Annotated in this window: 55 protein-coding genes (2 of these 55 running past the window's edge); 45 read left to right on the plus strand and 10 right to left on the minus strand. The window is 55.6% G+C overall.

Annotated features, from left to right (window positions below):
- The 28 genes from wbpB to AC3A5O_RS10460 all read left to right on the plus strand — a co-directional run.
- Nucleotides 1–910, plus strand: the 3' portion of a protein-coding gene (wbpB, locus tag AC3A5O_RS10325; protein WP_305470285.1) for a UDP-N-acetyl-2-amino-2-deoxy-D-glucuronate oxidase. 41 nt of this gene lie to the left of the window's left edge; the window shows 910 of its 951 coding nt (coding positions 42–951); its start codon lies beyond the left edge, outside the window; the stop codon is at nt 908–910.
- Between the two features lie 7 nt (nt 911–917).
- Nucleotides 918–1499 carry an acyltransferase gene (locus tag AC3A5O_RS10330; RefSeq protein WP_122568953.1) on the plus strand — a complete coding sequence of 194 codons (582 nt, stop codon included), beginning with the start codon at nt 918–920 and terminating at the stop codon, nt 1497–1499.
- Entirely contained in the window at nt 1496–2623 is a 1128-nt protein-coding gene (locus tag AC3A5O_RS10335; protein ID WP_305470286.1) for a DegT/DnrJ/EryC1/StrS family aminotransferase, read from the plus strand. Before AC3A5O_RS10330 ends, AC3A5O_RS10335 begins: the two co-directional genes overlap by 4 nt.
- On the plus strand, nt 2623–3915 hold the full coding sequence (locus tag AC3A5O_RS10340) for a lipopolysaccharide biosynthesis protein (RefSeq protein WP_305470287.1): 1293 nt from the start codon (nt 2623–2625) through the stop codon (nt 3913–3915). The genes AC3A5O_RS10335 and AC3A5O_RS10340 overlap by 1 nt, the downstream gene beginning before the upstream one ends.
- The gene (locus AC3A5O_RS10345; protein WP_305470288.1) at nt 3912–4424 is read left to right on the plus strand and encodes an acyltransferase; all 513 of its coding nucleotides are present in this window, start codon (nt 3912–3914) and stop codon (nt 4422–4424) included. The genes AC3A5O_RS10340 and AC3A5O_RS10345 overlap by 4 nt, the downstream gene beginning before the upstream one ends.
- 139 nt (nt 4425–4563) lie before the next feature.
- On the plus strand, nt 4564–5541 hold the full coding sequence (locus tag AC3A5O_RS10350) for an NAD-dependent 4,6-dehydratase LegB (RefSeq protein ID WP_305470290.1): 978 nt from the start codon (nt 4564–4566) through the stop codon (nt 5539–5541).
- Nucleotides 5542–5550: 9 nt separating this feature from the next.
- Entirely contained in the window at nt 5551–6702 is a 1152-nt protein-coding gene (locus AC3A5O_RS10355; protein WP_305470291.1) for a LegC family aminotransferase, read from the plus strand.
- Complete coding sequence (gene neuC, locus AC3A5O_RS10360; RefSeq protein ID WP_305470292.1) at nt 6699–7853, plus strand: UDP-N-acetylglucosamine 2-epimerase; 1155 nt, start codon at nt 6699–6701, stop codon at nt 7851–7853. The genes AC3A5O_RS10355 and neuC overlap by 4 nt, the downstream gene beginning before the upstream one ends.
- Before the next feature lie 3 nt (nt 7854–7856).
- Complete coding sequence (gene neuB, locus AC3A5O_RS10365; RefSeq protein WP_305470293.1) at nt 7857–8945, plus strand: N-acetylneuraminate synthase; 1089 nt, start codon at nt 7857–7859, stop codon at nt 8943–8945.
- Nucleotides 8946–8947: 2 nt separating this feature from the next.
- Nucleotides 8948–9601, plus strand: coding sequence for an acetyltransferase (locus tag AC3A5O_RS10370; RefSeq protein WP_305470294.1), 654 nt, complete (start codon nt 8948–8950; stop codon nt 9599–9601).
- Nucleotides 9602–9613: 12 nt separating this feature from the next.
- Nucleotides 9614–10669, plus strand: coding sequence for a nucleotidyltransferase family protein (locus AC3A5O_RS10375; RefSeq protein WP_122568945.1), 1056 nt, complete (start codon nt 9614–9616; stop codon nt 10667–10669).
- Nucleotides 10662–11366, plus strand: a complete 705-nt coding sequence (locus AC3A5O_RS10380) for an acylneuraminate cytidylyltransferase family protein (protein WP_305470295.1) — start codon at nt 10662–10664, stop codon at nt 11364–11366. The genes AC3A5O_RS10375 and AC3A5O_RS10380 overlap by 8 nt, the downstream gene beginning before the upstream one ends.
- Complete coding sequence (locus AC3A5O_RS10385; protein WP_305470296.1) at nt 11363–12637, plus strand: hypothetical protein; 1275 nt, start codon at nt 11363–11365, stop codon at nt 12635–12637. Before AC3A5O_RS10380 ends, AC3A5O_RS10385 begins: the two co-directional genes overlap by 4 nt.
- Complete coding sequence (hisH, locus tag AC3A5O_RS10390; protein WP_122568942.1) at nt 12634–13260, plus strand: imidazole glycerol phosphate synthase subunit HisH; 627 nt, start codon at nt 12634–12636, stop codon at nt 13258–13260. Before AC3A5O_RS10385 ends, hisH begins: the two co-directional genes overlap by 4 nt.
- Before the next feature lies 1 nt (nt 13261).
- Nucleotides 13262–14035, plus strand: coding sequence for an AglZ/HisF2 family acetamidino modification protein (locus AC3A5O_RS10395; RefSeq protein WP_122568941.1), 774 nt, complete (start codon nt 13262–13264; stop codon nt 14033–14035).
- On the plus strand, nt 14025–15152 hold the full coding sequence (locus tag AC3A5O_RS10400) for an N-acetyl sugar amidotransferase (RefSeq protein WP_487753165.1): 1128 nt from the start codon (nt 14025–14027) through the stop codon (nt 15150–15152). Before AC3A5O_RS10395 ends, AC3A5O_RS10400 begins: the two co-directional genes overlap by 11 nt.
- A gap of 130 nt (nt 15153–15282) precedes the next feature.
- Nucleotides 15283–16350, plus strand: coding sequence for a hypothetical protein (locus AC3A5O_RS10405; RefSeq protein WP_305470298.1), 1068 nt, complete (start codon nt 15283–15285; stop codon nt 16348–16350).
- A gap of 99 nt (nt 16351–16449) precedes the next feature.
- The gene (locus AC3A5O_RS10410) at nt 16450–17592 is read left to right on the plus strand and encodes a glycosyltransferase family protein (RefSeq protein WP_305470299.1); all 1143 of its coding nucleotides are present in this window, start codon (nt 16450–16452) and stop codon (nt 17590–17592) included.
- Complete coding sequence (gmd, locus tag AC3A5O_RS10415) at nt 17589–18713, plus strand: GDP-mannose 4,6-dehydratase (RefSeq protein ID WP_305470300.1); 1125 nt, start codon at nt 17589–17591, stop codon at nt 18711–18713. Before AC3A5O_RS10410 ends, gmd begins: the two co-directional genes overlap by 4 nt.
- A 2-nt stretch (nt 18714–18715) precedes the next feature.
- Nucleotides 18716–19690, plus strand: coding sequence for a GDP-L-fucose synthase (gene fcl / locus AC3A5O_RS10420; protein WP_122568936.1), 975 nt, complete (start codon nt 18716–18718; stop codon nt 19688–19690).
- A gap of 98 nt (nt 19691–19788) precedes the next feature.
- The gene (locus AC3A5O_RS10425) at nt 19789–21198 is read left to right on the plus strand and encodes a mannose-1-phosphate guanylyltransferase/mannose-6-phosphate isomerase (RefSeq protein ID WP_305470301.1); all 1410 of its coding nucleotides are present in this window, start codon (nt 19789–19791) and stop codon (nt 21196–21198) included.
- A complete protein-coding gene (locus AC3A5O_RS10430) occupies nt 21198–21953 on the plus strand; it encodes a glycosyltransferase family 2 protein (RefSeq protein ID WP_240998538.1) in 756 nt (251 codons plus the stop codon). Before AC3A5O_RS10425 ends, AC3A5O_RS10430 begins: the two co-directional genes overlap by 1 nt.
- Nucleotides 21950–22909, plus strand: a complete 960-nt coding sequence (locus tag AC3A5O_RS10435) for an NAD-dependent epimerase/dehydratase family protein (RefSeq protein ID WP_122568933.1) — start codon at nt 21950–21952, stop codon at nt 22907–22909. Before AC3A5O_RS10430 ends, AC3A5O_RS10435 begins: the two co-directional genes overlap by 4 nt.
- Nucleotides 22910–22943: 34 nt before the next feature.
- The gene (locus AC3A5O_RS10440) at nt 22944–23960 is read left to right on the plus strand and encodes an MraY family glycosyltransferase (protein ID WP_122568932.1); all 1017 of its coding nucleotides are present in this window, start codon (nt 22944–22946) and stop codon (nt 23958–23960) included.
- Between the two features lie 113 nt (nt 23961–24073).
- Entirely contained in the window at nt 24074–26068 is a 1995-nt protein-coding gene (locus tag AC3A5O_RS10445) for a polysaccharide biosynthesis protein (protein WP_122568931.1), read from the plus strand.
- A gap of 114 nt (nt 26069–26182) precedes the next feature.
- Nucleotides 26183–26518: a ComEA family DNA-binding protein gene (locus AC3A5O_RS10450; protein ID WP_122568930.1), complete on the plus strand. Its 336-nt coding sequence runs from the start codon at nt 26183–26185 to the stop codon at nt 26516–26518.
- A 153-nt stretch (nt 26519–26671) separates the two neighbouring features.
- Nucleotides 26672–27322 carry a GntR family transcriptional regulator gene (locus AC3A5O_RS10455; protein ID WP_305470302.1) on the plus strand — a complete coding sequence of 217 codons (651 nt, stop codon included), beginning with the start codon at nt 26672–26674 and terminating at the stop codon, nt 27320–27322.
- Between the two features lie 15 nt (nt 27323–27337).
- Nucleotides 27338–28189: an urea carboxylase-associated family protein gene (locus AC3A5O_RS10460; protein ID WP_122568928.1), complete on the plus strand. Its 852-nt coding sequence runs from the start codon at nt 27338–27340 to the stop codon at nt 28187–28189.
- A 182-nt stretch (nt 28190–28371) separates the two neighbouring features.
- On the opposite strand, the gene AC3A5O_RS10465 is transcribed toward AC3A5O_RS10460, so the two are convergent.
- Nucleotides 28372–28539, minus strand: a complete 168-nt coding sequence (locus AC3A5O_RS10465) for a DUF2897 family protein (RefSeq protein WP_003183831.1) — start codon at nt 28537–28539, stop codon at nt 28372–28374.
- Between the two features lie 120 nt (nt 28540–28659).
- Complete coding sequence (gene eat / locus AC3A5O_RS10470; protein WP_305483032.1) at nt 28660–30024, minus strand: ethanolamine permease; 1365 nt, start codon at nt 30022–30024, stop codon at nt 28660–28662.
- A gap of 404 nt (nt 30025–30428) precedes the next feature.
- Here eat and kdpF point away from each other — a divergent pair, with 404 nt between their 5' ends.
- From kdpF to AC3A5O_RS10500, 6 genes are all read left to right on the plus strand, one after another.
- Nucleotides 30429–30518, plus strand: a complete 90-nt coding sequence (kdpF, locus tag AC3A5O_RS10475) for a K(+)-transporting ATPase subunit F (protein ID WP_137213067.1) — start codon at nt 30429–30431, stop codon at nt 30516–30518.
- Between the two features lie 8 nt (nt 30519–30526).
- Nucleotides 30527–32221: a potassium-transporting ATPase subunit KdpA gene (gene kdpA, locus AC3A5O_RS10480; RefSeq protein ID WP_305470304.1), complete on the plus strand. Its 1695-nt coding sequence runs from the start codon at nt 30527–30529 to the stop codon at nt 32219–32221.
- Between the two features lie 10 nt (nt 32222–32231).
- Nucleotides 32232–34286, plus strand: a complete 2055-nt coding sequence (kdpB, locus tag AC3A5O_RS10485) for a potassium-transporting ATPase subunit KdpB (protein ID WP_122568924.1) — start codon at nt 32232–32234, stop codon at nt 34284–34286.
- 138 nt (nt 34287–34424) lie between these two features.
- The gene (kdpC, locus tag AC3A5O_RS10490; RefSeq protein ID WP_305470305.1) at nt 34425–34970 is read left to right on the plus strand and encodes a potassium-transporting ATPase subunit KdpC; all 546 of its coding nucleotides are present in this window, start codon (nt 34425–34427) and stop codon (nt 34968–34970) included.
- Between the two features lie 131 nt (nt 34971–35101).
- A complete protein-coding gene (locus AC3A5O_RS10495) occupies nt 35102–37753 on the plus strand; it encodes a DUF4118 domain-containing protein (protein WP_487753166.1) in 2652 nt (883 codons plus the stop codon).
- A gap of 78 nt (nt 37754–37831) precedes the next feature.
- Nucleotides 37832–38530 carry a response regulator gene (locus tag AC3A5O_RS10500; RefSeq protein ID WP_305470307.1) on the plus strand — a complete coding sequence of 233 codons (699 nt, stop codon included), beginning with the start codon at nt 37832–37834 and terminating at the stop codon, nt 38528–38530.
- A 150-nt stretch (nt 38531–38680) separates the two neighbouring features.
- On the opposite strand, the gene AC3A5O_RS10505 is transcribed toward AC3A5O_RS10500, so the two are convergent.
- Nucleotides 38681–39718 (minus strand): patatin-like phospholipase family protein, encoded by a 1038-nt coding sequence (locus tag AC3A5O_RS10505; RefSeq protein ID WP_060738563.1) that lies wholly within the window; start codon nt 39716–39718, stop codon nt 38681–38683.
- Between the two features lie 207 nt (nt 39719–39925).
- On the opposite strand from AC3A5O_RS10505, the gene AC3A5O_RS10510 reads away from it, so the two are divergent.
- From AC3A5O_RS10510 to AC3A5O_RS10520, 3 genes are all read left to right on the plus strand, one after another.
- Nucleotides 39926–40216 (plus strand): hypothetical protein, encoded by a 291-nt coding sequence (locus AC3A5O_RS10510; RefSeq protein ID WP_122568921.1) that lies wholly within the window; start codon nt 39926–39928, stop codon nt 40214–40216.
- A gap of 105 nt (nt 40217–40321) precedes the next feature.
- Complete coding sequence (locus AC3A5O_RS10515; RefSeq protein ID WP_305491942.1) at nt 40322–41083, plus strand: CHAD domain-containing protein; 762 nt, start codon at nt 40322–40324, stop codon at nt 41081–41083.
- A 259-nt stretch (nt 41084–41342) separates the two neighbouring features.
- Nucleotides 41343–42140, plus strand: coding sequence for an acyl-CoA thioesterase (locus AC3A5O_RS10520; protein WP_487753167.1), 798 nt, complete (start codon nt 41343–41345; stop codon nt 42138–42140).
- Between the two features lie 8 nt (nt 42141–42148).
- Here the strand turns inward: AC3A5O_RS10520 and AC3A5O_RS10525 are convergent, their stop codons facing one another.
- The 3 genes from AC3A5O_RS10525 to AC3A5O_RS10535 all read right to left on the minus strand — a co-directional run bounded on the left by AC3A5O_RS10525 (nt 42149) and on the right by AC3A5O_RS10535 (nt 45381).
- Nucleotides 42149–42523, minus strand: a complete 375-nt coding sequence (locus tag AC3A5O_RS10525) for a terminase (RefSeq protein ID WP_122568918.1) — start codon at nt 42521–42523, stop codon at nt 42149–42151.
- Nucleotides 42524–42794: 271 nt separating this feature from the next.
- On the minus strand, nt 42795–44276 hold the full coding sequence (locus AC3A5O_RS10530; protein ID WP_487753168.1) for a methyl-accepting chemotaxis protein: 1482 nt from the start codon (nt 44274–44276) through the stop codon (nt 42795–42797).
- Nucleotides 44277–44574: 298 nt separating this feature from the next.
- Entirely contained in the window at nt 44575–45381 is an 807-nt protein-coding gene (locus tag AC3A5O_RS10535; protein WP_305470309.1) for a TatD family hydrolase, read from the minus strand.
- Nucleotides 45382–45616: 235 nt separating this feature from the next.
- Between AC3A5O_RS10535 and AC3A5O_RS10540 the strand changes: the two genes are divergently transcribed.
- The 4 genes from AC3A5O_RS10540 to AC3A5O_RS10555 all read left to right on the plus strand — a co-directional run bounded on the left by AC3A5O_RS10540 (nt 45617) and on the right by AC3A5O_RS10555 (nt 49117).
- Nucleotides 45617–47038, plus strand: coding sequence for an MltF family protein (locus AC3A5O_RS10540; RefSeq protein WP_122568914.1), 1422 nt, complete (start codon nt 45617–45619; stop codon nt 47036–47038).
- A gap of 99 nt (nt 47039–47137) precedes the next feature.
- The gene (locus AC3A5O_RS10545) at nt 47138–47572 is read left to right on the plus strand and encodes a DoxX family protein (protein ID WP_305470310.1); all 435 of its coding nucleotides are present in this window, start codon (nt 47138–47140) and stop codon (nt 47570–47572) included.
- A 272-nt stretch (nt 47573–47844) separates the two neighbouring features.
- Entirely contained in the window at nt 47845–48009 is a 165-nt protein-coding gene (locus tag AC3A5O_RS10550; protein WP_305471311.1) for a hypothetical protein, read from the plus strand.
- A gap of 799 nt (nt 48010–48808) precedes the next feature.
- Nucleotides 48809–49117, plus strand: coding sequence for a class I SAM-dependent methyltransferase (locus AC3A5O_RS10555; protein ID WP_122568553.1), 309 nt, complete (start codon nt 48809–48811; stop codon nt 49115–49117).
- Nucleotides 49118–49124: 7 nt separating this feature from the next.
- Here AC3A5O_RS10555 and greB read toward each other — a convergent pair whose 3' ends face one another.
- From greB to AC3A5O_RS10570, 3 genes are read right to left on the minus strand one after another with little or no spacing between them, the layout of a single operon-like run.
- Nucleotides 49125–49622, minus strand: coding sequence for a transcription elongation factor GreB (gene greB / locus AC3A5O_RS10560; protein WP_003199337.1), 498 nt, complete (start codon nt 49620–49622; stop codon nt 49125–49127).
- A gap of 34 nt (nt 49623–49656) precedes the next feature.
- Nucleotides 49657–52161, minus strand: a complete 2505-nt coding sequence (locus AC3A5O_RS10565) for an ABC transporter permease (protein ID WP_305470311.1) — start codon at nt 52159–52161, stop codon at nt 49657–49659.
- Nucleotides 52161–52844, minus strand: a complete 684-nt coding sequence (locus AC3A5O_RS10570) for an ABC transporter ATP-binding protein (RefSeq protein ID WP_060738553.1) — start codon at nt 52842–52844, stop codon at nt 52161–52163. The genes AC3A5O_RS10565 and AC3A5O_RS10570 overlap by 1 nt, the downstream gene beginning before the upstream one ends.
- A 10-nt stretch (nt 52845–52854) precedes the next feature.
- Between AC3A5O_RS10570 and AC3A5O_RS10575 the strand changes: the two genes are divergently transcribed.
- The 3 genes from AC3A5O_RS10575 (at nt 52855) to AC3A5O_RS10585 (ending at nt 55010) form a co-directional block, all read left to right on the plus strand.
- Entirely contained in the window at nt 52855–53460 is a 606-nt protein-coding gene (locus AC3A5O_RS10575; RefSeq protein ID WP_122568551.1) for an arylesterase, read from the plus strand.
- Between the two features lie 56 nt (nt 53461–53516).
- On the plus strand, nt 53517–53810 hold the full coding sequence (locus tag AC3A5O_RS10580; RefSeq protein ID WP_003183788.1) for a hypothetical protein: 294 nt from the start codon (nt 53517–53519) through the stop codon (nt 53808–53810).
- 228 nt (nt 53811–54038) lie between these two features.
- Nucleotides 54039–55010 carry a L,D-transpeptidase family protein gene (locus AC3A5O_RS10585; protein ID WP_060738551.1) on the plus strand — a complete coding sequence of 324 codons (972 nt, stop codon included), beginning with the start codon at nt 54039–54041 and terminating at the stop codon, nt 55008–55010.
- Between the two features lie 124 nt (nt 55011–55134).
- On the opposite strand, the gene oprI is transcribed toward AC3A5O_RS10585, so the two are convergent.
- Nucleotides 55135–55386: an outer membrane lipoprotei OprI gene (gene oprI, locus AC3A5O_RS10590; RefSeq protein ID WP_003183784.1), complete on the minus strand. Its 252-nt coding sequence runs from the start codon at nt 55384–55386 to the stop codon at nt 55135–55137.
- A gap of 635 nt (nt 55387–56021) precedes the next feature.
- Here oprI and AC3A5O_RS10595 point away from each other — a divergent pair.
- Nucleotides 56022–56257: the 5' portion of a GNAT family N-acetyltransferase gene (locus AC3A5O_RS10595; protein ID WP_053120470.1), read on the plus strand. 46 nt of this gene lie beyond the right edge of the window; 236 of the gene's 282 nt are visible here — the first part of the coding sequence; it begins with the start codon at nt 56022–56024; the stop codon falls past the right edge of the window.

Genomic DNA, 56257 nt, shown 5'->3' on the forward strand with positions numbered 1-56257 from the left:
TCCACGTCATATGCGTGCAATCAAGGATACAGGTCATGAGCTGGTCTCCGCTTATGATATTAATGATTCAGTTGGTATAATTGATAGTATTTCACCTCAGAGTGAGTTTTTTACTGAGTTTGAGCGCTTTTATGAACATGCTTGGAATTTGAAGCGAGATCCCGCCCAGGCATTAAATTATGTAGCTGTATGTTCGCCTAATTATCTTCATAAGGCCCATATCGCTGCGGGGTTGCGTTTGGGGTGCGACGTTATTTGTGAAAAGCCGTTGGTGCCAACGTCGGAGTGTCTTGATGAGCTTGTTCTAATTGAGCAGGAAACGGGGCGCCAAGTATACAATATCCTACAATTGCGTCATCACCAGGCAATTATCAAACTCAAGGATGAAGTTTCTCGAGAATTCCTTGAGCATAAGCATGATGTAGAGCTTACCTATATCACTTCGCGGGGTAAGTGGTATATGGAAAGCTGGAAGGGCGATCCACGTAAGTCCTATGGCGTGGCTACCAATATTGGTGTGCATTTCTACGATATGCTGCATTTTATATTTGGGAAGCTTCAGAGAAGCGTCGTTCACTTTAATAGTGAATATAAGGCAGCCGGTTATCTGGAATACGAGAAGGCTCGCGTGCGGTGGTTTCTATCAATTGATGCCAACGATCTGCCGGAAGCGGTGAAAGGCAAAAAGCCTACCTATCGCTCGATCACAGTCGATGCCGAAGAAATGGAGTTTTCTGAGGGGTTTACGGATCTTCACACTGTAAGTTATGAGGAAATACTTGCGGGGCGTGGTTATGGCCTTGAGGATGCCCGGCACTGTGTCGAGACGGTTGAAAGTATTCGATCTTCAATGATTTGCAGTGTTCGGGATGATGAAGGTCACCCGTTTCTTCAAAACTTGAACAGATGAGCAATCTATGAACTATCAGTTACACCCTTCCGCTATCGTGGATCCAGGCGCCGAGATCGGAAGCGGGTCGCGCATATGGCATTTTGTTCATGTTTGTTCGGGTGCGCGTATCGGTGAAGATTGTTCGCTTGGTCAGAACGTGTTTGTGGGTAATTGTGTTGTTATAGGTAATAACGTAAAAATTCAAAATAATGTGTCAGTCTACGATAACGTCACTCTCGAAGATGATGTTTTCTGCGGCCCGAGCATGGTATTTACCAACGTATATAATCCACGTAGCGCAGTTTCTCGCAAAGATGAATATAGGGATACGTTGGTTAAGCAAGGTGCCACGTTAGGTGCTAACTGTACTATTGTATGTGGCGTAACGATTGGTGAGTACGCATTCGTTGCCGCAGGTGCGGTTGTTAATCGGGATGTCAAGCCCTACGCATTGGTGGCCGGTGTGCCAGCTAAGCAGATCGGCTGGATCAGTCAGCAAGGAGAGAGGGTACCACTCGGCCTTGCTGGAGAGGGGACGTATACATGTCCTCACACAGCACAACGTTATAAATTAGTTGCTGGCTATCTGGAGTGCACTGGCGCATGAGCATCCCTTTCGTTGATTTAAGAACTCAGTATGAGGCATTGAAGGAAAACATTCAGTGCCGGATTAATAACGTTCTTGAGCATGGGCAATACATTATGGGGCCTGAAGTTGCAGAACTTGAGTCGCGGCTTTCTGTCTACACAGGTGCCAAACACTGCATAACAGTCTCCAGCGGTACTGACGCACTACTCATTAGTTTAATGGCTTTAGGTGTGGGACCTGGTGACGAGGTAGTGACAACTCCATTCACCTTTGCGGCTACTGCAGAAGTCATCGTTCTGTTAGGGGCAATACCCGTTTTCATTGATATAGATCCACTTACTTGCAATATCGACGTGACGCAATTAGAGGCGGCAATTACAAGCAAAACAAAAATAATTATGCCTGTAAGCCTTTATGGTCAGCCTTCAGATATGGATGAAATAAATGCTATTGCGGCTCGCTACGGAAATATACCAGTAATAGAAGATGCTGCACAAAGTTTTGGAGCTGATTACAGAGGCAAAAAGAGCTGCAACTTGTCTACTATTGGTTGCACTAGTTTTTTTCCAAGTAAACCGCTGGGATGCTACGGAGATGGCGGTGCGATTTTTACATCGGATGATTCGATTGCTCAAACGTGTCGGGAAATTCGGATTCATGGACAAAGTAAGCGTTACTGGCATACCCGTATTGGTTTAGGCGGTCGAATGGATACGCTGCAGTGTGCCATCGTCTTGGCTAAACTTGAGCGTTTTGATTGGGAGGTCGCTCAGCGTATAGAAATAGGTAGTACCTATAACAAAATGATGGATGAGTTGGGTGTGGAACGAGTTCGGCAGAAAGCGGATCGGACAAGTGTATTTGCTCAGTACACGGTTTTGATAGAGAATCGAGAAACTCTTCAGGAATTGCTTAGTTTGAAGGGTATCCCTACAGCGATACACTACCCTGTACCCTTGAACGAGCAGCCCATCTACCGGGGTTACGGTCTTGCGATCGACACACCAGTTTCCACTGCAGTAGCAAAAAGAGTATTGAGTTTGCCGATGAGTCCCGATGCATCTGAAATTATTAATCATGTGTGGGCGGGGTTAAGGGAAGCGCTAGAGCACGTCTCTCATGATTGTGAAAGTAACAGGTAATGATTAGGAAGTTATTCGGCAATGCCGGTATTTTCCTTGCGGCCAATATAGTTAACGCCGGAATTCCGTTTCTCTTGCTTCCGTTTCTCACTCGTGTGCTGACACCAGCTGACTACGGTGTGGTTGCTATGTTTGGCGTGATGGTGAGTTTGTTTGGTGCCTTCACAGGGTTGAGTGTACATGGAGCGGTTGCTGCGCGCTATTTTGAGTTGGATAAGCTCTCTTTGGCGCGTTACGTGGGTGGATGTCTTATTATACTTGCTGTAAGTACTATCGCGGTTTTCCTGGTGGTTGGGATATTTGGAAAATGGTTAGTTAAACCGACTGGTGTGCCTTTTGAGTGGTTACTCGCTGCTGTCCTCGTTTCCGGTGCTCAATTTATAGTTAATGTAAAGCTCACTTTATGGCAAGTGAGCCGCGCGGCAAAAAAGTATGGATCTTTTCAAGTGCTGCAGGGCTTAACGAATGCCGGCTGTTCATTAGTGCTTATATTCGGTTTTTTGATGGTTTGGGAGGGTAGAGTATTAGGGCAGATTTTCGCAGTCTTGATATTTGGTAGTGTAGCGTTATTTTGGCTCATTAAAAGCAAAGAGGCTGCTCTTCCTTCCTCCAAAGAAGGGGCGGTCGGGGATGCTCTTCGATTTGGAGTGCCGCTTATTCCACATGTGGTTGGTGGTTTGGTAATGGTGGTTGCCGACCGTTTTGTTATTGCAAATATGTTAGGTGTTGAATCGGTAGGTATTTATACACTGGCGCTACAGTTTGGGCTTATTTTGGGCTTGGTAGCTGATGCTTTCGTTAAGGTCTACGGCCCGTGGTTATATGGAAAACTGAAAGAGAATACTGCCGGATCGAGAATGGAAATTGTGGGTGTTACTTATCTCGTGTGGTTATGTTTTTTGTTAATGGCATTAATGGCGACTTTCTTTTGTAAGCTGTTTTTTACGGATATGGTTGGGGCTGAGTTTCTTAGGGCACAGGAAATTGTGTTCTGGTTTTTTCTTGGGCAGATGTTCAAGGGGATGTATTTTTCGATCGCGGGGTTCTTTTTTTTCTCCTCGAGAACGAGCAATGTTTCCATTGTGACAATATTCACTGGGGTGTTTTCTATTGTCGCTACGATGTTTCTTGTGAAGTTGCTCGGAATTAAAGGTGCGGCTATGGCATATGCTCTTTCGGAGAGTGTTTTGTTTTTGCTTGCTTGGCTGCTCTCGTGGAGGGTTTATAGTATGCCATGGTTTGAGGTTTTTTCATCGATGCGGTTTGTCCTGAAGCGGAGTCTTTCTAAGTGAAGGGATTATTAGTGCGGGCTCTGTCGAAGTTTGTAAGTGTTATGCGCTCGACGAGTTGGAAGATAACTTATGCGATGTATCGAGAGCAGTATGAGTTGAATAAAACTTTTAGATTTAATGGCTACTATATTCAGTTTTATGGTCCAGGTAGAATTGAGGGTGGTCGAAATAGCTATATTGGTGAGTTATCTACTATACAATCAGCGTCAGAATGTGTTGTGGTAATTGGCGCTAATTGCCGAATTTCTCATAACGTAAGAATTTATACGAGCTCCGCTATGGCAGACTCTGATTTTTCCAAGCCTCCAGTGGGGACGAAGCAAGGAGATGTAAAAATCGGAGATTTTTGCTGGGTAGGCGCCAATGTATTTATAAACCCTGATGTGACCATAGGTGAAAACTCTGTCGTCGGGGCGAACTCCGTAGTGACGAAAAACATTCCGCCCAATGAAATTTGGGGTGGCGTGCCCGCAAAGCTTATTAGGAGAAAAGCGTGTGCTGCTATATAGTCGGTTTGTATTGCGGTGTGAAATGCGGTTTTTTGGCGGTTAATGATGTATTTATGATTGTGGATTAGATGCGGCTCTGCTGACGTGCTTGTTGTGGAGACTGTTGATAAGCTTGCTTAGTTTGAATAGGAGACTGCTTGTGAAAGCATTGATCACAGGTGCTGATGGTTTTATCGGTTCACACCTTACCGAACTGCTTGTGCGTGAGGGGTATGAAGTAAAAGCGCTTTCTCAGTATAACTCTTTTAATTACTGGGGATGGTTGGAGAATATTGACTGTTTGTCTAGTGTGGAAGTGGTTAGCGGGGATGTTCGAGATCCCCATTATTGCAAACACGTCACCAAAGACGTTGATTTGGTTTTTAATCTCGCCGCTTTAATTGCTATCCCCTATTCTTATGTTGCTCCGGATAGTTATGTCGATACCAATATCAAGGGTACGCTAAATATTTGTCAGGCCGCCTTGGAAAATGGTGTGAAGCGAGTCATACATACATCAACCAGCGAAGTATATGGCACCGCTCAATATGTACCTATAGATGAGAATCACCCATTGCAGGCGCAGTCGCCTTACAGTGCATCGAAAATTGGTGCCGATGCGATGGCGATGAGCTTTTATAATTCGTTTGACCTGCCTCTGACTATCGCCCGGCCATTTAATACCTACGGTCCTCGTCAGTCTGCGAGAGCGGTGATTCCAACCATTATCACTCAGATTGCCAGCGGGAAAAAACAAATTCAATTGGGCGACACTACCCCTACCCGTGACTTCAATTATGTCGCTGATACCTGCCGGGGTTTTCTGGAGTTGGCTCGGTGCAGCGAAGCTATTGGGGAGACAGTGAATATCGGCTCAAACTATGAAATATCCGTAGGCGATACTTTGAACCTCATTCGTGAGTTGATGGGGAGTGATGTGGAATTCCTCACAGATCAGCAGCGGATCCGCCCTGGTAAGTCTGAAGTATTCCGTCTGTGGTGCGATAATACCAAAATCCGTGGGCTCACCGGCTTCGAGCCACAATATGACATTCGTCAGGGGCTTCAGAAGACAATTGACTGGTTGTTGCTTCCCGAGAACTTGGCCAAATACAAAGCCGATATTTATAACGTTTGAGGCGCTCTTATGTTCGACTCTCTAATCCAGTTCGTGCGTGCGCAATACCGTACAAACGATTTTATTCCACTTCACGCGCCTGTTTTTTTAGGGCATGAGCGTGATTACGTGGTGGAAACGATCGAGTCGACGTTCGTTTCAAGTGTGGGCGCCTTTGTTGATCGCTTTGAGCGGGATATGGCTTCTTACACCGGGAGCCCCCGAGCAGTTGCGACGGTGAATGGCACAGCGGCACTGCACGTCGCATTGTTATTGTCTGGGGTTGAGGCTGGTGATTTGGTCGTGACTCAGTCATTGACATTTGTAGCGACGTGCAACGCGATTGCGTATTGCAACGCCGAGCCAGTGTTTGTTGATGTTGATCGCCATACGTTGGGGTTATCACCGAAGGCCCTTGAAATTTGGCTTGAGAACAACGCGCAGCTGAGTGCCGATGGCTTATGTCGGTATAAGGCGACCGGGCAGATAGTGCGGGCCTGTCTTCCAATGCACACCTTTGGCCATCCGGTTGAACTGGATGACTTGTTGGATGTGTGCATCCGTTGGGGGCTGGTTCTGATTGAGGATGCAGCGGAGTCGTTGGGTAGTTTGTATAAGGGGCGTCACACCGGTTGCTTCGGTCGCTTGGGCACCCTGAGTTTTAACGGAAACAAGATCATTACGACCGGCGGTGGCGGTATGATTCTGGCTAATGAGGAATGGGGAGCCAAGGCGAAGCACCTTACAACCACTGCCAAGCAACCTCATCCCTACGAGTATGTGCACGATGAGCTCGGCTACAACTATCGTCTGCCTAATATAAACGCGGCACTGGGGTGCGCGCAGTTGGAGCAGTTGGAGGGCTTTATTGCGTCCAAGCGAGAGTTGGCGTCTAACTATGCGGAAGTATTGAAAGGGAGCGATTTGCAGTTTGTTAAAGAGCCTGAAGGCTGTCGGTCAAACTACTGGCTGAATGCTGTAATTTGCGCTAATAAGGTTCAGAGAGACGAGCTATTGAAGGCTACCAACGACACTGGCGTCATGACCCGGCCTATCTGGAAGTTGATGAATCACCTCCCTCTCTACGCTAAGTGTCTGCGGGGGGACTTGACAAATTCCGAGTGGCTATCAGCGCGCATCGTGAATTTACCAAGTAGCGTTGTGCCGGAGATACCAACGTGAAACGCAAGATAGCCATTTTTACCGGCTCGAGGGCTGAGTACGGTCTACTCTACTGGTTGATGAAAGACCTTCAGTCGAGTAGCGAAGTTCAGTTGCAGATCATCGTAAGCGGGATGCATCTATCGCCTGAATTTGGGGAGACATGGCGTCAAATTGAGGAGGATGGTTTTCACATTGATGCAAAGGTAGAGATGTTGCTTTCATCGGACTCTGCCGTTGGAATCGTAAAATCAATGGGCGTTGGTACGTTAGGTTTTGCCGACGCTCTAGATCGGTTGCAACCGCACATGTTGGTGGTTCTAGGGGACCGTTTCGAAGCATTGGCAATTGCGCAGGCTGCTTTGATAATGCGTATCCCCATTGCACACCTTCATGGTGGCGAAATTACCGAGGGTGCTTATGATGATGCTATTCGGCACGCCATCAGTAAAATGGCTTATCTGCACTTTGTGGCCGCTGAGCCCTACCGTCAGCGTGTCATTCAGATGGGGGAGTCGCCGGAGCGTGTCTTCAACGTCGGGGCCGTCGGAATTGACCATTTGCTACGTGCTCCGAAGATGAGCATTGAGGTGCTTCGAGAAAGTCTCGGTTTTGACTTGCATTCACCTTATCTCGTCGTCACCTACCATCCGGTCACGGTGATGGATGAAGACCCTCAAGAGAGTTTCATTGCACTCACCGAGGCGCTGGATAAATTCCCCCAGTATCAGATCATATTCACCTACCCTAATGCTGATAACGGTGGTCGAGCTATCATTCCGTTACTTGAAGCCTATGCACAGGCGCAGCCTGACCGAGTATTGGCTATTCCGTCGTTGGGCTTCAGACGTTATTTGTCTGCGATCTCCATGGCATCTGCTGTAGTGGGTAATTCTTCGAGCGGGATTATCGAGGTCCCAGCTTTTGGAATTCCAACAGTAGATATTGGCGTTCGGCAGAAGGGCAGGTTAGCAGCCAACTCTATATTGCACTGTGACCCGAATAGCGATTCAATCGAGCAGGCGCTTCACAAGGCGCTGACATCTGAATTCGCAGCAGCGTGTAAAACTACTGTCAATCCGTACGGGAAGGGCGATGCTTCAGAGGCAATCTTAAAGGTCCTGGAGAATTACGACGGGGCGTCCCACAAATCATTCCATGATCTGAGCTGACACATGAAGCACTACGATAGAGACGCGGTTTACGTTATCGCCGAGGCTGGCGTAAATCATAACGGTGATCGAGAGCTAGCCTTTGCTTTGGTGGATGCCGCGGCAGCCGCTGGCGCCGATGCTGTAAAATTTCAGACCTTTATTGCTGCACGTCTGGCTTCGAAAGAAGTCCCTAAAGCGGCTTACCAGAAAAGCAGCACGGATGAGGCCGAGAGTCAGTTGGCGATGCTCAGTAAATTAGAGCTGCCGCGGGCTTGGCATGTTGACTTGCAGAGCTATGCTCGACAGAAGGGAATTGATTTTCTTTCTACCGCTTTCGATTCAGATAGCCTAGCTTTTCTGTGTGATCTTGAAATGCCTCTATTCAAGGTACCCTCCGGTGAGCTGACAAATGGTCCATTGCTGTGGCAGTTCGCTCGCACCGGTAAAAAACTAATATTGTCTACAGGCATGGCGACCCTCTCGGAAGTCGAGCAGGCGTTGGCGATAGTTGCACATGCTTTAGAGTTCAGTAGTGAGCCGGCAGATATGGATGACGTCTGGCGTTGCTGGAGTCATCAGGAGTCGAGAGCAAGGCTGCAGGGGCATGTGGTATTGCTTCATTGCACCTCTCAGTACCCAACGCCATGGGGTGAGGTTAACCTTAGAGCTATGGATACCTTGGCGACGGCTTTTGGGCTTGACGTAGGTTATTCCGACCACACTAAAGGCAGCTTGGTCTCTATCGCAGCAGTAGCTCGAGGAGCAAGGGTTATCGAAAAGCATTTCACTCTGGATCGATCATTGCCCGGCCCGGATCACCTGGCGTCGCTCGAGCCTGAAGAGCTCAAGACGATGATAGATGATATCCGTGCTCTACAGGAGGCGTTGGGTGATGGAGCTAAAGCGCCCCAAGCTAGTGAGTGGGATACTCGTAAGGCTGCCCGCCAGCAGGTCGTTGCGGCTTGCGACATTGCCGAAGGGACGCTGCTCAAAAGGGAGCAATTAACCACGGCAAGGAGTGGGCAAGGTTTACCGCCGACTGCTTTGTGGGCGCTAGTGGGGCGCCGTGTGGGCCGCTCCTACAACGCAGGTGAGATCATTGAGCTGTGAGCATGAGCAAGCGGTTGGTGATGCTGGGGGCTGGAGGTCATGCGAAGGTGCTATTGTCGCTAATTCAGGCGATGAAGCTGGACCTGTTAGGTCTTTGTGACCCCGGATTGTACGCTCAGGGTGTTTCCCAGTGGCGCGGTATCAAGGTTCTGGGTGGCGACGAGGTGCTTGATGAGTGGGGGCCCGCATCTGTAGACCTGGTCAACGGCATAGGTCAACTTGTGGGTGGGGCGGGGCGGCGGGACATATTTGCGAATTTAAAGTTGAAAGGGTTCCATTTTCCTGTCCTTGTCCATCCTGCCGCATGGGTCGACCCCACGGCGCATTTGGAGGAAGGGGTGCAGGTCATGGCTGGGGCGATAATTCAAGCAGATGTCGTTATTGGCTCGAATTCGATCATTAACACCCGGGCCGTGATCGATCATGACTGTTGCGTGGGAAAGGACGTTCATGTCGCCCCCGGCGCGACAATCTGTGGAAGCGCTCAGATACATGATCACGCTTTTATTGCCAGCGGTGCCACCGTGATCCAGGGAATAACGGTCGGAGAGGGCGCCGTCGTTGGCGCGGGGGCTGTGGTGGTTCGTGACCTCGCGACCCGACAGATTTTGTTAGGTCCAGCGGTGCGTAAAAAAGCCGTTTCGCGCGATGACTAAGGATTATTTTGTATGCAAAAGTGGGAATCAGTACTCGTAGGCCCGGAGACATCTCTCGAAGAGGCGATCGCAACACTTGATCGCATGGCGTTGCGCATCGTTCTGGTTGTAGATGCCGAGAGACGTCTGTTGGGGACTTTAACTGATGGTGATGTGCGACGTTGCTTACTCAAGCACCTGCCACTGGATATTAGTGTTAAGGAGGTCATGTGCGCTTCGCCGCAGACGGTTGAGCGGAGTTGGAGTAAGGAGCGCATGCTAGCGGTTATGGAGAAGCATCAACTGCTGCAGTTACCCGTCGTTGATGCCCTGCAACGCGTTGTGGGTTTGGAAACCCTCCATGGGCTTTTGCAGAAACGACAATATGATAATCCTGTCTTCCTTATGGCCGGCGGGTTTGGATCGCGTCTGCGTCCGTTAACTAAAACCTGTCCAAAACCTTTATTAAAAATAGGTGATAAACCTATTCTTGAGCTTATTCTCGAGAGTTTCATTAATGCCGGGTTTTATCGGTTTTTCATTTCTACGCATTACATGCCAGAAATGATCCGTGAGTATTTTGGCGATGGCAGCCGTTGGGGCGTAAGCATCCAGTATGTTCATGAGGAAGAGCCTCTGGGTACGGGCGGTGCATTAGGGTTGTTGCCTCATGATGAAATTGATTTACCAATGTTCATGATGAATGGCGACCTGCTCACCACCTTGAACTTCCAGAACCTGCTGGAATTTTATCAGGAGCATCAAGGTGTGGCGACCATGTGCGTGCGAGAGTACGAACATTGTGTGCCCTATGGTGTTATCCAAAGTGAAGGGCATCGGATTCGTTCCATGGTGGAGAAACCAGTACATCGTTTCTTTATTAATGCGGGAATCTATTTGCTCTCACCTGAATTAGTAAAAAGCGTTGTTGCGGGAACTCGTATTGACATGCCCACATTGTTGGAGCAGCAGATTGCGAAAGACAAGGATGTAAATATGTTCCCCATACACGAATACTGGCTTGATATAGGCAGAATGGAGGATTTTCAACGAGCGCAATCTGACATTTCAGGTTTATTCAATGGGTAACTACAATGTAGATATCCTTGCGGTGGTGCCCGCCCGAGCGGGTAGTAAGCGTTTACCTGGAAAGAACCTTTTGGATCTGCACGGTAAACCGTTAATCCGTTGGACGCTTGAGGCAGCCCTCGAGAGTCAAGTTGTCGATCAGTTAGTCGTTAGCAGCGATGATGATGCGATTCTGGCGGAAGGCATTCGACTCGGTCTTCACACAATTAGGCGTCCAGTCGATCTGGCTAGCGACACCGCAGCGACCGTCGATGTGCTTGTTCATACATTGGAGTCTTTGGCCAAGGAGGGAGTGCGGCCTGCCCGACTGATGCTCTTACAGCCGACTTCACCTCTGCGCAAAGCTGAGGACATCTACCAGGCTGTGCAATGTATGGATAAGACGAAAGCAGAGAGTATCATCAGCGTATGCCGGTGTGAGCACTCGCCGCTGTGGAGCAACACGCTAGAGGCTGACGGGTTTATGGACGACTTTTTACGGCCGGAAATATTGAATCAACGTAGCCAGGATCTTCCTGTGTATTACCGCCTGAATGGCGCAATTTATTTGGCTAAAACGGAAAGCTTTTTAAAGTCGCGAGGTTTTTTTATGCGTAATAGTCAAGCTTTTATAATGCCGACGGAAAGGTCGATAGATATTGATACGCCTCTAGATTTTAAGGTGTGTGAATATCTTTATGATACCATGGATAAATGAAAGTGACTTTTTCGAAACTCAGGTTGTTGCTATTTGCGATCTTTCGCAAAAATTGCTGGTCTAACCTTGAGGCGTCCGATGTTTTAGTTGTTCGACACGATGCGGACTGCGGATATCAGCACGCGGGGAAAGCGTATTCTCCGATAATTGATACAGTTGTTGAGGAGTGTTTTAAGAAAAATATAAGCGTTCAGTCTGTTGCTACACCTATTAGTCGGCTCGTGGGGGCGCGCGCTTATAATTCACCTGCAGCCTTTAATCGTTCCCTGTCATGGATTGCATTGTGGGTGCGAATGCTGTCTGTTTTTATCGGGCGGGAGAAAAGTAAAGAGTATGGGGTGTCAAGAAAGGCTGTTGTATGGTTAAAAATATTGAATTTGGTTAAACCCAAAATAGTAATAGGTATACAGCCCGACCTTGCTCTCTGTCGAGCTTGTAGACTTTTAAATGTTCCTGTATATGATATCCAACATGGCGTTATTTCTAAAGATAACAAGTGGTATGGGGATATTTTACCAAACAAAGTCGCCGTCTCGGATTTGCCGGATGGCTTTTTATGTTGGGATCGACAAAGCGCAGAGTATCTAAAAAGTTGGGCTCCCGCGCGTGGTGTTACAATTAATGTGATAGGTCATCCTTGGTTTCAGCGATTCCAGTTTCCGAGCGATAACGACTTACTGGTTCAGGATGCACTGAGAAGTAGCAGAATTTTTTTCGATGAAAAACCCATTATTTTGGTGGCTTTACAATGGGGGTTACATATTCATTACTATTCCGATATCGACTTCAACAAGGTTATGTGTAAGGCGCTGGAGTCAGTGATTAAGCGGACTCATAATCGATATAACTGGTTGTTACGTCTGCATCCGATTCAATTGACGGGCGATGAGGGCGAGTACTGCGAGGCGTATTTGGATCAGGAATTTGGTGGCTTTGCTGGAGTAGAATGGCATCGAGCAAGTTTATTGCCGCTACCCATATTACTATCTCAAGCCAGCTTACATATAACTGATATGAGTTCTGTGGTGATCGAAGCCTCCTGGTTTGGATTACCTTCTGCGCTGTTGAATCCTTATTTAAACAAGGGCGGAATTCTTGAAGGCCTATATGACTATGAGCGTCGCTCTGGAATAGCAACTGTTGTTGAGCAGAATGCCGAGGCTATAGAGTTGTGGATAAGTGAAAGGCTCTCTTGCGCTCAAGCCGCTCCGAGCGTCGTTCCTGAGGGCGGCATCCAGGCCATACTGGATAAGGCGATGATGAAAGCATGAATAAGCGTAAGATTTCTGTCATTAATTACGGAGCCGGTAATATCGCCTCTGTAGTCAACATGATTAAGCATGTCGGTGGGGAGGCTGAAATAATTTCCTGCCCCAGTGATTTGTCGAACGTTCAAAAATTGCTGCTCCCAGGCGTTGGTGCCTTTGGTCACGCTATGGAGTGTTTGCGGACTGGTGGCTGGCTTGCTGAACTCAATCAGGCAGTATTGCAGCGTAAGGTCCCGACTCTAGGCATTTGCTTGGGCATGCAGCTGATGTGTAAGTCAAGTGAGGAAGGGCAGGAGGCTGGATTAGGATGGATCGACGCCAGAGTGAGACGGTTTGAGTTTCAGGATAACGTGGGTAGATTGAAAGTTCCGCATATGGGGTGGAACGCGGTAAGTATTGTTGGTGAGGATTCGCTCGTTTCCAGCGAATCATTGGAGCGGCGCTTTTATTTCGTGCACTCTTATTATGTGGAGTGTATGAACAAATCGGATGAAATGTTTATCTGCAACTATGGAAGAGATTTTGTTGCAGGCTTTCATCGAGAAAATATGTGGGGGGTGCAATTCCACCCCGAGAAGAGCCATCGGTTTGGCATGGAACTATTCAAGCAGTTTTTAGAGGTGTGACTTGCTGGGACATCGAGTAATACCAGCTTTACTACTACGTGATAACGGTTTAGTAAAGACGCAGCGTTTTGGCAAGTCAAAATACGTTGGCGATCCGATCAACGCTATCCGAATTTTCAATGAAAAAGAAGTGGATGAGCTCGTTGTTCTTGATATTGATGCCACTCGTCTAAAGCAGCCCCCAAATTACGCGCTGATTGAGGAGTTTGCGGCTGAGTGCTTTATGCCGCTTGGTTACGGTGGCGGAATAAATACCGTGGAGCAAGCACGGACTTTATTTTCGCTTGGCGTTGAGAAGGTTATTTTACAATCTGCAGCGCTAGACAATCCAAGGCTTATAGCTGAATTGGCTTCGCGCTTCGGCAGTCAAAGCATCGTAATATCTATTGATGTAAAGCGCGACTGGTTAGGTCGAATTAAGCTTTGGTCAGCCTCTTCTCGGCGAAAACTATCCGCCGATTGGCTGGCAGTCATGAAGGAATTATCCTCAGTCGGAGCGGGGGAAATCCTTCTGAACGCTGTTGACCGTGACGGTATGCAGAATGGTTATGATTTGGACGTGATAAAATCCGCCGCTTCAGTCCTTGATATTCCATTGGTTGCCTTGGGCGGTGCTGGTAACATGGGGCATTTGCTCGAAGCCGTTCAAGCGGGAGCTTCTGCGGTAGCCGCGGGTAGCTTATTTGTTTTGCAAGGACCTCATCGAGCTGTACTGATTAGTTATCCCAGTTACTCAGCGCTTGAGTCGTTATTTAGGAGTTCAGATGTATCATAAAAAATACCAGGTATGCACACGGTGCGTGATGGATACCTCAGCCCCTGATATATCCTTTGACGTCAATGGAATTTGTAATTTTTGTTCGTATTTTGAAAGGCAGATTAGCAAGATTGTTTTCGTTTCAGAAGAGGAGCGAGCAATACAACGCAAACTCTTTATAGATAAAGTTAAACAAGCTGGTAAGGGCAAAAGATACGATTGTGTAATGGGGTTGTCTGGCGGTGTGGACAGCTCATATGCACTTGATCTTGCGGTAAAGGAGGGGTTGAGGCCATTAGCTGTACATATGGATAATAACTGGAACTCCGAATTGGCAGCAAATAATATAAAAAATCTTGTTTCGGGGCTTGATGTCGATCTCTACACCCACGTTATCGAGTGGCCGGAATATAAGCGTCTCATGCAGGCTTTTTTTGATGCGGATGTTATCGATGTTGAATTGTTATATGATAACGCGATGCTCGCAGTTAATTTTGCTCAAGCGCGAAAGTATGGAATAAAGTATATCCTCTCAGGAAGTAATTCTGCTACTGAGGGTATGCCCATGCCAGAAGGTTGGAATTGGCGAAAGTGGGATAAAAAAAATATTAAGGCATTGGGTGCGCTTGGTGGTGTTAAATTAAAAACATTTCCGTCCGTTGGTACGCTTGATTATATTGTCAATCGTTTGGTGCGTAGAATCCAATGGGTTTCCTATCTCGATTTTTATGATTATCAAAAGAACCAAGCTTTGGATGAGCTTGAAACAAAGTATGGTTATAAACGTTACCCCTATAAGCATTACGAGTCTATCTTCACTCGCTTTTATCAAGGATATTTGCTTCCGGAAAAGTTCGGCGTGGATAAACGAAAATTACATTTAGCTACGCTTGTAATGAGTGGTCAGATGAGTCGTGATGAAGCGTTGGCCAGGCTTGAAGAGTCGCCTTACCCGTCAGAGGAAGGGTTGGAAACAGACAAAAAATACTTTCTCAAAAAAATGGGTTGGGATGAATCTACGTTAAGGGCTTACCTTGAACGCCCCGAAAAGCGACATGATGAATATCCAAGCGACCGAGCGCTATGGGATGGGATGAAAAAAATTTATCATAAGTATTTTAGAGCGGCCTCTTAAAGCGTAGTGATCCATAGGCTGTTCGCTAGAAAATAAGGGGTGCCAACACAGCCCCTTATTTACGGCATATGTATATTTCTAAAAGCCACGAAATTGATGTTCGTGATGCGGTGTCGCAGCGAGGGGAAAGATGAAGCTGTACATGAGGAAGTCGACATTTCTGTTATTTTTCTTCGCGGTTTCTGCAGTTTTGTTCTACGCTTTTTTGGGTAGGTATATGCTTAGCGGTGAGATTGATTTCAAATTTTTTGCAGACTCACTGACTTACGAAAAGTTATATCAAGAGTCAGATTTTAAATCTTTTTCTGAAATGATTTCTTGGGATAGTAATTATTTTGGCCCATTGGTAATTTTAGAGGTCTTCGGCGGTGACCGTGTTTTAGTGCTCTGTTTTAATATTGCTCTAGCCTTTATTTCCTTGTGGTTGGTTAGAACCGGTGATCAGTATGATTGGGTTCTTTTTGTTTTTTTGTTTTTTTTGAGTCCGATCACATTTTCTAGTTTGCTCTCTATTAACAAGGAAATAATCTCCTTGTTAACAATGTCGTTGCTTGTTGCTTGGTTGTTTCGCAGGAGTGCGGGCTATTTGATTTTGGCGTTTATTTCGTCTTTTTTGGTTCGTTGGCAGCTCTCTCTTTTTATTTTAGTGGTTTTTTCAGCCTTCTCATCCATCAATCCATTACGACATCAACGTGTGTTTTTTTTGGCGCTTCTGTTATCAGGTATCTCTATAGTCTATTTTTTTATAGGAGATCAATTTGTTGGTGTAAATAGTAATGCTGATAGAGGCGCCGCCATAGATGAAGGCAGTGGAGCATATGTTTTCCTCAACGATGCTCAGCGGAATGGACTTTATTTTTTGGTTTTTATACCTAAAGCGCTTCATGCTATGTATGGTTTGGTGTTTAGGGTAGGTAATGTGTTTGATTTTAATGATGTTTATAATAATGTAGTGGTTACACTGCATTGTCTTGTTGCATTTTTGTTTTTTTTGATTATTTTTTTTCGTCGACGTTTAAGGTTGAGTGATGATTTGATTTTTATCGCGGTCATTTATTGTTCTATATTTGTGCTGACTCCGATTTATTCTCCGAGGTATTTTTATCCGGTGTTCTTTTTGTCCTGTCTGGTTCTAGCGCGGCGCTCTGAGTTTGTTGGGGTAGTCAAGAACTTTGGCTCACAGGCTAGGCTTGGTTAGATAGCTGCGGAAATAAAGAATGTCAGTATTGGCTAGCGAGGGGAATGGCATGAAATTTTTTAGTTTTGCTTCGGTCTGGCCAATGATAGTTGGGTTCGTATGAGCGTTAATAGTTTCAAAATTCTGATGGTCAGCCACGTCTCCCCTGACTCCATATATGGAGCCGGTTCCAGCTTGCGTCAGCATATGAGTCTGATGGCAAGACACCAGTTATCGCTGTTTTCACCTGTGCATAGGGTGGTTTCTAGTGTTGGGAAAGACGTACATGTGATAAATTTTTTGTCTCCGATCACTTACAACTATGATGTACAGTTGTCTTTTTTTAGGGCCGTCATTCTCTCTTGGGCTTCGCGCTTTGCTTTCTGGGCTAGCAGCCCCTGGGTGCTCTATAAATTGTTTAGGCTTTCGCCTGATATAGTCCATATGAACAGTTTGGTTTTGTCGGACTTCTTGCTGTTGTTGCGTGCTTATCGGTTTTTCAAAAGAGTCGCAGTGGTGTCACATGTTCGGGAGATGCTGGCTACCCATATTTCTCCTTATCAGAAATATCTCATGGGTGTATGTGACCACTTTGTATTTATTGATAAGGCTGTACAGCGGCGTTTTTCTGAAGTTGTAGGGGGGGAGCATGAGTTTGATATTGTCCAAAATCCTTTCAAGGGAGCCAGGGCAAATGAGCGTTTGCCGAGAGAAATAGCTACGCTGAAAGAAGCTGGGAGAGTCGTATTTGCCATTGCCGGTCGAATTGAAAATGGGAAGGGCGTTCTAGAAATCTGTAGTCATTTTTTGTCGCAAGCTCCCACTAACGCGGCGCTGTTAATCGTCGGAGGGGGCACGGCTGGATGTATTGATCAACTGAGGGCCATGGTAGATAGGTCTGGTGGTACTATTGGTTACCTTGGGCAGATCACTGATTTACAATCCACGGGTTTTTTCGGAGAAATCGATTTTTTGATCCGAGGGGAGCCGTTTTTTTGCACTGGTCGAACTGTATATGAGGCCCTGTATTCAGGTTCTAAAGTCATTGTTCCCGGAGCGGACAGTGATCTTGAGGGGGATGAGTTGCTAGTTGAATTCAAAGATAAAGTTTTTTGCTATCCTCCGGGGGATTTTGCAAGATTGATGGGACTTGTGGGGGCATTGTCTGGTTGCCAGGAGTCGGCGGGAAACCGATGTGTCCGTGATAACTATGAAAATTATGTTGCTTCATTAAATGCTATTTATTCAAGGGTGGTTAAATGAACGGTAAGAAGGCACTCATCACAGGCGTTACTGGTCAGGACGGTTCTTACTTGGCTGAGCTGCTGCTTGAAAAAGGCTACGAAGTCCACGGTATAAAACGTCGTGCGTCATCTTTCAACACTCAACGCGTAGATCATATTTATCAGGATCCGCACGTTGATAACCGCAATTTCGTTCTCCATTACGGTGACCTGAGTGACTCCTCGAACCTCACTCGAATCATACAGGAAGTACAACCGGATGAAGTCTATAACCTCGGTGCTCAGTCTCACGTCGCAGTGAGTTTTGAGTCTCCAGAATATACTGCTGATGTCGATGCAATGGGTACGCTCCGGATTCTGGAAGCTATCCGCTTGCTAGGTCTGGAAAAAAAGACGCGTTTCTATCAAGCGTCTACTTCTGAGTTGTATGGATTGGTGCAAGAAACTCCGCAAAAGGAAACGACTCCTTTCTATCCTCGCTCTCCCTATGCCGTAGCGAAGCTTTACGCTTATTGGATTACCGTAAACTACCGTGAAGCCTATGGTATGTATGCTTGTAACGGGATCCTTTTCAACCATGAATCACCGCGCCGTGGTGAGACCTTCGTAACACGCAAAATCACCCGTGCCTTGGCAAACATTTCCCAAGGGTTAGAACAATGCCTGTTTCTGGGCAACATGGATGCGTTGCGAGATTGGGGTCATGCCAAGGACTATGTCCGTATGCAATGGATGATGCTGCAGCAGGAGCATCCTGAAGATTACGTGATCGCTACAGGTGTCCAGTATTCGGTACGCGAGTTCGTGCGGTGGTCTGCCGCTGAGCTGGGGATTACGTTGCGTTTTGAGGGCAAGGGTGTAGAGGAGTGCGCGGTAGTGGAGCGCATCGATGGTGAGTTGGCACCGGCGTTGAACGTCGGGGATGTTATCGTTCGTGTGGATCCACGTTACTTCCGACCTACCGAGGTTGAAACCCTATTGGGTGATCCGAGCAAGGCCAAACAAAATCTTGGTTGGATACCGGAAATTACCGTACAAGAAATGTGTGCGGAAATGGTCCGTGAAGACCTTAAGGTAGCTCAGCGCCATGCCTTGCTCAAGCTGCATGGACACGATGTACCGGTCGCTTTGGAGAATTGATAATGCCGCGCGAATTAAACCAGACCATTTTCGTTGCCGGCCATCGGGGCATGGTGGGCTCAGCCATCGTGCGTCGGCTCCATGCTCTTGGCTACCGTTCCATTCTTTGTGCCAGTCGTGACGAATTGGATCTGCTTGACCAGCAGGCGGTGCATGCCTATTTCGCAAAGAATCGTATCGATCAAGTCTATCTTGCAGCAGCCAAGGTCGGAGGCATTCATGCCAACAACACATTCCCAGCAGACTTCATCTACGACAATTTGATGATTCAGGCGAACGTAATTCACGCGGCGCATGGGGCAAATGTTCAACGGTTGCTGTTTCTCGGATCCTCCTGCATCTATCCCAAGCAGGCGGTTCAGCCAATTCGAGAAGAGGCCCTGCTTACCGGGGAGCTAGAGCCTACCAACGAGCCTTATGCGATTGCCAAGATTGCCGGGATCAAGTTATGCGAGAGCTATAATCGGCAACACGGTCGCGATTATCGTAGTGTCATGCCTACGAACCTTTATGGACCGAACGATAACTATCACCCGGAAAACAGCCATGTGATCCCGGCGCTACTTCGTCGCTTTCATGAGGCAGTGCAGGAGAACCAAGCTGAAGTGATTATCTGGGGGAGCGGCAATCCGATGCGAGAGTTCCTGCATGTCGATGACATGGCGGCTGCTAGCGTGCACGTAATGGAGCTTGCTGCGGCCAGCTACCAGGCCAACACCCAGCCTATGCTGTCGCATATCAATGTGGGGACGGGGATAGACTGTACGATACGTGAGCTCGCACAAACCATTGCCAAGGTTACTGGATTCAAGGGGCAATTGTCTTTCGACGCAAGCAAGCCTGATGGTACGCCACGTAAATTGATGGATGTTTCTCGGCTTAGGGCGCTAGGATGGCAGGCTACAATTGATCTTGAAGAAGGGCTGACCGACGCCTATCGATGGTTTGTTGAGCATCGCCTGGAAACCAGAAATTGAGGCATCGTCGGGCTGGATTTATATGGCAGTGACGCCATAACCTATGAGTAATAAAAATAGCAGCCAATCTTGATAGCAGCAGTAAAGGACACTTTTGCATGTTTCTTCCGGTAATCATGGCAGGCGGTGCGGGATCCCGTCTCTGGCCCCTGTCTCGCCAGCTAAATCCCAAGCAGTTTCTGCCTTTGGTCGATGCGGAGCTATCGCTGCTGCAGTCGACAATCAAACGGCTGGAAGGGCTTGATCATGATATGCCGATACTGATCTGCAATGAACAGCATCGCTTCCTTGCGGCAGAACAATTGCGGCAATTGGAAATGGAGGAGGCTAGGATACTACTTGAGCCGGTAGGACGTAATACTGCACCGGCTATCGCGCTCGCAGCATTACAGGCGACCGCTTCCGGGAATGATCCGATTTTATTGGTTCTTGCTGCCGATCATCTTATTCAAGATACAAAGGCGTTTCACACCAGTGTCAGTCAGGCGTTGGTGCTGGCCGAAGCTGGCAAATTGGTAACGTTCGCAATTGTCCCCACCCATCCGGAAATTGGTTTTGGCTATCTGGAAAGGGGTAAGGCGCTTGAACAAGGGGGGCACGTTGTCAGCCAGTTTGTGGAAAAACCTGATTTGGCGACTGCTCAGGGATATCTGAACAGCGGGCAGTATTTTTGGAATGGCGGCATGTTCATGTTTCGAGCGAGCCGTTATCTACAAGAGCTGGAACGCTTTGCGCCGGATATTCTTAATGCCTGCCGCGCAGCATTTGAAGGTGCCCAGCAGGATATGCATTTTATCCGTGTCGATGCTCAGGCGTTTGGTGCATGCCCGGAAAAATCAATTGACTATGCGGTGATGGAGCGTACTTCGGACGCCGTAATGGTGCTGCTTGACGCGGGATGGAGTGACGTCGGCTCGTGGTCAGCACTTTGGGATACCGCAGATAAGGACGCTGATGGCAACGTACTTAAAGGCGATGTACTGACTGAGCGTACAAGTAGCAGCTATATACATGCCACCCACCGACTTGTGGCTACAATAGGAGTGGATGACCTTGTGGTCATTGAAACCAAAGACGCGGTGCTCGTAGCGCACAAGGGTGATGTGCAAGACGTCAAGAAAATCGTCGATCAATTGAAGAACTGTAAGCGTCCTGAGTACGCTAATCATCGTGAAGTTTACCGTCCGTGGGGTGTCTATGACTCCATCGATAATGGACCGCGTTATCAGGTTAAACGTATTACGGTAAATCCGGGTGCGAAGTTATCGGTACAAATGCACCATCATCGGGCGGAGCATTGGATAGTTGTCAGTGGGACTGCGCGAGTAACCAATGGCGAAAAAAACTATCTCGTCACGGAGAACCAGTCTACTTACATCCCTGTTGGGCAGGTCCATGCCTTGGAGAATCCTGGTGTTATACCGTTAGAGTTGATTGAAGTTCAATCAGGCACCTATCTGGGGGAGGATGATATTGTCCGTTTTGAAGATATATACGGTCGGAGCTAGTGGCATTGAAAATCTCGATAATTACTGTTTGTTATAATAGTGTTGAAACTATTAGAGATACCATCGAATCTGTTCTTTTGCAGCGGTATCCCAATATTGAGTACATCGTGGTGGACGGTGCATCGAAGGATGGAACACTCAGCGTAATATCCGAGTACGAAGGCCGGATTGCCAAAGTAATAAGCGAGCCCGATAAAGGCATATATGATGCTATGAATAAAGGTGTCAAGGTCGCAACGGGTGATTATGTTGGTATATTGAATTCTGATGATGTTTTTGCTGGGGAAAATGTGATTCAGGAGATGGTGGCGCATCTGCAGAGTAATCCGGATGCAGAGGCCTGTTACGCGGATCTTGTTTTTGTACAGCGAAAACAAATAGATGTTGTTACTCGAAAATACTCTTCAGAAAGTTTCTCTCCGTGGAAAGTTCGTTTCGGCTTTATGATACCTCACCCTACCTTTTACGCACGGCGTGAGCTTTTTGAAAGGTACGGTGATTACAAATTGGGTTATCGGGTTTCTGCTGACTTTGAATTGATGGCTCGTTTTTTTTCCAAGAATGTAAAAATGGTCAGGCACGCCGCAGTCATGGTTAAAATGCGAGAGGGCGGAATAAGTACTACGGGTTTTTGGTGGAGAATTCATCAGAATTTGGAGATCGTCAAAGCTTGCAAAGAAAATGGGATTTATACCAACATTCTACTCGTGGCTATGAAAGTTCCATTCAAGCTGGCAAGCTATCTTAAAAAATGAATTCTATAGAACGGGTCTTATTAACAGGTAGCACGGGCTTTGTCGGGAGCAGGTTGCACGCCGCTCTTGGTACGACCTATTCTGTTGTAGCGACATCTCGCTCGGCTCAGATAGTTTGGAACGGCTCCCAGACGATCGGTGTTGGTGATCTTTCGAGTGAGACTGTGTGGACTCCTGCGTTGCAAGGTGTTGATTGCGTCGTGCATGTTGCTGGCAGAGCTCATAAACTTAATGACAAGCTTGAAAACCCTTTGGCGGAATTCAGGAAGGTGAATGTTGGTGCCAGTCTCAATCTCGCGCGGCAGGCTTCCGAAGCCGGGGTGAAGCGATTTGTTTTCATCAGTTCAATCGGGGTCCATGGAGCGAGTACGGCAGGTAAGCCCTTGGATGAACTCTCTCCGTTGATACCTCATGCTGATTACGCGCTTTCAAAATTGGAAGCAGAGAACGGCCTCAAGGAAATTTCGGTTGAGAACGGGATGGAACTGGTTATTCTCCGTCCACCCTTGATTTATGCTGGACATGCTCCTGGAAATTTTGAACGTTTGTTAAAACTAGTTGCAAGCGGGCTGCCGCTTCCTTTTTTGGGTGTCAATAATCAGCGCAGTATGATTGCTTTAGATAATTTGGTCGATTTGATTGCGCTATGCATAGAGCATCCTGCCGCAGCCAATCAGTCTTTTCTCGTGTCCGATGGGATAGATGTATCGACTCCGCAAATTATTCGTTGTCTCTCCAAGGGGATGGGGCGTGAGGCTCGATTATTTTCTATCCCTGATTCATTGATTTATCGGGGGGCTGAGTTATTAGGGCGCAAAACGACCTATGATCAACTTTATGGTTCTCTTGCTATTGATTCGAGCAAGGCTCGTGACCTTTTAGCTTGGACGGCTCCTATAACACCCGACGAGGCGTTATTCAGGGCTGGGAAAGATTATATTTCTCGTGTTCGTTGAGCCTCTTACTTTTTGTTATGGAAAATTTTCATTCATGTCTTCTTGGTCGATCATTTCTATCGCGGCTGTGTTATCACTCCTCTTGACGGGAGCATTGCGTAAATATGCCCTTGCCCGAAGCATAATCGACATCCCCAACGCCCGAAGCTCACATACTGTCCCAACCCCACGCGGTGGCGGCGTGGCAATCGTCGTTAGCTTTCTGTTGGCGCTGCCCGTATTAGCAATCACTGGGTCTATGGATTGGCCCACTATGTGGGCGATGCTGGGGGCAGGATCAGGAATCGCTATATTAGGTTTCCTCGACGATCATGGCCATATTGCGGCGCGCTGGCGATTGTTGGGGCATTTCCTGGCATCAGCATGGGCGTTGTATTGGTTGGACGGCTTGCCGCCAATCACGCTGTTTGGTATCGGCCTCGAATTGACTTGGTTTGGAGACGTCCTAGCTGTCTTTTACCTGGTGTGGATGCTCAACCTCTACAACTTCATGGACGGCATCGATGGCATTGCCAGCGTCGAGGCTATTTGTGCATGTCTTGGAGCCTGCCTTCTTTATTGGCTGGGTGGTTTTGAAAGCTTGATCGTCGCTCCGCTGGTACTCGCAATGGCTGTGGCTGGTTTCCTGTATTGGAATTTTCCTCCCGCCCGCATCTTTATGGGCGACGCGGGAAGCGGGTTTCTCGGCATCATTCTGGGGCTGCTAGCGTTGCAGGCAGCCTGGGCTTCACCGGAACTGCTCTGGGGCTGGTTGATTTTGCTGGGGGTCTTTATTGTCGATGCTACCGTCACGTTGATGCGGCGCCTACTGCGCGGCGACAAGGTGTATGAGGCGCATCGCAGTCACGCCTATCAATTTGCTTCGCGTCATTACGGCAGGCACTTGACGGTGACGCTAGGGGTGGCTGCGATCAACCTGTTTTGGTTGTTGCCCGTGGCGGCGAGTGTGGTGCTCTGGAACATGGACGGAGCATTGGCTTTGATAGTGGCTTACGTACCATTGATACTGCTAGCCATCAGGTTTCATGCAGGCGAGCTTGAGAAGGCCTGATTTCAGGGTAAGGCTCGCGTTTTTCGTTTATCGATTGTCCAATGCTCGGCGATGGAGCCGCCTGCATCAGGAATGGATTAGTTTAGGAGCTGGCCAAGGTGCGTGAAGGATTTATGGATAAGTTAAGAGCGGCTTTGCTGGGGTTGCCAAGACGCCACAAACGCGCGATCCAGGTAGCCACAGATGTTTTTCTCGTCTGGGTTGCCTTATGGTTGGCATTCGTTGTTCGACTGGGAGTCGAGGCATCGGCCAGTCCGATTGCAACGCATCTTTGGCTTTTTGCTTCTGCCCCACTGGTCGCCATCCCAATTTTCATCCGCTTTGGCATGTATCGCGCCGTCATGCGTTACTTCGGTAACGATGCGCTGATCACCATTTGCAAGGCTGTCAGCCTTTCAGCGTTACTGCTAGCCCTCATAGTGTATTGGTACAGCAACCATAAAACCGTGGTCCCGCGCTCGATCATCTTCAATTACTGGTGGCTCAGCCTGATCATGATCGGCGGCTTGCGCCTGATGATGCGGCAATACTTCTTGGGGGACTGGTTTACCGCAGCCCAGCATGTGCCCTTTACTAATCGCGATGACGGCCTGCCCAAGGTTGCTATTTATGGTGCCGGGGCCGCAGGTAACCAGCTCGTTGCCGCGCTTCGCATGGGGCGAGTGATGCGACCGGTCGCATTCATCGATGACGACAACAGCATCGCAGACCGCGTGATCGCTGGGCTGCAGGTCTACGCGCCCAAGCATATCCAGAAAATGATCGACACAACCGGTGCACAGGAGATTCTACTGGCGGTGCCTTCCTCGTCGCGTGGGCGCCGTCGGGAGATCTTGACGTTGCTTGAAGGCTTCCCGCTGCATGTCCGCAGCGTCCCCGGGTTCATGGACCTGGCCAGCGGCCGGGTCAAGGTCGATGACATTCAGGAAGTGGACATCGCGGATCTTCTAGGGCGCGATCCGGTTCCCGCACAACCTGACCTGCTGGAGCATTGCATCACTGGCCAGTCGGTTTTGGTCACTGGGGCCGGAGGTTCGATTGGCTCCGAGCTTTGTCGGCAAATCCTGGCACTGAAACCGACTACGCTGCTGCTGTATGAGCATAGTGAATTCAATCTCTATAGCATTCTGTCTGAACTTGAACCTCGAGTGATTCGGGAATCGTTGTCGGTTCGGTTGCTGCCTATCCTTGGGTCGGTACGAGACCAGGACAAACTGCAGGACGTGATGAAGACCTGGAATGTCGACACGGTCTATCACGCCGCGGCCTACAAACATGTGCCGATGGTCGAGCACAATATCGCCGAAGGCGTCCTGAACAATGTGATCGGTACGTTGAATACGGCACAGGCTGCGTTGCAGGCCGGTGTGTCGAACTTCGTGCTGATCTCTACGGATAAAGCGGTGCGCCCGACTAATGTAATGGGCAGCACCAAGCGGCTTGCAGAGTTGACCTTGCAGGCCCTTAGCCGTGAGCTGGCCCCTGTGTTATTCGGCGATAAGGCCAACGTCTCAAGAGTCAACAAAACCCGTTTCACCATGGTCCGGTTCGGCAACGTGTTGGGGTCATCCGGTTCGGTTATTCCTCTGTTTCATAAACAGATCAAGTCCGGCGGTCCGTTGACGGTCACGCATCCAAAGATCACGCGTTATTTCATGACCATTCCCGAGGCCGCGCAGTTGGTGATCCAGGCGGGCTCCATGGGGCTGGGTGGGGATGTGTTTGTGCTGGACATGGGGGAGCCGGTGAAGATTGTCGAGCTGGCGGAAAAAATGATTCATTTGTCCGGCCTGAGTGTCCGTTCGGAAAAGAACCCCCACGGCGACATTTCAATCGAATTCACAGGCCTGCGTCCAGGCGAGAAGCTATACGAGGAGTTGCTGATTGGCGACAACGTCGTCGCCACCCAGCACCCAATGATCATGAGTGCCAACGAGGACCATCTGCCTTGGGATGTGCTTAAGTTCAAGCTGGCTGAGTTGCTGGCCGCCATCGAACACGATGACTACACCAGGGTCCGCCAGCTGCTTCGGGACACTGTCAGTGGTTACGCTCCGGACGGCGAGATTGTCGACTGGATCTATCAGCAACGCCGCCTCGAACCCTGATTGTTACATACGCTGTAACGGACACATTTTTGACAGCGATACATCATCGCCTAAGTTTGAGAGGCAGCTTCGCAAAAGCTGCTTCTTTCTTAACGATGTCATGGAGCGTCATTTATGCGTACAGGCTATTTCTACTCTCTGGTTTTTGCCTTCCTCACCAGCGCCTCGATTGCTGCTATCGCAGCCCCGGTGAGCAAACCTGAGTCGGTCGCTGCGCCGCAAGCAGTGGAGCAGCCAGCCAGAACGCAGGGCGCCAAGGTGGATTTAAACGGGGCGGATGCTGCAACGCTGCAGCGCGAGCTGACCGGAATAGGTAAAGGCAAGGCTGAGGCGATTGTTGCGTATCGGGAGAGTAATGGGCCGTTCTCTTCGGTAGAAGAATTATTGGAGGTCAAGGGAATCGGCAAGGCGATTCTCGACCGGAACCGTGACAAGCTGGAAGTGAATTGAGTTTGTGATTGAAGGAGGCCGGTCGAATTGACTGGCCTTTTTGCTGACTGGCTGGTGCAAATTTTGGACGAGTTCTGGGAACGTCCCACCATTGGCATAAATAATGATTACCTACAGCCAACCGATTGTTCAACAATCCAAGGCCTTCCACCCATGACCAACACACTCTCCCTCGCCGACCAGATCACCCTGGAGCTACGAGCCGACATCATCGGCGGCCGCCTGCTACCAGGCATGGCCCTGATAGAGAACAACCTGGTCTCGGCCTACAACGCCTCACGCAACACCATCCGCGAAGCGCTACACCGTCTAGGCCAGGAAGGCTTAACCCGTTACGTGCGCAACAAAGGAGTGATGGTCCGCAGGTTAGGCGTCGATGACGTGCGAGATCTATTCAAGGTCCGTCGCACCCTGGAGTTGCAAGCCATCCTGGGTAGCCAACCATTGCGTGAGTATCAATCCGACCGGATGCTCGAAGCCCTCGAAGCTGCGGATTTGGCTCGCGAGCGTGAGGACTGGCGTTCAGTCGGTACCCATGGCCTGGCCTTTCATCAGCACATCGTCGGATTGATGCGCAGTCCATTGCTTGATGAGTTTTTCACCAATGTGGTTGCACAACTGCGCCTGGTGTTTAGCTCAGCGCCTGATGAGGCGCGTTTCCAGGCGCCGTGGCTGGCCCGTGACCGGTGCATCCATGATTGGCTGGCCGAAGGTGACAAGCTTGCGGCCCACGAAGCCATGAGCCTTTACCTCGATGATTCCGAGCATCTGCTTCTGCAACTGCTAACTCCCACCCACCACTGATCAAGGACCCGCGCCATGTACAAAGACTACCCAGCCGCCTACCAGGTCAGCAAAGGTTCAGCCCTGCAGGTGGACAAACCCTTCTACGACCGTATCCGCTCCCAGCAAAACAAACGCACCCTGATCGAACAGTTCGAGGTACCCATCCGCACCGGCCGCGCCTGGCACGTACCCGCTGGCCATGTGTTCCGCGTCACCACCCCGGTGGGCCCGCAGGTGGGGGACTTCAACGTCTGGAACGCCCACGATCCTCGGGAACGCCTGTGGGCGGCGCGCACGCGTCAGCTTCAGGGCGCTCATGTCAGCACCCATGATCGGTTGTGGTCGAACCTGCCATTCCTTCGGCCCTTGGTGACCATCACCGATGACAGTCTGGCCGGTTACGGCATCGACGAGCATGGCGGACGATTGCACGATCTGCTGGGGACGCGCTGTGATCCGTATGTGAACAAGATGCTCACCGGGGAGGATTTCCACCACCATTGCCACTCGAACCTGACCCGTGCCGTGTTGCCCCACGGCCTGACGGAGTTCGATGTGCATGACGTGCTGAATATTTTCCAGTGCACGGGGCTCAATCATGACGATATGTACTTCATGAAAGCTTGTCCGGCGCAGAAGGGTGATTACCTGGAATTTTTTGCCGAGATTGATCTGTTGTGTGCACTGTCCACTTGCCCGGGTGGTGATCTGTCGCTGGCGATGTGGGGGCCGGATGCGCAGGATCCTCTCAGCGTCTGTCGTCCGCTGGGGGTGGAGATCTATCGGTTGGAGGATTCATTGTTGGAAGGCTGGAGCCAGCCTGAACGGGCGGCGTACAAGGGGTTGCATGGCTTGCATATTGCCAAGGCGGATTGGGAAAAGTGAAGCCGAAGGCGCGGGCTTTTTGTGGCGAGGAAGCTTGCTCCCGCTGGGCTGCGTAGCAGCCCCAACGGCTAAAACCCGATTAGCCTGATACTCCGCGCCAGCAGGTTCAGGGCCGCTTCGCGCCCCAGCGGGAGCAAGGTCCCTCGCCACAAAAGCACTATGTAGCCGGGACGGGGAATAGCTCAACGATCCTTGGCCTCCTTCGCATCCATTTCCGCATTGCGCTCGGCAACACGCTTGCGCTGTTCGTCCGTCAATTCGACCTTGTTGGCGGTGTCGCGCAGCATCATCAGACCACCAACGATCGAGCCGATTGCAACAATCAGAATCAACCAGGCATACCAGGGCATAGGGCTCTCCTTGAGGGGGCGATGGACGGACGAACATTTCGCCGATCCATCGCACCTACCACTTATGAGCGAAGGTTGTTCGCAGTGGTTCAATACTACGCCCGTTCGGCCGGCTTCACCTCAAAGCCCGGTCAGCATTGCATCGGCGGGCGCGTCCGCACGCAGTTGGGCGGTGAGGATGAAGTAGACGAAGCCCACCGCCATGAAGCCGAGGAAGATCAGCCCGATCAGCGCGTTGAACCAGGCCATCGCTACCAGGCACACCAGCGCCAGCACCAGGGCGATGCCGGGCACGATCGGATAGCCCGGTGCGCGGAAGGTGCGCTCCAGGTTGGGTTCGGTTTTGCGCAGTTTGAACAGGCTGAGCATGCTCATGATGTACATGACGATGGCGCCGAATACGGCCATGGTGATCATCGCTGCGGTCAGGGTCATGCCGCCTAGGTTGATCAGGCCGTCGCTGTAGATCGCGGCAATGCCGATCAGTCCTCCGGCGATGATGGCCCGGTGCGGGGTCTGGAAGCGGGACAGTTTGGCCAGGGAGGCGGGCAGGTAGCCGGCGCGGGCCAGGGCGAAGAACTGCCGCGAGTAGCCGAGGATGATGCCATGGAAGCTCGCCACCAGGCCGAACAGGCCGATCCATACCAACATGTGCAGCCAGCCGGAGCTTTCGCCGACCACGGTTTTCATGGCTTGGGGCAGCGGATCGTTGATGTTCGACAGGGTGCGCCAATCGCCGACGCCGCCGGCCATGAACATGACGCCCATCGCCAGGAACACCAGGGTCAGGATGCCGCTGATATAGGCCTTGGGAATCGTGCGTTTCGGGTCCTTGGCTTCTTCGGCGGCCATGGCCGCGCCTTCGATGGCCAGGAAGAACCAGATGGCGAAAGGAATCGCGGCGAACATGCCGGCAATGGCTGGGGCGCCGAATACATCGGAACCGGCCCAGCCGTTCAGGGCGAAGCTGCTGAAACTGAACGCCGGGGCCACGACGCCCATGAACACCAGCAGTTCGGCCACTGCCAAGACGCAGACAATCAGCTCGAACGTCGCCGCCAGTTTGACCCCGAGGATGTTCAGGCCCATGAACACGATATAGGCGCCGACCGCGGCGTGTTTCGGGTCCAGGGCCGGGAACTGCACGTTCAGGTAGGCGCCGATGGCCAGGGCAATGGCCGGCGGCGCGAAGACGAATTCTATCAGCGTCGCCAGCCCTGCAATTAACCCGCCTTTCTCGCCGAAGGCACGACGGCTGTAGGCAAACGGCCCTCCGGCATGGGGAATGGCGGTGGTCAGCTCGGTGAAACTGAAAATGAAGCAGGTGTACATGGCCGCCACCATGAAGGAGGTCACCAGGAAACCCAGCGTCCCGGCCACGCCCCAGCCATAGCTCCAGCCGAAATACTCGCCGGAAATCACCAGGCCGACGGCAATGCCCCATAAATGCAGGGTGCCCAGGGTAGGTTTGAGTTGTGTGTTCATCGGTGGCTCCCCTCGATCCATAGCAAAAGCGCTGGGGAGGGCAGTGCAGTGGGCGTGCCAGTGTGGCGGGGGCGGTCGTAATGGGTGAAATCGTGTCGTATCGAGGATGTTCGCTGCTGGATGGCTTGGTTTTGTGCCCCAGTTCAGAGCGTCGGCGCCTGGGCTGGCCTCATCGCGAGCAAGCTCGCTCCCACAGGGGATCATCAGTCGACGTGAACTCTCTATTCACAACAGAGCCATTGTGGGAGCGAGCTTGCTCGCGATGAGGTCCGCCCAGCCAACCACTCAGCCGATTTTTTACAGTTTCTTTATCTCCCAACCCCTCTCTCGATCTCGTTCCTTTACAGCCTCCCTGTCGACAATCACTCCATACACGGCACGACGCCGTATCACGGAGAAATCCCATGAGTGTTCTGGACGGGGTGTCGCTGCTGCTGGCAGTGGTGCTGTTCATCTATCTGCTGGTTGCGCTGTTGCGCGCCGATCGGAACTAGGAGCGGCTATGCACGGTTATGACTACGGGTTGATCCTCGGCTTTTTCGCCCTGGTGCTGATTCCCGCACCGTTTCTGGGGCGTTTTTACTATCGGGTGATGGAAGGCCAGCGCACCTGGCTTTCGCCGATCCTCGGCCCGCTGGAGCGCGGCTGCTATCGCCTGGCCGGTGTCGATCCCGCCGCTGAGCAGAGCTGGCAGAAATACACTCTGGCCTTGCTCGCCTTCAACCTGGCGGGTTTTGTGTTGCTGTTTGCGATTTTGCTGCTGCAGGGACATTTGCCCCTCAATACCGAGCAACTGCCCGGCATGGAGTGGACCCAGGCCTTCAACACGGCCGTGAGTTTCATGACCAACACCAACTGGCAGTCCTACAGCGGTGAAGCGTCCCTGAGCTACCTGAGCCAGATGGTCGGCCTGACCGTGCAGAACTTCGTCAGCGCCGCCACCGGCCTGGCGGTGTTGGTGGCGTTGTGTCGCGGCATCGGGCGCAAGTCCGCCGCAACGCTGGGCAACTTCTGGGTCGACATGACTCGCGCCACCCTCTACGGATTGTTGCCGCTGTGCCTGCTGCTGGCGTTATTCCTGGTCTGGCAGGGCGTGCCCCAAACCTTCGCGCACTATGTGCATGGGGTCACGCTGCAGGGTGCCGACCAGGTCATTCCTCTGGGGCCGGCCGCCAGCCAGATCGCGATCAAGCAACTGGGTACCAATGGCGGCGGTTTCTTCGGCGTCAACTCGGCGCACCCGTTCGAAAACCCGACGGCCTGGAGCAACCTGTTCGAGGTCGCGTCGATCATCCTGATCCCCGCCGCGCTGGTGTTCACCTTCGGTCATTACGTCAAGGACCTGCGCCAGAGCCGCGCGATCATTGCCTGCATGCTGGCGCTGTTCCTGATCGGCGGCGCCACGTCACTGTGGGCCGAATACCAACCCAACCCGGCCTTGAACGACGCGGCCGTCGAACAGACCGCGCCGCTGGAAGGCAAGGAAACCCGCTTTGGCACCACCGCCACGGTGCTGTGGTCGGTGACCACCACGGCAGCGTCCAACGGCTCGGTCAACGCCATGCACGACAGCCTCAACCCGCTCAGCGGCATGGTGTCGCTGGTGAACATGATGGTCGGCGAGGTGATCTTCGGCGGCGTCGGGGCCGGGCTCTACGGGATGCTGTTGAACGTGTTGATCGCCGTGTTCCTGGCCGGCTTGATGATCGGTCGCACCCCGGAATACCTGGGCAAGAAGCTGGGCGCCCGCGAGGTGCAACTGTTGGTGGCAACCCTGCTGGTGATGCCCGTCAGTGTGTTGGTGCTGGGTGCCGCCGCCGCCAGCCTGCCCGGGCCCGCCGCAGCGGTGAGCAACCCGGGTGCCCACGGTTTCAGCCAGTTGTTGTACGCCTACACCTCGGCGGGTGCGAACAACGGTTCGGCATTCGCCGGGTTCGGCGCCAACACACCTTTCCACAACTTGATGCTGGGCCTGGGCATGTTGATTGGCCGGTTCGGCTACATCCTGCCGGTGCTGGCGTTGGCCGGCAGCCTGGCCTTGAAGAAAACCGCGCCGATTGGCCAGAACAGCTTTCCCACCCACGGCCCGCTGTTCGTGACCCTGTTGACCATGACCATCCTGCTGGTGGGTGGCTTGACCTTCCTGCCGACCCTGGCGCTGGGGCCGATTGCCGAACATTTGAGCATGGGCTTCTGAGGATCTGATGATGAATATGCCGATGAGCAAAACCGTCGCCGCCAAGGCGCCGGAACAACCGAAGACCCACCTGTCGGCCCTCTGGCGGCCAGCGTTGGTGCAAGCGTTCGTCAAGCTCGATCCTCGCCAACTGCACCGTGCACCGGTGATGCTGGTGGTGGAATTGACCGCGATCCTCACTACGGTCTTGTGCTTCATTCCCGACAGTACGGTGCCGACCTTCGTCGCCGCGCAAATTGCGTTGTGGCTGTGGTTCACCGTGCTGTTCGCCAACTTCGCCGAAGCCTTGGCCGAAGGGCGCGGCAAGGCCCGGGCCGACAGTCTCAAGGCCGGCAGCGAAGGCCTCAACGCACGTCGCCAGACTGCCAGCGGCTTTGAAATCATCCCCGCCACCCGTCTGCGCAAAGGCGATGTGGTGCGCGTCGAGGCCGGCGACATGATTCCCGGCGATGGCGAAGTGATCGAAGGCATCGCCGCGGTCAACGAGGCGGCGATCACCGGCGAGTCGGCCCCGGTCATTCGTGAGTCCGGCGGCGATCGCTCGGCCGTCACCGGCAATACGCGGTTGGTCTCCGACTGGTTGCTGATACGCATCACCAGCAATCCTGGCGAGTCCACCCTGGATCGCATGATCGCCTTGGTGGAGGGTGCCAAGCGCCAGAAAACGCCGAACGAGGTGGCGCTGGATATCCTGCTGATCGGCCTGACGCTGATCTTCCTGTTGGTGGTGGTGACGCTGCAACCGTTCGCCCATTTCGCCAACGCCAGCCTGCCGCTGGTGTTTCTGGTGGCACTGCTGGTCACCTTGATTCCCACCACCATCGGCGGGCTGCTGTCGGCCATCGGCATCGCCGGGATGGACCGGTTGGTGCGCCTGAACGTGATTGCCAAATCCGGCCGTGCGGTCGAGGCGGCGGGGGACGTGCATGTGTTGATGCTGGACAAGACCGGCACCATCACCTTTGGCAATCGTCGTTGTACGGCGGTCTATGCCGCTCCCGGCGTGAGTGCCAAGGAGCTGGCCGAAGGCGCGCTGTTCGCCTCGTTGGCCGATGACACGGCCGAGGGCAAGTCCATCGTCGAGTACCTGCGAGGTTTGCATTCACTGCCCGAGCCCGGCGTCGACGCGCTGACGGCCGTGCCGTTCAGTGCCGAAACCCGTTTGTCCGGGGTCGACTATCAGGGTCGCATCTACCGCAAGGGGGCCGTGGATTCGTTGCTGGATTTCATCGGCCTTGCACGCAATGAATTGCCATCGGCACTGGCGCGGGAGGTCGACAAGATCGCCCAGAGCGGCGGTACGCCGTTGCTGGTGTGCGTGGATGGCAAGCTGCTCGGCGCTATCCATCTCAAGGACGTGGTCAAGCCCGGCATCCGTGAGCGTTTTGCCGAGCTGCGCAAGCTGGGGATCCGCACGGTGATGGTCACCGGCGACAACCCGTTGACCGCCGCTGCGATTGCCGCCGAGGCCGGTGTCGACGACGTGCTGGCGGAGGCCACGCCGGAGAAGAAACTGGCGCGTATTCGTCACGAGCAAAATGACGGTCGGCTGGTGGCTATGTGCGGCGACGGCGCCAACGACGCTCCGGCCTTGGCCCAGGCCGATGTCGGCATGGCGATGAACGACGGCACCCAGGCGGCGCGGGAGGCGGCCAACATGGTCGACCTCGACAGCGACCCGACCAAATTGCTCGATGTGGTGCAGATCGGCAAGGAGCTGTTGGTGACCCGTGGGGCGTTGACCACTTTTTCCATTGCCAACGACATCGCCAAGTACTTCGCGATCCTGCCGGCGCTGTTCGCGTCGATTTATCCACAGCTCGGCGTGTTGAACGTGATGCACCTGAGCAGCCCGCAGAGTGCGATTTTGTCGGCCATTGTCTTCAATGCCCTGATCATCGTCGTGTTGATTCCCTTGGCCTTGCGTGGCGTGCGCGTGCACGCGGCAAGCGCGGCGGCGTTGTTGCGGCGCAATCTGTTGATCTATGGCCTGGGCGGGATCGTGGTGCCGTTCGTGGGGATCAAGGCGATCGATATGTTGCTGACGGCGTTGCACCTGGTTTGAGTTCACCATTTGTGGGAGCAAGGCTTGCCCGCGATGAACGATGACGCGGTCTGCCTGGGATCGAAGTGTCTGCATCGCGAGCAAGCTTTGCTCCCACAAGGCGATTCCCAGGATTTACTTCAATTCGAGGATTTTGAAATGTCCACTCTGATTCGCCCGGCCTTGAGCCTGCTATTACTGATGACCCTGATCACCGGTGTCGCCTACCCACTGGTAGTCACCGGCGTGGCGCAAGTCGCCTTTCCCGCCCAGGCCAACGGTAGCCTGATCGTCGATGCCGCCGGCAAGGTCCGTGGCTCGACGCTGATCGCCCAGGATTTCACCGGCGATGCCTGGTTTCATCCACGGCCATCGGCCGGTGCCTTCGCCACGGTCGCCAGCGGTGCCAGCAATTTCTCCCCGAGCAATCCGGCCCTGGCCACACGGGTGATCGATGACGCCCGCAAACTCCAGGTGCCCGGTCAGGGCCCGGTGCCGCTGGCATCGCTGACCACCTCCGCCAGCGGGCTGGATCCGCACTTGCCTCCGGCGGCAATTGCCTATCAACTGGCGCGTGTCGCCGTCGCGCGCAACCTGCCGGCCTCGACCTTGCAGCAATTGCTCGATGCCAACACCGAGCAACCCCTGGTGGGCCCACCGGTGGTGAATGTGCTGGCGCTGAACCTGGCCCTGGAAAAACTGTAAAACCTGTGGGAGCGAGCTTGCTCGCGATAGGGGTACATCAGTCACCATCAAGGTTGGCTGGCCTGCCGCTATCGCGAGCAAGCTCGCTCCCACAGGGTGTTCGAACAATCTGAATAAGAGACTCCCCCAACATGAGCGACTCCGGCCGCGCCGACGCACTGTTAGCCAATCTGCCCCGCAACGGCCGTGGCCGGCTCAAGGTCTTTCTGGGCGCGGCCCCGGGTGTCGGCAAGACCTACGCCATGCTGCAAGCGGCTCACACCCAACTGCGCCAAGGCGTGAAGGTCGTCGCCGGGGTGGTGGAGACCCACGGTCGCAGCGAAACCGAAGCGCTGCTCGGCGGCCTGGCGCAGCAGCCGTTGGTGCGCTCGGAGTATCGCGGCGTGATGCTCGAGGAAATGGACCTCGACGGCCTGCTCGCCGCCCGGCCGAGCCTGGTTCTGGTGGACGAACTGGCCCACAGCAACGCCCCCGGCAGCCGCCATGCCAAACGCTGGCAGGACATCCAGGACCTGCTCGCGTCGGGCATCGACGTCTACACCACCGTCAATGTCCAGCATCTGGAAAGCCTTAACGACCAAGTGCGGGGCATCACCGGCGTGCAGGTGCGCGAGACGTTGCCGGACTGGGTCCTGCAGGAGGCCGATGAACTGCTGCTGATCGACCTGCCACCCCGTGAGCTGCTGGAGCGGCTGCGCGATGGCAAGGTCTACGTGCCGGAACAGGCCCGGGCGGCGATCGATGCGTTTTTCTCCCAGACCAATTTGACCGCGTTGCGTGAGCTGGCGATGCAGACCGCCGCCGCCCAGGTCGACAATGACCTGACCCAGGGCTATCGACAACTGGGCCAGGCTGCGCCGGCGGTGCGCGGACGCTTGTTGGTGGGGGTGGACGGTGACGTGCAGGCTGAACGCCTGGTGCGCCATGCCAGCCGCGTCGCCCAACGTCGGCATCTGCCCTGGAGCCTGGTGCACGTGGACAACGGCAGCGCCCGTGACGAGGCCTCGCGCCAGCGTTTGCAGAGTGCCCAGCAACTGGCTGAACGCCTCGGCGGTGAAGTGGTGCTGCTGCGGGCCGGCGAAGTGGCCAGGACGCTGATCCAACATGCCAGCGAACGTCGCGCCACCCTGGTGCTGGTGGGCCAGTCCCGGCCGCGTTTGCGCCGACGGTTGTTTGGCGGCGGCCTCGCTTCGCGTTTACTGCGTGATGCCCGGGGCCTGGAGATCAACGTGTTGGACAGCGATGAGCAACCGCGTCCCGCCCGCGTGCGTTCAAGCGCCGTCCAGACCGGGTTCGATTATGTGCTGGCGTTGTTGGCTACCGCGGCGGCCAGTGCATTGGCCTGGGGAGTCTCGGGGCTGTTGGCGTTGCCCAATATTTCCCTGGTGTTCCTGATGGCGGTGTTGCTGGTGGCCGTACGCAGCAGCCTCGGCCCGGCGCTGGCCTGCGCGGCGTTGTCGTTCCTGGCCTATGACTTCTTGTTCATCCCGCCGAATTTCTCCCTGACCATCCAACGCGAAGAAGACGTTCTGACGCTGGTGTTTTTCCTGCTCATGGCCGCCCTGACCGGTAACTTGGCCGCCCGCCAGCGCCGCCAGTTGCAGGCCCTGCGCGACACCCAGCAGGAAACCGGTGAACTGCTCAACCTGTCGCGCAAACTCACTGCCGCCACCGACCGCCAGGCGGTGATCAGCGCCGCCGCGCAGCACCTCAACGGTTGGCACGACTTGCAACTGTGCCTGCTCAACCGCGACGGCCAGGGCGGTTGGAAAGTCGAGAGCGGTGAGCCGCTGACCTTCACCGAGGCCGAGCGCGCGGCGGCCGACTGGTCCTGGCAGCACGACCAGCCGGCCGGCGCCGGCACCGGGACACTGCCCTCCGGGCGTTGGTGGTGGTGGCCGTTGTCGGCGGAGGGCGGGCCGCTGGCCTTGTTGGGTGTATGCCCGAAAGAAGGCCAGCCCCTGAGTGGCCAGCGCCGCCGTTTGCTGGCGGCCCTCAGTCAGCCATTGGCCCAGGCGCTGGCCCGGGCGCAACTGGCCCAGGACCTGGAAGCGGCGCGTCTGCACGGTGAAACCGAACAACTGCGCAGCGCTTTGCTGGCTTCCGTGTCCCACGACCTGCGCACGCCGCTGACCGCCATGCGTGGCAGCATCGACAGCTTGCTGGCGCTGGGGGAGGCGATCCCACTGGCCGATCGTCGCGAACTGCTCGAAGGCACCCGCGATGAAGCCGAGCGGCTGGATCGTTACATTCAGAACCTGCTGGACATGACTCGCCTGGGCCACGGTGCGCTGAAGCTGGCGCGGGACTGGGTGGCCCCGGCCGACATCGTCGGCAGCGCGCTGAACCGCCTGCGCGCAGTGTTGGCACCCCTGGCGCTCAGTGTCGAGGTGCCCGCTGAATTGCCTCTGCTGTATGTCCATGCGGCGCTGATCGAACAGGCCCTGGTGAACGTGTTGGAGAACGCGGCGCGCTTCTCGCCGGCCCAAGGATGCCTGCTGCTGAGCGCCGGGGCGACAGACAATGAGGTGTTTTTTGCCGTGGCCGACGAAGGGCCCGGGATCCCTGAAGAGGAGCGGGAGAAAATCTTCGATATGTTCTACACCGCCGCACGCGGTGATCGAGGCGGGCAGGGCACAGGGTTGGGATTGGCGATCTGCCAGGGCATGGTCGGTGCCCACGGCGGGCGCATCAGTGTGGCCGAAGGTCTCGACGGACGCGGCACCTGCATCACGTTGCACCTGCCGTTGCAGGCGCAACCGGGCATGGACGATGAAGCCTGAGCCTGGATGAGATACTCTTCTGTTACCCGCAGCTTGCCACCTGCTTGCCTTTCCACTTGATTGCAACGAACGAGCCCCATGAGCCAGACCGCGACCCTTTTGGTCATCGATGACGAACCGCAGATCCGCAAATTCCTGCGCATCAGCCTGAGCTCCCAAGGCTACAAGGTGCTGGAAGCCGGCACCGGCGCCGAAGGGCTGGCCCAGGCGGCGCTGAACAAGCCCGATCTGCTGGTGCTCGACCTGGGCCTGCCGGACATGGACGGCCAGCAGGTGTTGCGCGAGTTTCGCCAATGGTCGACGGTGCCGGTGCTGGTGCTCTCGGTGCGGGCCAGCGAAGCGCAGAAAGTCGAGGCGCTGGACAACGGCGCCAACGATTACGTGACCAAGCCGTTCGGCATCCAGGAATTCCTCGCCCGCATCCGCGCCTTGCTACGCCAGGCCCCGGCCGGCGAACCACAGGAAGCCGCGCTGAAGTTCGGCCCGTTGACGGTGGACCTGGCCTATCGACGGGTGCTGCTGGACGACACCGAAGTGGCCCTGACCCGCAAGGAGTACGCGGTCTTGGCGCAACTGGCGCGGCACCCGGGACGGGTCATCACCCAGCAGCAATTGCTCAAGGACATCTGGGGTCCGACCCACACCGAAGACAGTCATTACTTGCGGATCGTGGTCGGTCACCTGCGTCAGAAACTGGCCGACGACCCGACCCGGCCGCGGTTCATTGTGACCGAGGCGGGGGTGGGGTATCGGTTGTTGGGGGAGGGTGGGCTCTAGTTCTGTGTTGTCCGGGCTGCCGCCATCGCGAGCAAGCTCGCTCCCACAGAGAATCGAGTTGGCAACAAATTTTTATTTACTCAGCAGGACCCATGTGGGAGCGAGCTTGCTCGCGATGAGGCCTGCTCAATCAATCGAGATTTCCCAGATTCAGTTCTGTTCACGCTCATACCGATCCAGGGTATCGCTGGCAATCTCCCGTCCCAACGCGATCAACTCCGGCGCCTTGTAGAACTCGAAAAACCGGCACACTCGTTTTGGCACGTTGATCAGCACATCCGGCGGGTAACCGGCGATCTTGTACTGGGCCAGCGAGGTCTGCATCACTTCGAAGCTCTGGTTGATCAAGTCCAGCAACGACGCCGGGCCGACGTTATCGATGATGAACGAGCCGGTGGCGGATTTCGGCGCGCCTTCGTTCTCCGGCGCGGCAGCTGGTTGTTGGCCTTCGGGCTCGGCCGAGTCGATCCACGGATTGATGTCGGCGGCCTCGGCCTTCAAGGCTTCCTGTTCCAGCAGCAGCAATTGCTCGGCCTGTTTGCGGCGAAACGGCAGGCGCGAGCCCAGGGAGCTGACCAGGGTGTCGAAGCGACGCCTGAACGCGGCGGGGCGCGGGATCACCGGTAATCGGTACTGTTTCTGGTTGGTGGCGTTGAGGTTGACCGCGATGATCAAGTCGCAATGGCTCGACACCACCGGCACGATCGGCAAGGGATTGAGCAGGCCGCCATCCACCAGCATGCGGTTGCCTTGCATCACCGGCGTGAACAGGCTGGGAATCGCCGCCGACGCACGCATTGCCTGATGCAGGCAACCTTCCTGGAACCAGATTTCCTGCTGGTTGGTCAGGTCGGTCGCGACGGCGGTGTAGGGGATGCGCAACTCTTCAATGTTGAGTTCGCCGACGATCTTGCGGATCTGCCCGAAGACCTTCTCGCCGCGGATCGCCCCCAGGCGAAAACTGACGTCTACCAGGCGCAGGACATCCAGATAATCCAGGCTTTCGATCCAGTTGCGGTACTCCTCAAGCTTGCCCGCCGCATAGATCCCACCCACCACAGCCCCCATGGAACAACCGGCGATGCAGGCAATGTCGTAGCCACGTCGTTCGATTTCTTCGATCACCCCGATATGGGCATAGCCCCGGGCGCCACCCGAGCCCAATACCAATGCGACACGTTTTGTCATGACCCGGCCTCTTGTCGAACAGACTTCAACAATGCACTTATCGACGGCTCGGCTCAATCCTTGTAGCGCAGGCGTCGTTTTTTGACACGCTGCGGCGGCATTTGCGTATGCTCGCCCACACTTGAATTTACGCGGTCAAGCAAGGCACTTTTCGCCGTTGCCACCGTCTTAACAGCACGACTGTTGACCTGACCTGAGGTGTTATTGATGAAAGCCCGGATCCGCCTGCCCTTGGTGGCATCTTTGATGGTTTTGGCCCTGGCCGGTTGCGCAGGTAAAACCGCTTACCGTGACAGCTGCGGCAGCCAACTCGACAGTGCCTGGCGTGAACTGGACCTGGCCAAGGCCGAAGGTTTTGCCGGCACCGTTAGCTACTCCAAGGCCCTGTCCCTGCTGACGGGTGCCAAGACCCAGCAGCAATTCGAAGCGTTCGAAGGCTGCTCCAAGAAAGCCGAGAAGGCGCGTTTCTACATCCGCGAATCCCGCGCGGGACGATAAAGACAGCGACAACCAATCAGCTGCAAGCTACTAGGGAAGGGCGCAGAATCGTTTTTCACGGGTAGCTTGCGGCTTGACGCTCAACGCTGTGTACGGAGTACGTCCATGATCGATCGGCTGGTGGCCCGCATAGTGGGCCTGGAAGTCCGCCTGTTGGCCTGTCAGGCCCGCTTGAATGCCCACACCGACAGCGAAGCGCTGCATGACCTGCGAACCACGGTACGCCGTTTACGCAGCCTGCTGCGTCCACTGCGTGGGTTGCCCGGTGTCGAACAGCTGGAAACGGCGGCTTCGGCGGTGGGCACCCTGACCACGCCTTTGCGTGACCGGGAAGTGTTGGCTGCTTACCTTGAACAACATGGCCAGGCCGAGGCGGCGCGGCGACGCCAACTGCAAATGGCCGATGCCTATCCCGCCGTGGCCGCGAGTGTCGAACTGGCCCAGTTGCTGATGATCCTCGATGCCTTCCCGCGCTTCATTCGCGCCGCCCAGCGTGAGGGGCTGCTGAAGAGTTTGCGCAAACGCATCGAAAAACGCCTGGACAAACAATGGAAAAAGCTCGATGAAGCCCTGCGTGATCCGGCCCATGACCGCCACCGGTTGCGCCTGCTGATCAAGCGCGTGCGCTACGCCATCGAAGCTTACCCTGAGCTCGACCGCCTGCCTGAGGCCGCCATGCCCCGGCTCAAGTCCGCCCAGGGCGCGCTGGGCGACTGGCACGATTGCTGGCAATGGCTGGCCAGGGCCAAGGAAGAAACCGATCTGCAAGCGTGTGTGCCCACCTGGCACGCCACGATGGAGAAGGCCGAGGCCAAGTCCGACAAGGTGCTCGACAAGCTGATTGCCAGTTGCTTCGAAAAATCCTGAACCCATCCCATTCCCTCTGTGGGATTTCCCCTTGTGGGACTTCCCCCTGTGGGAGCGAGCTTGCTCGCGATGACGGTGGTTCAGCTTGCATACGGATTGACTGATACACCGCTATCGCGAGCAAGCTCGCTCCCACAGGGGATTGGGGAATTCAAGATCCTCGGCTTTTCTGTCAGCCTCTTTGGCCGGAATAAGCCCTGTGCCGTCAGCCCGGTCTGGTTAAGATCCCTTCATCCTTTTCCCCGTTTTCGAGGTTGTCATGCGCTTTTCCGATTTGATCGATGCTGTACGCCGGCAGCCAGGTGCGGTGACTATCGCGCCTGAATGGGGCCAGGGTCGGGCCAGTTTTGGCGGGTTGGTGGCGGCGCTGCAATATGAGGCGATGCGTGCCCAGGTGCCGGCAGATCGCCCGGTGCGTTCGTTGGCGATCACCTTTGTCGGCCCGGTCGAAGCCGACGTGCCTGTCAGTTTCGAAGTCGACGTGTTGCGCGAAGGCAAGGCGGTGAGCCAAGTGTTGGGACGGGCGGTGCAGAACGGCCAAGTGGTGACCGTGGTGCAAGGCAGTTTCGGCGCTTCGCGCTCGTCCGTGGTGGCGGTGCAGGCCGACCCCGCGCCGGAATTCAAGAGCGTGGAGCAATGCCAGGAAATGCCTTACGTCAAGGGCATGACCCCGGAATTCATGCGCCACGTGGCGCTGTGCTGGAGCGTCGGCGGCTTGCCGTTCAGTGGTAATAAATCCCGGAGCATGGGCGGCTGGGTGCGCTTGCGCGGTGACGTGCAGGAGGAGCCGCTGAACGAAAGCCATATCTTGGCTTTGGTGGACGCCTGGCCCCCGGCCTTGTTGCCGCACCTCTCGCAAATGGCCCCGGGCAGTACGCTCACGTGGACCATCGAGTTCGTCCAGCCTCTGCTGGACCTCACGACGCTGGACTGGTGCAAGTACCTGGCCGAGATCGAGCATGCCCAGGACGGCTACGGCCATGTCGCCGCGAAGTTCTGGAGTGCCGATGGCCGCTTGATCGCCCTGAGCCGGCAGACGGTCACTATTTTCGGATAAGGCTTTGGTTAAGGTTTACGGTTGTGACGATGGCGATCGCGCCAGGCGCGCCACCAGCCACCGCTGAGAAAGAAGCGTGGAAAAGTCAGGAACTGCTCCACCAGCAGGCGTGACACGGCATCCTTGCGATCGCTGAACGGTTCGGAGGCCTGGGCCTCCAGGCTGTGTCCGTGACGCTGCAAGCCGAGCGCCGCGAGCAGGCCGATGATGCCGATGGCGACATCGCCCAGGCTCAAGCTGAACACCCCCGACACAATCAGCAGAAACGCGATGATGAACAGCGGCACGGCAATCAGGTGCAACACCAGGTTGGTGGGGTGGCGATGATTGTCGGGGTAGGCGCGCCATTGCCAGGCTGGAAGATTGGGGTGACGTTTGCCCATGATGCTATTCCTTGAACGAAACCGAATAATCCAAGGATAGGTCCGGGCGGGCGGGGCGGCGAATGGCGGTTGGCTATCGAGGCGATAGGTGGCCATACAGTTTTGCTGTTGTGGCGAGGGGACTTGTTTGTGGGAGCAAGGTTGTGGGAGCAAGGCTTGCCCGCGATAGGCGCAATACGGTCTTTGGTGAACCGAGGTGCCTCCATCGCGGGCAAGCCTTGCTCCCACAGAGGGAGTTTCCTCACCACAGGGAGTCAGGCAAGCCAGCGCTCTACAGTTTCAACTGCCCAATCGCCTTGCTCAACTCCCCCGCCAACGTCGCCAGTTCATGGCTGGTGGTGGCTGAGTCGACGGTCTGGCGCACGGTGTTTTCGGTCACGTCGCGAATACTCACCACCGCCCGGTTCATTTCCTCGGCGACGTGGCTTTGCTGCTCGGCCGCGACAGCGATCTGAGTGTTGCTCTCGCGCATTTGCGCCACCGCTGCGGTGATCTGGGCCAGCGCGTCGCCGGCCTCGCGGGCCTGTTGCACGCAATCGTCGGCCTTGAGCGAACTCTCCTGCATGAAGTCCACCGCGTCCCGAGTCCCGGCTTGCAAGGCCGAAACCATGGTGGTGATTTCATCCGTGGAGGCCTGTACCCGCTTGGCCAGGTTGCGCACCTCGTCGGCCACCACGGCAAACCCCCGGCCCATTTCCCCGGCCCGCGCGGCTTCGATGGCGGCGTTCAGGGCCAGCAGATTGGTTTGCTCGGCGATGCTGTGGATCACATTGACCACGCCGTTGATCTTCTGACTGTCTTCGGCCAGGCGCTGGATCATTTCGGCAGTCTGCTGCACCCCCGACGACAACCCGGTGATCGACTGCTGCACCCGGCCGACCACTTCGTGGCCGTTGCCGGCCAGGGTGTCGGCGGTTTTCGACAGGTCGCGGGTGGCGCCGGCGTGCTGGGCGATGTGATAGACAGTGGCAGACATCTCGTTGATCGCCGTGGCTGCCTGATCGGTTTCGCTTTGCTGGCCGAGCATGCCGTGGCGCACCTCGTTCATGCTCGACGCCAGGCGCGCCGCACCACTGTCCAACTGCCGGGCAGTGCTGGCTACGGTGTCGACCACTCGTTGATAACCGGCCTGCATGGCGTTGAACGCTGCCGCCATCTGGCCCACCTCGTCCTTGCAGGCCAGGGGCACGCGGGCGGACAAATCACCGGTTTTTTCCACATGCAGCATCACGTCTTTAAGCGTGTTGAGTTGGCTGAGCAAAAAGCGGATCAACAGCTGCGACGCGCCCAACATCGCCAGCATCAACACGAATACCGCCACGGCGTATTGGCTGAAGCGTTCACCGAACACTTGGCCCAGGCTTGCACCATGGGCCAGCACCGCGATTTGCTGGCCGTCACCTCGACGGATCACTTGGGCGCCCAGCAGCGGATTGTCGCCCAGCAGCGGCCCTGCATCGAGTTCGACCCAGCCCTCGGCCTGCACCAGCGAAGACAACGGTTGTTCGTGGAGCATCGGGATCTGGTCGCGCTGGAATGCCAAGAGGTTGTCGGCCTTGGGCAAAGGTTGTCCGACAGGCCAGGCATCGAGCACCTGTGCCTGGGCCTGGGCGTTCGCCTGGGCTGCGTGGTTGCGCGCCTGCTGTTCGAGATGCACGGCGTAGAGCACCAGCAGCAAGGTGGTGATAAAGGCGACCGCATTGACCGCCCAGAATTTGTATTTCAACGAGATATTGCTAAGCCAGGCACCCATGGAAGGTTTTCTCTGATAGCGGAAACAGCATTGGCAAGGTGCCATTATTCTGCCGCTATTCAGGCGCCGGGATTTTGATGTGGGTCAACAGACAATATAGGTGCCGGGGATTTTGATATGGACTAACAGACCACACAGAGCCCAGGGTTTTGATGGAGCCAACAGCCAACACAGGACCCCTTGTGGGAGCGAGCTTGCTCGCGATAGCGGCGGGTCAGCTTGCCATGGGCCGACTGATACACCGCTATCGCGAGCAAGCTCGCTCCCACAGGGGGTCATTGCCACAGGGCTCATTTGGTCAGGAGAGGGTGGGCAATCCAAAAAACGCCCGGGCGCAGGCGCTGCTGTGAGCTGCCAGATCCTCCTGGGTTTCGCCCCGGTGCAAGGCCACTTCACGCAGAACCTCCGTCAGGTAGGCCGGCTCGTTGCGCCCATTCTTGGGTTTTGGCCGTAGCGTGCGGGGCAGCAGGTACGGCGCGTCGCTTTCGAGCATCAGCCGACCACAGGGTATTTCGCGCACCAGCGGATGCAGGTGCGTGCCCCGGCGTTCGTCGCAGATCCAGCCGGTGATACCAATATGCAGGTCGAGATCGAGGTAGCTGAACAGCGCCTTTTTTTCACCGGTGAAGCAGTGCACCACGGCCGCTGGCAAGTGATCGCGAAATTCCCGAAGGATTTCCAGCAAGCGCTGGTCGGCGTCGCGTTCATGCAGGAAGACCGGTAATTGCAACTGAACCGCCAGGGCGAGGTGTTCCTCCAGGACCTTTTCCTGCTGGGGACGTGGAGAGAAGTCGCGGTTGAAATCCAGTCCGCATTCCCCCACCGCACGCACGCGGCTGTGCATCAGCAGATCCTTGAGGTGCCGGGCGCTGTCGGCGGTCCACTCGCTGGCGCTGTGAGGGTGAATGCCGGCGGTGGAAAACAGCCGTTCTCCAGTGTCGTCGAGCTGTTGGCACAATTGCAGGGCCTGTTCACTGCCCTCGATGCTGGTGCCGGTCAAGACCAGTTGGCAGACCCCGGATGCATAGGCGCGCTCAAGCACCGCCTGGTGTTTGTCGGCGAAACTGGGGTTGGTCAGGTTGACGCCGATATCGATGAGTTGCATGGTGCTACCTCGGCCCAAAGGCCGGAAAGCATATCAGAGCTGTAGATTTATAAGAAAAGCCAAGAACTACAACGAGTTGAGGCTGTCTGTTAAGGCCGCGAGACACATCGGGTTGGTATAAAAGCCATCACTGTGCCAGTCTTCCGCACTTTTTCAGCGTCTCAGGCGCTCTGTTTCTGTCGACTCAGCCTCGTTTTTCACGGAGGCGGTCGGCAGTATTCCTTCCGGAGAGTGGATGACACGTCCCCAGGTATTGTTACTGTTGTGTTGTTCGCTGCTGTTGCCGATGCCGGCCGAAGCGCGGCTGCCCGGGCCGGTGCAGGCCGTGGCGCCGGGCACGGTGCGCGACCTGGCGCAGATCCGCGGCAGCCGTGTGTTGAAGGTGCTGGTCAACCAGAGCCGCAACAGCTCCGGTGAAGTCCAGGGGCAACCCATTGGCGTCGAATACCATCGGTTGCGCGCCTTCGAGCAATACCTCAACGGCCACGCCCGTGACGGCCAGGAAATCACCCTCAAGATCATTCCCAAAGCCAAGGACCAACTGCTCGGTGCCTTGCAGCGCGGGGAGGGCGACCTCGTCGCACCGGGTGAGCTGCTCGAGCCCCAGGCCGGCCATGCCGTCAGCGCCAGCAATCCGATCCGTACCGACGTGCCTTTGCTGTTGGTGGGCATCAAGGGCGAGAAGCGCTACACCCGCGTGGAGCAACTTTCCGGCAAGACCCTGGCCCTGCCCAATGGCAGTGCGGCGGGGGATGCCGTGAGCCAGATCAACCAGAAGCTGGCGCTGCTCAAGTTACCGCCGGTGAAGGTCGAATGGGTCGATCCCTCCCTGGCTGTGGAGGATGTCCTGGAGATGGTCCAGGGCGGGATTTTCCATTTGACCATCGTCGAGCAACCCATCGCCGAGCGCTGGGGCAAGATCCTGCCCAAACTGCGCTTCGACCGTCAGGTGTTGATTGGCGAACCGGGTGACGAGTATTGGTTCGTTCGCCGTGACGCCGCCATGCTGCGGGCGAGCATCGACCGATTCCTGGCGACCTATAAGGTGCCCTCCAACCAGGACGCGGCCTTCCTGCGTATCTATCGGCGTTTGTACCAGGTCCACTATCCGCTGGCCCGGGCCAATCGCCAACGCCTGGAAAAACTGCGCCCGGTGCTGCAAAAACACGCCGATGCCCAGGGCATGGATTGGCTCAACCTGGCGGCCCTGGCCTTCAAGGAGTCAGCCCTGCAACCCAATGCCCGGAGCGGCTCAGGCCCCACCGGCCTGATGCAGATCACCCCGGCGGCGGCCCAGCGGGTCGGGGTCAATAACATCCAGAACCTGGACGCCAATGTGCAGGCCGGCGCCAAGTACCTGGCCCTCATCCGCCGCAAGTTCTTTGCCAGCCCCAAGCTCAATGAGCGCGAACGCATGGCCTTCGTCCTGGCGGCCTACAACATGGGCCCCGAGCGCGTCCAAGGCATGCGAGCCGAGGCCCGGCGGCGGGGACTGAACCCCAACCAATGGTTTTTCCAGGTTGAGCGTATTGCCATGGAGCAGGTGGGAATGGGCGCCGTCAGCTATGTTAATAGTGTGAATAAGTACTACCTGGCGTTTGATCGTGAACGGGAGTCCTTGGAACCGAAGGAGCAAAAGGTTGCATTGCGTAAGTGATCGAATAAATTGATTGGTATTACGGATTATTTCCGCTTTTAACATGAATTTAATTGATTAATATAGCGGCCAACTCTCTACAACCCAAGGAATGACCTTATGAGCACTCTCATTAACAAAGTTCTGTTCACCCGCGCCGGCTATGGCTTGACGGTCCTGCGCATCGCCGTCGGTGTCATATTTGCCGCCCATGGCGCGCAGAAACTCTTTGGCCTGTTCGGTGGCTACGGCCTGGCAGGCACGGCGCAGTGGATGGAAAGCATCGGCCTGACCCCGGGCTATGTGATGGCGACATTGGCGGGCGGTACCGAGTTTTTCGCTGGGCTGGCGCTGATCATCGGTCTGCTGGCGCGTCCTGCGGCGCTGGGCTTGGCGCTTGTGTCGCTGGTGGCGATTTTCTCCGTGCACATCGGTAACGGCTTGTTCATGGCCAACAATGGTTATGAGTTCGCCCTGGCGTTGCTGGCGGGCAGTATTGCCGTGCTGATCGAAGGGGCGGGCAAGCTGTCGGTGGATCGCGCCATCGCAGGTTGATTGCTCGATTTGAACCTGAGGCTCGTCTTGTACGTAAAGCTGTTCACTTAGGAAAAACGGTGCTTCTTTCAGAAATGGGAAGCGCCGTTTTTTTTGGTTTTTTTGAGAGTGTTCGGTGACGGGTTGCTTTGGTGTGTATATCCATTTTTTGCGTAACGGCTACTTAGGGTTCCGCTTTTACAGCGGGTCACTTTTGAAGAGCCCGGAAGCCGGCCCAGTCAAAAGTAACCAAAACGCTTCTGCCCCACCACTCGGTGCCTCGCCTGCTCGGCATGCCTGAACGAAGGCATTGCTCCGTGGGCCGCCGCGAAGGGCCATCCATGGCCCAGCGCGGCTACCTCGGCATCCATGCCGAGGTGCCCACTGCGCAACACCTTCGTTCAGCCAGCGTGGTTAACGGGGCGCCCGAGATCAACGTCCACCGCGAGGCGGCCTGATAGCCGGCCTGGTTCTGGGTGAGACCGCGTTTCTCCTGTGGGAGCGGGCTTGCTCGCGAAAGCGGAGTGTCAGCCAATGAAGATGTTGGATGTGCCGGCCTCTTCGCGAGCAAGCTCGCTCCCACAGTGGTTCTGTGTCGGACATAAATTTGTGTTCACCGGAGATCCAGTGTGGGAGCGAGCTTGCTCGCGATGGCGGTGGTTCAGCCACATAGATGCCGGCATGAGCCCCGCTTTTGCTTTGCTTTGCTTTGCTTTTGATCTGGACGCCCCGTTAACCACGCTGGCCGAACGCAGGCATTGCGCAGTGGGCACCTCGGCATGGATGCCGAGGTAGCCGCGCTGGGCCATGGATGGCCCTTCGCGGCGGGCCCACGGAGCAATGCCTTCGTTCGGGCATGCCGAGCCTAAGCGAGGCACCGAGTGGTGGGGCAAAAGCGTTTTTGGTTACTTTTGGCGCTTTTCCAAAAGTGACCCGCTGTAAGAGCGGAACCCTAAGTAGCCGTTACCTAAATAACGGATATACACACCAACCCACACCTCTCGGAACAGATAATCAGAAAACAGCATTACCGTCTTGCGCGGCCTTTTTTATGGGAAGTGATTCTTGACACTGGCCAGTCAGCTTCTCTAGGATGCCGCTCATGCGCCGATTTAAACAGCTACTTGCGGGGCGCCAGGTGACCCATCCCGTCGCCGATAGAAGCCGAAAAGACATGGCTTCGAAATACCGCTAAAGCGCTGGTTCGGTGTTGCCTCTCACCTGCCATGCAGACTTTTGAGGCAGAGACACGACACAATGAACGCACCCAGTCCCCTTGTACGTCTTGCGCCAATCACGGCGAACCTTGTGCAACGCAACCCGAAAATTCTCCTGGGCGGCACTCACCAGCCAACACTCTTGCGTTACCTCGACGGCTGGCCGCGTCGCAACCACGGGCCTGCTGCATTCCTGATCCAGTTTGTCGAAGACGGTGAGTCACTGGCGCGTTTTGCCAATGACAGCTTCGACCTGGCTGTCATCCAGTCCCCCAGCGCAGCGGACGCTCCTGAAATAATCCGGCACCTGACCCGTGTCGCACGGCAAGGCTTGATCACGCGCCGCTGAGGCGCGATTACGGATACGCGATGTCGACGATGTAGACCCGTTTCTCGCCTGTGGGCGTCTGGACGCTGACCTCGGCGTCCAGGGCCTTGCCGATCAGTGCCCTGGCCAACGGCGAGTCGATGCTGATCAGGTTCTGTTTCAGGTCCAGCTCGTCCGGGCCGACGATGCGGTAGCGTGATTCCTTGCCGTCCTCATCTTCGACCGTGACCCAGGCACCGAAATACACCTTGTTCGGATCGCTGGGTTTTTCACTGACCACTTTGAGCGCCTCAAGGCGCTTGGTGAGGAAGCGCACGCGACTGTCGATTTCCCGCAGCATTTTCTTGCCATAGGTGTATTCGGCATTTTCCGAACGATCACCCTGGGCCGCCGCCTCGCTGACCGCCTGGGTCACCTGGGGACGGCGCACGTGCCACAGCTCATGGAATTCAGCACGCATCCGCGCTTCCCCCTCGGGTGTGATCAGCGCGGTGCCGGCAGTGCGGGGTGGGCGATAACGGCTCATGGCAACTTCTTGTGATAGCGAAGCCGGGAGTCTATCAACCCTCGCGCAATACTGTCAGCGGGCTGGCGTTGAGCGCCCGACGGGTGCCGAACACCCCGGCTGCGCCGATCAACAAAGCCCCCAGCAGCGGCAATACCAACAGCCATGGATGCGGATGCCAGGGCAGGTCGAAGGCGTACCGGTAAAGCACCAGGCTCACCAGCTCCGAACCCAGGGCCGCGAGCAGGCCACTGACCGCGCCCAGCAGGCCGAACTCGATGCGCCGGGCCTTGACCAGCAGGGGCCGTTCGGCGCCCAGTGCGCGCAACAGCGCGCCTTGGCGAATCCGTTCGTCGAGGGTCGCCTGCAGGCCGGAAAACAGCACCGCCATCCCCGCCGCCAGCACAAACAGCAACACGTATTCCACGGCCAGGGTCACCTGGGCCAGGATGCTGCGCAGTTGTTCGAGCAGGGCCTCGACTTGCAGGATCGTCACCGCCGGAAAGGCCCGGGACAGGTCGACGATCTGTTGGTCGTGACCCGGCGCCAGGTAGAAGCTGGTGAGGTAGGTCGCCGGTAAGTCCTTCAGTGTGCCGGGCTGGAAGATCATGAAGAAGTTGGGCTGGAAATTGTCCCAGTTGATTTCCCGCAGGCTGGTGACCTTCGCTTCACGGTTGACGCCGCCGACATTGAAGACCAGGCGGTCGCCCAACTTGATCTTGAGGTTCTCGGCCACTTTGCCTTCCACCGAAACCCCCGGGACATCGTCCGGAGGTTGCTGCGGCCACCAGGTCCCGGCGGTGACGACGTTGCCCGCCGGCAGGTCCGCGGCCCAGGTCAGGCTCAGGTCGCGTTGCAGCGCCCGGTCACCCGCTGAATCCTTGGTGACGAACTCCTTGGCCGGTTCGCCATTGATGCTGATCAGACGTCCGGGGACCACAGGGTAGAGCGGGGCCGATTGCGCCGACAGTGCCAGCAGCTTGTCGGTGAAGGCCTGCTTGTCGTTGGGCAGGATGTTCAGGGCGAAATAGTTCGGCGCGTTTTTGGGCAACTGGTTTTGCCAGGTGTCCAGCAATTCACCGCGCAGCAGCGCGATCAATGCCATGGACAGCAGGATCAGGCCGAACGCCAGGGCCTGGCCGGCCGCCGCCAACGGATGGCGCAGCAGTTGGCCGAGGCCCAGCCGCCAGGGCAGGGCGGCGCGGGCCAGCAGGCGACGCAGGCTCTGGAGCAGCAGCAACAACAAGCCGCCGAGCACCAGCGCGGCAACGACGCCACCACCCAACAAGGCGAAGGTCAGGACCAGGTCCAGGCTCAGGCGCCACATGATCAGGCCCAAGGCACCCAGTGCCGCACCGTAGATCACCCAGGAACTGGAGGGGATCGGCAGCATGTCCCGGCGCAGCACGCGCAATGGCGGCACTCGCCCCAGCGCAGCCAGTGGCGGCAGGGCGAACCCCGCCAGCGCCACCAGCCCGGTGCCGATCCCGGCGATCGCCGGCAGCAGGCCGCCCGGCGGAACGGTGGTCGGCAGCAAGTCATGCAGCAGGGCGAACAGACCCAGTTGGGCGACCCAGCCGAGCAGGGCGCCGCTGATACTGGCGAGCAGGCCCAGCACCGTCAATTGCAGGCTGAACAGCACCATGGTTTCCCGGCGTGACAGGCCCAGGCAACGCAGCAGCGCGCTGGCATCGAAGCGTCGGGTGGCAAAGCGGTTGGCCGAGAGCGCGACAGCGACCCCGGACAGCAACACCGCCACCAGGCTGGCCATGTTCAGGTAGCGCTCGGCCTTGCCCAGGGCGCCGCCGATCTGGCGGTTGCCGTCGCGGGCATCCTGCAGGCGCTGGTTGGGTTCAAGGCCAGGCTTGACCAGATCGCGATAGGTCTGCAGGGCCGGCGCCGGGCCGCGCCACAGGTCGCGATAGCTGACACGGCTGCCCGGTTGCACCACGCCGGTGGCCTCCAGGTCCTTGAGGTTGATCAGCACCCGCGGGGTGAGGCTGTAGAAGTTGCCGGCGCGATCCGGCTCATACGTCAGCACTCGGGCCAACCGCAGGGTCTGGTTGCCAACGTCGATGCTGTCGCCGATCTTCAGGTCCAGTGCCGTCAGCAGGCGTGCCTCGACCCAGGCCTCGCCAGGGTTCGGACGTCCGCCGGTTTCTTCCGGCGCGAATGGGGCGGGGGTGCTTTTCAGCTCTCCGCGCAGAGGGTAGTTGTCATCGGCGGCCTTGACGCTGGACAGCTGGATGCCATTGTCGGTGGCCACGACACTGGAGAACTCCACCACCCGGGCGTGTTCCAGCCCCAGTTCGGTGCCGCTGCGGATCTGCTCAAGGCGGGCCGGCGAGCTGCCTTCGAGCAGCAGGTCGGCACCGAGGAATTCGGTGGCGCGCATCATCATCGCGCCGTTGAGGCGGGCACCGAAGTAACCGATGGCGGTACTCGCCGCCACGGCCACCAGCAAGGCAAAGAACAACACCCGCAACTCACCGGCGCGGGCATCGCGAAGCAATTGACGGACAGCGAGACTGAACAGGCGCAACAGCGGCAAACGTGCCATCAAGGCTCCAGAGGGGCGACCATCTCGCCGGCTTCAAGTCGGATCAGGCGCCGGCAGCGATGGGCCAGGCGTTCATCATGGGTGACCAGCACCAGGGTCGTGCCGCGTTCCTTGTTCAGTTCGAACAGCAGGTCGCTGATGCGTTCGCCGGTGTGGCTGTCGAGGTTGCCGGTGGGTTCGTCGGCAAACAGCACATCGGGCTCGGCGGCAAAGGCGCGGGCAATCGCCACCCGTTGCTGCTCGCCGCCGGAGAGCTGGCGCGGTGAATGGGTCAGGCGCTGGCCCAGGCCGACGCGCTGCAACAGTTGCGTGGCGCGTTCGCGGGCATCCTTGCGGCCGTCCAGTTCCAGCGGCAGCATGACGTTTTCCAATGCATTGAGGCTGTCGAGCAACTGGAACGACTGGAAGACGAAACCGACATGCTCGGCGCGGATCCGCGCCCGCTGGTCTTCATCCAGCGCGCTGAGGGCCTGGCCGGCGAGCGTGACTTCGCCGCTGCTGGGCAGGTCGAGGCCGGCCAGCAGGCCCAGGAGGGTGGATTTGCCGGAACCGGACGCGCCGACGATGGCCAGGCTGTCGCCTTTGTTCAGTTCCAGGCTGAGTTCGTGCAGGATGGTCAGTTCACCTTCCGCGCTGGCGACCACTTTGCTAAGGTCCGTCGCGGTGAGAATGCTTGAGCCCATGGAGAATCCGATGCGTGTGTGGTTTTTGAGTGCCGGCCTGGCCTTGATGTGCATGGCCCAGAACGCAGCGGCGGGTACAGTCCTGATCGTTGGCGATAGTATCAGCGCGGCTTTCGGCCTGGATACCCGGCAAGGATGGGTGTCGTTGCTCGAACAACGGCTCAAGGCCGAGGGTTTTGACGATAAAGTGGTCAATGCCTCCATCAGCGGAGACACCAGCGCCGGAGGTCAGGCGCGGCTGCCGGCGCTGCTTGCAGCCCATAAACCGGACCTGGTGATCCTGGAGCTGGGTGGCAACGATGGCTTGCGCGGACAACCGCCAACACAATTGCAACAAAACCTTGCAGCGATGATCGACAGCGCCCGCGCCAGCGGTGCCAAGGTGCTTTTGCTGGGCATGCAATTGCCGCCCAATTACGGACGCCGCTACACCGAGGCCTTTAGCCGGGTCTACAGCACCCTGGCCGAGGAGAAAAAAGTCCCGCTGGTGCCATTTTTCCTCAAGGACATCGGGGGCGTTCCAGCCATGATGCAAGCCGACGGATTGCACCCGTCCGTCGCAGCCCAGGACAAGTTGCTGGAAAATGTCTGGCCGACGCTCAAACCGCTGCTTTGACGCTTTTCTACCGGCGGGCTTTCGGCTAATGTGGCGCCCCCGATTTGGAGCCCCCGATGCCGCGTCCCGCCTGGTCCCTGTTTGCCTACCAACTGATCGAGCCTGACGAGCAGCTGGATCTGTTCGCCTGCCAGGAAGTACGGGTGCACCTGGTAACCCGGCAACTGGAACTCGGTGGCTCGGCCGACCGGACCCTCTGCGGCAGCCTGCTGCCGGCCCAGCCGCGCTGGTCCGGCGTCGATCGCAAGATTTTCCAGGATCATCGCCTGTGCTCGCTGTGCCGGGCGATCCTAGAGTCCCAGAAGCGCGGCACCTCGCCGATCTGGCCGGAGTTGCGGTTCGAGTTGTGATCCCTTGCTCCAGTGTGGGAGCGAGCTTGCTCGCGATGAGGGCGGCACATTCAACACTAATGCCAGCAGACCCACCGCTATCGCGAGCAAGCTCGCTCCCACAGGTTTCATTTCAGTTCCAGACATGCTGCGCATCGGACGCCTGCGTACCGCTCTCCCCGAAATAACAGGTGGCAGTGTACAATCGCCGTTTTCATACCCCTGTTCGATCTGCGAAGGATTTCCCGGATGTTGCCGCGCTTGCCTGCCGTCGCCCGCTGCCTGTCTCTTGCCGCCTTGTGTATGGCGGGCCCCGTTGCCGCACTCGAGCTGCCTCTGCCACCGCCGGGTGAAGACATCATTGGCCAGGTGCAAGTCATCAAGGCCAAATACGAAGACACCTTCGCCGACCTGGGCACTACCTATGACCTGGGCTACAGCGAGATGGTCGCCGCCAACCCGGGGGTCGATCCCTGGTTGCCGGGCGCTGGCACCGAGATCGTGCTGCCCACTCGCTTCATCCTGCCGCCGGGCCCGCGCGAGGGCATCGTGATCAATCTGGCCGAGTACCGTCTCTACTATTTCCCCAAGGGCCGGAACGTGGTCTACACCTTCCCACTGGGGATTGGCCGTGAGGGCTGGGGTTCGCCGATCGCCCACACCAGCATCATCGCCAAGACGCCGAACCCGACCTGGACGCCGCCTGCCTCGATCAAGGCCGAACACGCCGCCGACGGCGACCCGTTGCCGAATGTCGTGCCCGCCGGCCCTGATAACCCGCTGGGGCCTTTCAAGTTCACCTTGGGTACCCCGGGCTATCTGATCCACGGTTCGAACAAGAAGTTTGGCATCGGCATGCGGACCAGCCATGGTTGCTTCCGGATGTTCAACAACAACGTACTGGAAATGGCCGGCATGGTGCCGGTGGGCACGTCGGTGCGGATCATCAACGACCCCTACAAGCTGGGCTTGAGCGGTGGCAAGGTGTACCTGGAAGCGCATACGCCGTTGGACGACAAGGGCAACCCGTCGGTGGTGGACAAGCACACCGCGGTGATCAACGCGATGCTCAAGCGTGAAGACATCACCAGCAACCTGCGCATGAACTGGGACGTGGTGCGGGACGTGGTGGCGGCCGAAGATGGCCTGCCGGTAGAAATCGCTGTCCCCAATACCTCGGCACCGATGGTATCGAGCGCGCCGATCGATTTACAACAGTAAAAACCTCTAAAGCAACCCGCCGACGTTTCGCGATGTCGGCGGGTTTTTTATCGCCTGCTAAAACACCAGGCAATAAAAAGCCGACCCAAAAATGGGTCGGCTCGATAACAATCCCGAAGGACTATTACTTGCGGCTAGCTTTTTCCAGCATGCGCAGAGCACGCTCGTTAGCTTCGTCAGCAGTCTGTTGTGCTTTTTGAGCAGCAGCCAGAGCTTCATCAGCTTTACGGTAAGCTTCGTCTGCACGAGCCTGGGAGCGAGCTGCTGCGTCTTCGGTAGCAGTCAGACGTGCTTCGGTTTCTTTCGATGCGCTGCTGCAACCGGTAGCCAGAACTGCGGCCAGGGCCAGAGCAGAGAATTTCAGAACGTTGTTCATCGGTTTCCCCTTCAAGGACTTTCTATTAGTGACTGTCTCCCCAGACTGAGGAGTTAGCCGGCGTACATACTACCCATTACTTGTAGTAAGTAAACTGACGTAGCGCAAGAAGCAAAAAAATTGTAGGCGGTGATTCTTTTTCGAGCAACTTTTCTTAGGCGTGTTGAAAAAATATACAGCCCCAAGCCCTTGGCTGGAGCGCGTCGACGAAGAAAAGTTCCGCAGCCTGGAAGAACTCTTGCAGCCCTCGCTAACGTCGTTGTTTATTGATTCACCTACACTTTTGTACATTTTTTGTGCAGCGCCCCAGGCATCTTTGTTGGTATTGGCGGTGACTTTAACTACGCGCGCTCGTCTCAAGACTCAACAACTGGCGATGTTCAGCTATTGCACCGTGATCGACTACAGCGCGACGATGGCGCTCAATCGATAAACCCGACCAGGTTTACCCCTTCGATGACAGGCGTGCCTTGAGCATTTGCGTCATTGGTGCCTACTATTCACGACGTGCTCGGGTTTGAGCGGATCGTTTTTGGCGCTCGGTGACCAGGAAGGCACGGGGTGGCGTAGATGTTCCTTCGCCGGAAAAACATCGGTAAGGTAGGGGTCGGCATTCAGACCCGCGAGGAGTAGTGATGAGCGAGGCGGTTACCATCCACCATGACCAGGCTGGTCATCAGTTCGAGACCAATGTGGACGGTCATCGTGCCTATCTGACCTACATGGACCTGGGCAAGCAGACCCTGGATATCTATCGTACCTTCGTGCCCAACGCCTTGCGTGGCCGGGGCATCGCGGCGGCGCTGACCGAAAGGGCGCTGCAGTACGCTGAAGAAATGGGCTACACGGTGATCCCGTCCTGCTCCTATGT

It is taken from the genome of Pseudomonas sp. Soil_N_39, assembly GCF_057655955.1.

What these genes read in the sequence shown, in the direction of transcription:
- AC3A5O_RS10330 (WP_122568953.1), top strand. Translation starts at nt 918, where the DNA reads ATGAACTATCAGTTACACCCTTCCGCTATCGTGGATCCAGGCGCCGAG.
- AC3A5O_RS10335 (WP_305470286.1), top strand. Translation starts at nt 1,496, where the DNA reads ATGAGCATCCCTTTCGTTGATTTAAGAACTCAGTATGAGGCATTGAAG.
- AC3A5O_RS10340 (WP_305470287.1), top strand. Translation starts at nt 2,623, where the DNA reads ATGATTAGGAAGTTATTCGGCAATGCCGGTATTTTCCTTGCGGCCAAT.
- AC3A5O_RS10355 (WP_305470291.1), top strand. Translation starts at nt 5,551, where the DNA reads ATGTTCGACTCTCTAATCCAGTTCGTGCGTGCGCAATACCGTACAAAC.
- neuB (WP_305470293.1), top strand. Translation starts at nt 7,857, where the DNA reads ATGAAGCACTACGATAGAGACGCGGTTTACGTTATCGCCGAGGCTGGC.
- AC3A5O_RS10370 (WP_305470294.1), top strand. Translation starts at nt 8,948, where the DNA reads ATGAGCAAGCGGTTGGTGATGCTGGGGGCTGGAGGTCATGCGAAGGTG.
- AC3A5O_RS10375 (WP_122568945.1), top strand. Translation starts at nt 9,614, where the DNA reads ATGCAAAAGTGGGAATCAGTACTCGTAGGCCCGGAGACATCTCTCGAA.
- AC3A5O_RS10380 (WP_305470295.1), top strand. Translation starts at nt 10,662, where the DNA reads ATGGGTAACTACAATGTAGATATCCTTGCGGTGGTGCCCGCCCGAGCG.
- AC3A5O_RS10385 (WP_305470296.1), top strand. Translation starts at nt 11,363, where the DNA reads ATGAAAGTGACTTTTTCGAAACTCAGGTTGTTGCTATTTGCGATCTTT.
- hisH (WP_122568942.1), top strand. Translation starts at nt 12,634, where the DNA reads ATGAATAAGCGTAAGATTTCTGTCATTAATTACGGAGCCGGTAATATC.
- AC3A5O_RS10400 (WP_487753165.1), top strand. Translation starts at nt 14,025, where the DNA reads ATGTATCATAAAAAATACCAGGTATGCACACGGTGCGTGATGGATACC.
- AC3A5O_RS10405 (WP_305470298.1), top strand. Translation starts at nt 15,283, where the DNA reads ATGAAGCTGTACATGAGGAAGTCGACATTTCTGTTATTTTTCTTCGCG.
- AC3A5O_RS10410 (WP_305470299.1), top strand. Translation starts at nt 16,450, where the DNA reads ATGAGCGTTAATAGTTTCAAAATTCTGATGGTCAGCCACGTCTCCCCT.
- gmd (WP_305470300.1), top strand. Translation starts at nt 17,589, where the DNA reads ATGAACGGTAAGAAGGCACTCATCACAGGCGTTACTGGTCAGGACGGT.
- fcl (WP_122568936.1), top strand. Translation starts at nt 18,716, where the DNA reads ATGCCGCGCGAATTAAACCAGACCATTTTCGTTGCCGGCCATCGGGGC.
- AC3A5O_RS10425 (WP_305470301.1), top strand. Translation starts at nt 19,789, where the DNA reads ATGTTTCTTCCGGTAATCATGGCAGGCGGTGCGGGATCCCGTCTCTGG.
- AC3A5O_RS10435 (WP_122568933.1), top strand. Translation starts at nt 21,950, where the DNA reads ATGAATTCTATAGAACGGGTCTTATTAACAGGTAGCACGGGCTTTGTC.
- AC3A5O_RS10440 (WP_122568932.1), top strand. Translation starts at nt 22,944, where the DNA reads ATGTCTTCTTGGTCGATCATTTCTATCGCGGCTGTGTTATCACTCCTC.
- AC3A5O_RS10445 (WP_122568931.1), top strand. Translation starts at nt 24,074, where the DNA reads ATGGATAAGTTAAGAGCGGCTTTGCTGGGGTTGCCAAGACGCCACAAA.
- AC3A5O_RS10450 (WP_122568930.1), top strand. Translation starts at nt 26,183, where the DNA reads ATGCGTACAGGCTATTTCTACTCTCTGGTTTTTGCCTTCCTCACCAGC.
- AC3A5O_RS10455 (WP_305470302.1), top strand. Translation starts at nt 26,672, where the DNA reads ATGACCAACACACTCTCCCTCGCCGACCAGATCACCCTGGAGCTACGA.
- AC3A5O_RS10460 (WP_122568928.1), top strand. Translation starts at nt 27,338, where the DNA reads ATGTACAAAGACTACCCAGCCGCCTACCAGGTCAGCAAAGGTTCAGCC.
- AC3A5O_RS10465 (WP_003183831.1), bottom strand. Translation starts at nt 28,539, where the DNA reads ATGCCCTGGTATGCCTGGTTGATTCTGATTGTTGCAATCGGCTCGATC.
- eat (WP_305483032.1), bottom strand. Translation starts at nt 30,024, where the DNA reads ATGAACACACAACTCAAACCTACCCTGGGCACCCTGCATTTATGGGGC.
- kdpF (WP_137213067.1), top strand. Translation starts at nt 30,429, where the DNA reads ATGAGTGTTCTGGACGGGGTGTCGCTGCTGCTGGCAGTGGTGCTGTTC.
- kdpA (WP_305470304.1), top strand. Translation starts at nt 30,527, where the DNA reads ATGCACGGTTATGACTACGGGTTGATCCTCGGCTTTTTCGCCCTGGTG.
- kdpB (WP_122568924.1), top strand. Translation starts at nt 32,232, where the DNA reads ATGAATATGCCGATGAGCAAAACCGTCGCCGCCAAGGCGCCGGAACAA.
- kdpC (WP_305470305.1), top strand. Translation starts at nt 34,425, where the DNA reads ATGTCCACTCTGATTCGCCCGGCCTTGAGCCTGCTATTACTGATGACC.
- AC3A5O_RS10495 (WP_487753166.1), top strand. Translation starts at nt 35,102, where the DNA reads ATGAGCGACTCCGGCCGCGCCGACGCACTGTTAGCCAATCTGCCCCGC.
- AC3A5O_RS10500 (WP_305470307.1), top strand. Translation starts at nt 37,832, where the DNA reads ATGAGCCAGACCGCGACCCTTTTGGTCATCGATGACGAACCGCAGATC.
- AC3A5O_RS10505 (WP_060738563.1), bottom strand. Translation starts at nt 39,718, where the DNA reads ATGACAAAACGTGTCGCATTGGTATTGGGCTCGGGTGGCGCCCGGGGC.
- AC3A5O_RS10510 (WP_122568921.1), top strand. Translation starts at nt 39,926, where the DNA reads ATGAAAGCCCGGATCCGCCTGCCCTTGGTGGCATCTTTGATGGTTTTG.
- AC3A5O_RS10515 (WP_305491942.1), top strand. Translation starts at nt 40,322, where the DNA reads ATGATCGATCGGCTGGTGGCCCGCATAGTGGGCCTGGAAGTCCGCCTG.
- AC3A5O_RS10520 (WP_487753167.1), top strand. Translation starts at nt 41,343, where the DNA reads ATGCGCTTTTCCGATTTGATCGATGCTGTACGCCGGCAGCCAGGTGCG.
- AC3A5O_RS10525 (WP_122568918.1), bottom strand. Translation starts at nt 42,523, where the DNA reads ATGGGCAAACGTCACCCCAATCTTCCAGCCTGGCAATGGCGCGCCTAC.
- AC3A5O_RS10530 (WP_487753168.1), bottom strand. Translation starts at nt 44,276, where the DNA reads ATGGGTGCCTGGCTTAGCAATATCTCGTTGAAATACAAATTCTGGGCG.
- AC3A5O_RS10535 (WP_305470309.1), bottom strand. Translation starts at nt 45,381, where the DNA reads ATGCAACTCATCGATATCGGCGTCAACCTGACCAACCCCAGTTTCGCC.
- AC3A5O_RS10540 (WP_122568914.1), top strand. Translation starts at nt 45,617, where the DNA reads ATGACACGTCCCCAGGTATTGTTACTGTTGTGTTGTTCGCTGCTGTTG.
- AC3A5O_RS10545 (WP_305470310.1), top strand. Translation starts at nt 47,138, where the DNA reads ATGAGCACTCTCATTAACAAAGTTCTGTTCACCCGCGCCGGCTATGGC.
- AC3A5O_RS10550 (WP_305471311.1), top strand. Translation starts at nt 47,845, where the DNA reads ATGCCTGAACGAAGGCATTGCTCCGTGGGCCGCCGCGAAGGGCCATCC.
- AC3A5O_RS10555 (WP_122568553.1), top strand. Translation starts at nt 48,809, where the DNA reads ATGAACGCACCCAGTCCCCTTGTACGTCTTGCGCCAATCACGGCGAAC.
- greB (WP_003199337.1), bottom strand. Translation starts at nt 49,622, where the DNA reads ATGAGCCGTTATCGCCCACCCCGCACTGCCGGCACCGCGCTGATCACA.
- AC3A5O_RS10565 (WP_305470311.1), bottom strand. Translation starts at nt 52,161, where the DNA reads ATGGCACGTTTGCCGCTGTTGCGCCTGTTCAGTCTCGCTGTCCGTCAA.
- AC3A5O_RS10570 (WP_060738553.1), bottom strand. Translation starts at nt 52,844, where the DNA reads ATGGGCTCAAGCATTCTCACCGCGACGGACCTTAGCAAAGTGGTCGCC.
- AC3A5O_RS10575 (WP_122568551.1), top strand. Translation starts at nt 52,855, where the DNA reads ATGCGTGTGTGGTTTTTGAGTGCCGGCCTGGCCTTGATGTGCATGGCC.
- AC3A5O_RS10580 (WP_003183788.1), top strand. Translation starts at nt 53,517, where the DNA reads ATGCCGCGTCCCGCCTGGTCCCTGTTTGCCTACCAACTGATCGAGCCT.
- AC3A5O_RS10585 (WP_060738551.1), top strand. Translation starts at nt 54,039, where the DNA reads ATGTTGCCGCGCTTGCCTGCCGTCGCCCGCTGCCTGTCTCTTGCCGCC.
- oprI (WP_003183784.1), bottom strand. Translation starts at nt 55,386, where the DNA reads ATGAACAACGTTCTGAAATTCTCTGCTCTGGCCCTGGCCGCAGTTCTG.